At 63.4% G+C, this 55,719-nt stretch carries 54 protein-coding genes (2 of these 54 only partly in view); 29 read left to right on the top strand and 25 right to left on the bottom strand.

The features are described from left to right. On the top strand, window positions 1–759 hold the 3' portion of the coding sequence (locus INQ47_RS07915; protein ID WP_392518916.1) for an NADH:flavin oxidoreductase/NADH oxidase. It extends 348 nt beyond the left edge of the window; 759 of the gene's 1,107 nt are visible here — the last part of the coding sequence; its start codon lies off the left edge, out of view; it ends in the stop codon at window positions 757–759. A gap of 120 nt (window positions 760–879) precedes the next feature. Here the strand turns inward: INQ47_RS07915 and INQ47_RS07910 are convergent, their stop codons facing one another. The 7 genes from INQ47_RS07910 to ydcS all read right to left on the bottom strand — a co-directional run bounded on the left by INQ47_RS07910 (window position 880) and on the right by ydcS (window position 7,073). Further along, a complete protein-coding gene (locus INQ47_RS07910; RefSeq protein ID WP_176682715.1) occupies window positions 880–1,212 on the bottom strand; it encodes a type II toxin-antitoxin system HicB family antitoxin in 333 nt (110 codons plus the stop codon). Continuing rightward, entirely contained in the window at window positions 1,209–1,463 is a 255-nt protein-coding gene (locus INQ47_RS07905) for a type II toxin-antitoxin system HicA family toxin (protein WP_209963865.1), read from the bottom strand. Before INQ47_RS07905 ends, INQ47_RS07910 begins: the two co-directional genes overlap by 4 nt. A 128-nt stretch (window positions 1,464–1,591) precedes the next feature. Next, the gene (locus INQ47_RS07900; RefSeq protein ID WP_404701460.1) at window positions 1,592–3,016 is read right to left on the bottom strand and encodes a gamma-aminobutyraldehyde dehydrogenase; all 1,425 of its coding nucleotides are present in this window, start codon (window positions 3,014–3,016) and stop codon (window positions 1,592–1,594) included. A 17-nt stretch (window positions 3,017–3,033) separates the two neighbouring features. Further along, window positions 3,034–3,840, bottom strand: coding sequence for an ABC transporter permease (locus INQ47_RS07895; RefSeq protein WP_021784212.1), 807 nt, complete (start codon window positions 3,838–3,840; stop codon window positions 3,034–3,036). Further along, complete coding sequence (locus tag INQ47_RS07890) at window positions 3,830–4,741, bottom strand: ABC transporter permease (RefSeq protein ID WP_252459444.1); 912 nt, start codon at window positions 4,739–4,741, stop codon at window positions 3,830–3,832. Before INQ47_RS07890 ends, INQ47_RS07895 begins: the two co-directional genes overlap by 11 nt. Window position 4,742: 1 nt before the next feature. After that, window positions 4,743–5,774 (bottom strand): ABC transporter ATP-binding protein, encoded by a 1,032-nt coding sequence (locus INQ47_RS07885; protein WP_392460526.1) that lies wholly within the window; start codon window positions 5,772–5,774, stop codon window positions 4,743–4,745. 147 nt (window positions 5,775–5,921) lie between these two features. Then, window positions 5,922–7,073, bottom strand: coding sequence for a putative ABC transporter substrate-binding protein YdcS (gene ydcS, locus INQ47_RS07880; protein ID WP_404701459.1), 1,152 nt, complete (start codon window positions 7,071–7,073; stop codon window positions 5,922–5,924). Window positions 7,074–7,289: 216 nt separating this feature from the next. Here ydcS and INQ47_RS07875 point away from each other — a divergent pair, with 216 nt between their 5' ends. From INQ47_RS07875 to INQ47_RS07805, 15 genes are all read left to right on the top strand, one after another. Continuing rightward, complete coding sequence (locus INQ47_RS07875; RefSeq protein WP_404701458.1) at window positions 7,290–7,973, top strand: tellurite resistance TerB family protein; 684 nt, start codon at window positions 7,290–7,292, stop codon at window positions 7,971–7,973. Window positions 7,974–8,173: 200 nt separating this feature from the next. Beyond that, on the top strand, window positions 8,174–9,796 hold the full coding sequence (locus INQ47_RS07870; RefSeq protein WP_404701457.1) for a methyl-accepting chemotaxis protein: 1,623 nt from the start codon (window positions 8,174–8,176) through the stop codon (window positions 9,794–9,796). A 5-nt stretch (window positions 9,797–9,801) separates the two neighbouring features. Then, window positions 9,802–10,308 (top strand): chemotaxis protein CheW, encoded by a 507-nt coding sequence (locus tag INQ47_RS07865; RefSeq protein WP_209963883.1) that lies wholly within the window; start codon window positions 9,802–9,804, stop codon window positions 10,306–10,308. Then, the gene (locus INQ47_RS07860) at window positions 10,305–11,579 is read left to right on the top strand and encodes a CheR family methyltransferase (RefSeq protein ID WP_404701456.1); all 1,275 of its coding nucleotides are present in this window, start codon (window positions 10,305–10,307) and stop codon (window positions 11,577–11,579) included. Before INQ47_RS07865 ends, INQ47_RS07860 begins: the two co-directional genes overlap by 4 nt. After that, window positions 11,576–12,241, top strand: a complete 666-nt coding sequence (locus tag INQ47_RS07855) for a chemotaxis protein CheW (RefSeq protein ID WP_404701455.1) — start codon at window positions 11,576–11,578, stop codon at window positions 12,239–12,241. Before INQ47_RS07860 ends, INQ47_RS07855 begins: the two co-directional genes overlap by 4 nt. Further along, on the top strand, window positions 12,238–14,535 hold the full coding sequence (locus INQ47_RS07850) for a hybrid sensor histidine kinase/response regulator (protein WP_404701454.1): 2,298 nt from the start codon (window positions 12,238–12,240) through the stop codon (window positions 14,533–14,535). The genes INQ47_RS07855 and INQ47_RS07850 overlap by 4 nt, the downstream gene beginning before the upstream one ends. Then, on the top strand, window positions 14,532–15,545 hold the full coding sequence (gene wspF, locus INQ47_RS07845; protein ID WP_404701453.1) for a Wsp signal transduction system protein-glutamate methylesterase WspF: 1,014 nt from the start codon (window positions 14,532–14,534) through the stop codon (window positions 15,543–15,545). The genes INQ47_RS07850 and wspF overlap by 4 nt, the downstream gene beginning before the upstream one ends. A gap of 51 nt (window positions 15,546–15,596) precedes the next feature. Next, entirely contained in the window at window positions 15,597–16,601 is a 1,005-nt protein-coding gene (wspR, locus tag INQ47_RS07840; protein ID WP_404701452.1) for a Wsp signal transduction system regulator diguanylate cyclase WspR, read from the top strand. A 144-nt stretch (window positions 16,602–16,745) separates the two neighbouring features. Then, window positions 16,746–17,841 (top strand): peptide chain release factor 2 gene (gene prfB, locus INQ47_RS07835; RefSeq protein ID WP_061405587.1). Its coding sequence is split into 2 segments (ribosomal slippage): window positions 16,746–16,817 and window positions 16,819–17,841, totalling 1,095 coding nucleotides; the frame shifts between segments, so codons are not numbered across the junction. Window positions 17,842–17,934: 93 nt separating this feature from the next. Then, complete coding sequence (lysS, locus tag INQ47_RS07830) at window positions 17,935–19,437, top strand: lysine--tRNA ligase (protein WP_028698371.1); 1,503 nt, start codon at window positions 17,935–17,937, stop codon at window positions 19,435–19,437. A gap of 190 nt (window positions 19,438–19,627) precedes the next feature. Continuing rightward, window positions 19,628–20,332 carry a TetR/AcrR family transcriptional regulator gene (locus INQ47_RS07825; RefSeq protein ID WP_003252210.1) on the top strand — a complete coding sequence of 235 codons (705 nt, stop codon included), beginning with the start codon at window positions 19,628–19,630 and terminating at the stop codon, window positions 20,330–20,332. Between the two features lie 30 nt (window positions 20,333–20,362). Continuing rightward, window positions 20,363–20,911: a hypothetical protein gene (locus INQ47_RS07820; RefSeq protein WP_021785891.1), complete on the top strand. Its 549-nt coding sequence runs from the start codon at window positions 20,363–20,365 to the stop codon at window positions 20,909–20,911. A gap of 73 nt (window positions 20,912–20,984) precedes the next feature. After that, window positions 20,985–22,262, top strand: coding sequence for a flavohemoglobin expression-modulating QEGLA motif protein (locus tag INQ47_RS07815; protein WP_252459435.1), 1,278 nt, complete (start codon window positions 20,985–20,987; stop codon window positions 22,260–22,262). Further along, window positions 22,234–23,157: an alpha/beta hydrolase gene (locus tag INQ47_RS07810; RefSeq protein WP_053870523.1), complete on the top strand. Its 924-nt coding sequence runs from the start codon at window positions 22,234–22,236 to the stop codon at window positions 23,155–23,157. Before INQ47_RS07815 ends, INQ47_RS07810 begins: the two co-directional genes overlap by 29 nt. Next, window positions 23,154–23,480 (top strand): hypothetical protein, encoded by a 327-nt coding sequence (locus INQ47_RS07805; protein WP_021785893.1) that lies wholly within the window; start codon window positions 23,154–23,156, stop codon window positions 23,478–23,480. The genes INQ47_RS07810 and INQ47_RS07805 overlap by 4 nt, the downstream gene beginning before the upstream one ends. 449 nt (window positions 23,481–23,929) lie before the next feature. Here the strand turns inward: INQ47_RS07805 and INQ47_RS07800 are convergent, their stop codons facing one another. The 3 genes from INQ47_RS07800 to INQ47_RS07790 form a co-directional block, all read right to left on the bottom strand. Next, window positions 23,930–24,721: an OmpA family protein gene (locus INQ47_RS07800; RefSeq protein ID WP_176682731.1), complete on the bottom strand. Its 792-nt coding sequence runs from the start codon at window positions 24,719–24,721 to the stop codon at window positions 23,930–23,932. Window positions 24,722–24,771: 50 nt separating this feature from the next. Continuing rightward, the gene (locus INQ47_RS07795) at window positions 24,772–25,185 is read right to left on the bottom strand and encodes a DUF4398 domain-containing protein (RefSeq protein ID WP_020190164.1); all 414 of its coding nucleotides are present in this window, start codon (window positions 25,183–25,185) and stop codon (window positions 24,772–24,774) included. Between the two features lie 276 nt (window positions 25,186–25,461). Further along, window positions 25,462–25,806 (bottom strand): hypothetical protein, encoded by a 345-nt coding sequence (locus tag INQ47_RS07790; protein WP_021785939.1) that lies wholly within the window; start codon window positions 25,804–25,806, stop codon window positions 25,462–25,464. A 261-nt stretch (window positions 25,807–26,067) separates the two neighbouring features. Between INQ47_RS07790 and ppc the strand changes: the two genes are divergently transcribed. The 7 genes from ppc (at window position 26,068) to INQ47_RS07755 (ending at window position 33,260) form a co-directional block, all read left to right on the top strand. Continuing rightward, window positions 26,068–28,695, top strand: a complete 2,628-nt coding sequence (gene ppc, locus INQ47_RS07785; RefSeq protein ID WP_404701451.1) for a phosphoenolpyruvate carboxylase — start codon at window positions 26,068–26,070, stop codon at window positions 28,693–28,695. Window positions 28,696–28,952: 257 nt separating this feature from the next. After that, complete coding sequence (adk, locus tag INQ47_RS07780) at window positions 28,953–29,603, top strand: adenylate kinase (RefSeq protein WP_004575467.1); 651 nt, start codon at window positions 28,953–28,955, stop codon at window positions 29,601–29,603. Window positions 29,604–29,742: 139 nt separating this feature from the next. Further along, window positions 29,743–30,417 carry a tRNA (adenosine(37)-N6)-threonylcarbamoyltransferase complex dimerization subunit type 1 TsaB gene (gene tsaB, locus INQ47_RS07775; protein WP_003252230.1) on the top strand — a complete coding sequence of 225 codons (675 nt, stop codon included), beginning with the start codon at window positions 29,743–29,745 and terminating at the stop codon, window positions 30,415–30,417. A gap of 131 nt (window positions 30,418–30,548) precedes the next feature. Continuing rightward, window positions 30,549–30,839: a hypothetical protein gene (locus INQ47_RS07770; RefSeq protein ID WP_103469416.1), complete on the top strand. Its 291-nt coding sequence runs from the start codon at window positions 30,549–30,551 to the stop codon at window positions 30,837–30,839. Window positions 30,840–30,842: 3 nt separating this feature from the next. Beyond that, entirely contained in the window at window positions 30,843–31,712 is an 870-nt protein-coding gene (locus INQ47_RS07765) for a DUF72 domain-containing protein (RefSeq protein ID WP_404701450.1), read from the top strand. A gap of 28 nt (window positions 31,713–31,740) precedes the next feature. Further along, window positions 31,741–32,571, top strand: coding sequence for an oxaloacetate decarboxylase (locus INQ47_RS07760; RefSeq protein ID WP_404701449.1), 831 nt, complete (start codon window positions 31,741–31,743; stop codon window positions 32,569–32,571). Next, window positions 32,571–33,260 carry an extensin family protein gene (locus INQ47_RS07755; RefSeq protein ID WP_252458868.1) on the top strand — a complete coding sequence of 230 codons (690 nt, stop codon included), beginning with the start codon at window positions 32,571–32,573 and terminating at the stop codon, window positions 33,258–33,260. The genes INQ47_RS07760 and INQ47_RS07755 overlap by 1 nt, the downstream gene beginning before the upstream one ends. 2 nt (window positions 33,261–33,262) lie before the next feature. Here INQ47_RS07755 and INQ47_RS07750 read toward each other — a convergent pair whose 3' ends face one another. Further along, entirely contained in the window at window positions 33,263–33,883 is a 621-nt protein-coding gene (locus INQ47_RS07750; RefSeq protein ID WP_404701448.1) for an energy transducer TonB, read from the bottom strand. Between the two features lie 104 nt (window positions 33,884–33,987). On the opposite strand from INQ47_RS07750, the gene INQ47_RS07745 reads away from it, so the two are divergent. Further along, window positions 33,988–34,764 carry a class I SAM-dependent methyltransferase gene (locus INQ47_RS07745; protein ID WP_404701447.1) on the top strand — a complete coding sequence of 259 codons (777 nt, stop codon included), beginning with the start codon at window positions 33,988–33,990 and terminating at the stop codon, window positions 34,762–34,764. Between the two features lie 69 nt (window positions 34,765–34,833). Here INQ47_RS07745 and INQ47_RS07740 read toward each other — a convergent pair whose 3' ends face one another. After that, a complete protein-coding gene (locus tag INQ47_RS07740) occupies window positions 34,834–35,475 on the bottom strand; it encodes a TetR/AcrR family transcriptional regulator (protein WP_021785930.1) in 642 nt (213 codons plus the stop codon). Window positions 35,476–35,650: 175 nt separating this feature from the next. Between INQ47_RS07740 and INQ47_RS07735 the strand changes: the two genes are divergently transcribed. Both INQ47_RS07735 and INQ47_RS07730 read left to right on the top strand, forming a co-directional pair. Next, window positions 35,651–36,751, top strand: a complete 1,101-nt coding sequence (locus INQ47_RS07735) for an efflux RND transporter periplasmic adaptor subunit (RefSeq protein WP_404701446.1) — start codon at window positions 35,651–35,653, stop codon at window positions 36,749–36,751. 6 nt (window positions 36,752–36,757) lie between these two features. Further along, window positions 36,758–39,823: an efflux RND transporter permease subunit gene (locus INQ47_RS07730; protein WP_404701445.1), complete on the top strand. Its 3,066-nt coding sequence runs from the start codon at window positions 36,758–36,760 to the stop codon at window positions 39,821–39,823. 141 nt (window positions 39,824–39,964) lie between these two features. Here the strand turns inward: INQ47_RS07730 and INQ47_RS07725 are convergent, their stop codons facing one another. The 3 genes from INQ47_RS07725 to plsB form a co-directional block, all read right to left on the bottom strand. Then, window positions 39,965–40,651, bottom strand: a complete 687-nt coding sequence (locus INQ47_RS07725) for a DUF4197 domain-containing protein (protein ID WP_209963937.1) — start codon at window positions 40,649–40,651, stop codon at window positions 39,965–39,967. Window positions 40,652–40,684: 33 nt separating this feature from the next. Next, a complete protein-coding gene (locus INQ47_RS07720) occupies window positions 40,685–41,083 on the bottom strand; it encodes a YbaY family lipoprotein (protein WP_404701444.1) in 399 nt (132 codons plus the stop codon). Between the two features lie 76 nt (window positions 41,084–41,159). Further along, the gene (gene plsB / locus INQ47_RS07715; protein ID WP_252460205.1) at window positions 41,160–43,646 is read right to left on the bottom strand and encodes a glycerol-3-phosphate 1-O-acyltransferase PlsB; all 2,487 of its coding nucleotides are present in this window, start codon (window positions 43,644–43,646) and stop codon (window positions 41,160–41,162) included. A gap of 233 nt (window positions 43,647–43,879) precedes the next feature. On the opposite strand from plsB, the gene INQ47_RS07710 reads away from it, so the two are divergent. Beyond that, window positions 43,880–44,089 carry a cold-shock protein gene (locus INQ47_RS07710; RefSeq protein ID WP_003252255.1) on the top strand — a complete coding sequence of 70 codons (210 nt, stop codon included), beginning with the start codon at window positions 43,880–43,882 and terminating at the stop codon, window positions 44,087–44,089. Window positions 44,090–44,211: 122 nt separating this feature from the next. On the opposite strand, the gene INQ47_RS07705 is transcribed toward INQ47_RS07710, so the two are convergent. The 4 genes from INQ47_RS07705 to INQ47_RS07690 all read right to left on the bottom strand — a co-directional run bounded on the left by INQ47_RS07705 (window position 44,212) and on the right by INQ47_RS07690 (window position 49,352). Next, complete coding sequence (locus tag INQ47_RS07705; protein WP_252460203.1) at window positions 44,212–44,589, bottom strand: hypothetical protein; 378 nt, start codon at window positions 44,587–44,589, stop codon at window positions 44,212–44,214. A gap of 17 nt (window positions 44,590–44,606) precedes the next feature. Next, complete coding sequence (locus tag INQ47_RS07700) at window positions 44,607–45,419, bottom strand: putative RNA methyltransferase (RefSeq protein ID WP_003252259.1); 813 nt, start codon at window positions 45,417–45,419, stop codon at window positions 44,607–44,609. Further along, the gene (gene dapE / locus INQ47_RS07695) at window positions 45,419–46,570 is read right to left on the bottom strand and encodes a succinyl-diaminopimelate desuccinylase (protein ID WP_252460201.1); all 1,152 of its coding nucleotides are present in this window, start codon (window positions 46,568–46,570) and stop codon (window positions 45,419–45,421) included. The genes INQ47_RS07700 and dapE overlap by 1 nt, the downstream gene beginning before the upstream one ends. 190 nt (window positions 46,571–46,760) lie before the next feature. Beyond that, on the bottom strand, window positions 46,761–49,352 hold the full coding sequence (locus tag INQ47_RS07690) for a glycosyltransferase (protein ID WP_252460200.1): 2,592 nt from the start codon (window positions 49,350–49,352) through the stop codon (window positions 46,761–46,763). Between the two features lie 119 nt (window positions 49,353–49,471). Between INQ47_RS07690 and tcdA the strand changes: the two genes are divergently transcribed. Then, window positions 49,472–50,281, top strand: coding sequence for a tRNA cyclic N6-threonylcarbamoyladenosine(37) synthase TcdA (gene tcdA, locus INQ47_RS07685; protein ID WP_176682749.1), 810 nt, complete (start codon window positions 49,472–49,474; stop codon window positions 50,279–50,281). Between the two features lie 107 nt (window positions 50,282–50,388). On the opposite strand, the gene INQ47_RS07680 is transcribed toward tcdA, so the two are convergent. From INQ47_RS07680 to graT, 6 genes are all read right to left on the bottom strand, one after another. Next, entirely contained in the window at window positions 50,389–50,799 is a 411-nt protein-coding gene (locus tag INQ47_RS07680) for a SufE family protein (RefSeq protein WP_404701443.1), read from the bottom strand. After that, entirely contained in the window at window positions 50,796–52,001 is a 1,206-nt protein-coding gene (locus INQ47_RS07675; protein WP_404701442.1) for a cysteine desulfurase, read from the bottom strand. The genes INQ47_RS07680 and INQ47_RS07675 overlap by 4 nt, the downstream gene beginning before the upstream one ends. Window positions 52,002–52,082: 81 nt before the next feature. Next, window positions 52,083–53,117 (bottom strand): 2,3,4,5-tetrahydropyridine-2,6-dicarboxylate N-succinyltransferase, encoded by a 1,035-nt coding sequence (gene dapD / locus INQ47_RS07670; protein ID WP_004574732.1) that lies wholly within the window; start codon window positions 53,115–53,117, stop codon window positions 52,083–52,085. 31 nt (window positions 53,118–53,148) lie between these two features. After that, window positions 53,149–53,496 (bottom strand): ArsC family reductase, encoded by a 348-nt coding sequence (locus tag INQ47_RS07665; protein ID WP_180689362.1) that lies wholly within the window; start codon window positions 53,494–53,496, stop codon window positions 53,149–53,151. Window positions 53,497–53,620: 124 nt separating this feature from the next. Then, window positions 53,621–53,920 (bottom strand): type II toxin-antitoxin system antitoxin GraA, encoded by a 300-nt coding sequence (gene graA / locus INQ47_RS07660; RefSeq protein ID WP_003252274.1) that lies wholly within the window; start codon window positions 53,918–53,920, stop codon window positions 53,621–53,623. 8 nt (window positions 53,921–53,928) lie between these two features. Beyond that, complete coding sequence (graT, locus tag INQ47_RS07655; protein ID WP_176682753.1) at window positions 53,929–54,207, bottom strand: type II toxin-antitoxin system toxin GraT; 279 nt, start codon at window positions 54,205–54,207, stop codon at window positions 53,929–53,931. 251 nt (window positions 54,208–54,458) lie between these two features. On the opposite strand from graT, the gene INQ47_RS07650 reads away from it, so the two are divergent. Continuing rightward, window positions 54,459–55,719, top strand: the 5' portion of a protein-coding gene (locus INQ47_RS07650; protein ID WP_103443828.1) for a Na+/H+ antiporter. 386 nt of this gene lie beyond the right edge of the window; only the first 1,261 of its 1,647 coding nucleotides appear in the window; the start codon lies at window positions 54,459–54,461; its stop codon lies off the right edge, out of view.

Here is a 55,719-nt window from a genome sequence, read left to right as displayed (position 1 = left end):
CCAGGCAGCGTCAAACTGGAGGAGGGCGGCTGGCAGCCGGTGGGGCCATCGAGGATCGCCTTCGATCCGCAGCACACGCCTCCACGCGAGCTGAGCCAGGACGAGATCCAGGATGTAATCGCCGCTTTCGTCGCCTCGACCGAACGCGCCTTGAAGGCTGGATTCAAGGTGGTGGAAATCCATGCTGCCCATGGCTACCTGCTGCACCAGTTCCTGTCACCGCTGAGCAACCAGCGCCGTGACGAATATGGCGGTAGCTTTGAAAACCGTATCCGCCTGACCCTGCAGGTGGTCGAGGCCGTGCGCAAGGCCTTGCCTGCCGAATTGCCGCTGTTCGTGCGGGTATCGGCTACCGATTGGGTAGAGGATGGCTGGAACCCGGATGAAACCGTCGAACTGGCACGCCGCCTGCGGGAGTTGGGCGTGGATCTGATCGATGTCTCTTCAGGCGGCACCTCGGTCAACGCCGAGATCCCTACCGGCCCCGGCTACCAGACCCGCTTTGCCGAGCGCGTGCGCAAGGAATCGGAAATTGCCACCGGCACCGTGGGCATGATCACCGAACCGGCCCAGGCCGAGCACATCCTGCGCACCGGCCAGGCCGACATTATCTTCCTGGCCCGCGAACTGCTGCGCGACCCGTACTGGCCACTGCATGCCGACGACGATCTGGGCGGCAACAAGGCCACTTGGCCTGCGCAATACCAGCGCGCGACCAGCCGCGCCAACCCGATTCACGAGTCCGATTTGCGCGACTGACCCAAGCCTTGCGCGGCCCTTGCAGGAGCGGCCCTGTGTCCCGGCAACAGTTGCCGGGGCTGCCGCGCAGCCCATCGCGATACAAGGCCGCTCCTGCAACGCCGGCGTTGGTAGCTGGGTTCAGCTATAGGTAGCCTTGCTGAGAATATCGCTCACCCATTGATTGATGCTCTTTTCGGCCAGCTCTGCCTGGGCCGCCACACTGGCGTGAAGGGTAGGCTCAAGGCGTAGGCTGAGCTTGCCGGAGTACGTTTTCTGCGGTTCCCGCCCGAGGCGTTGGCAAGTCTCAAGATAATCGTCAACGGCTTCTTCAAATGCCTGGCGCAACTCACTGATCGATTCGCCATGAAAACCAATCACGTCGCGAACACCGGCGACATGGCCGATCAGCAACTGGTCTTCGTCGCTGTATTCGATACGAGCGGCGTAGCCGCGGTAAGTCATTACATTCATGGTAATACTCCTGCCTGCTCAAGGAACTGGCGGGCGTCTCTGAGTTGATAGGGCTTGGCGTGCCTGTCCGGATGAGGGCGGTGGAAGGTTGCCACTGCTCCATTGAGTTCAAAGCGAACCCGCGATCCTCTTCCTTCTATGACCCTGGCACCCAGCGATACCAATAGAGACTCCACTCGCGCCCACTCCAGTGTTCTGGGAACCGGCCTTTCAAGTAATGCTTCAAGTGTGGCTTTCTGATGATTATTCATGGTATCAGATTATGATACCAAGCATGAGGGCTCAATGGATGTGCAGTAGGAGGGAGTAGATCACGGTTGAAGGAAAATTCTGAGGCGTTGACCGAGGGGCATTCAAGCCCCTCGGTCAACGCGAGCACTTAGTGCTTGATCATCACATGGCGCACACAGGTGTAGTCCTCCAGCCCATACATCGACATGTCCTTGCCATATCCTGAATGCTTCTGCCCGCCATGGGGCATTTCGCTGACCAGCATGAAGTGGGTGTTCACCCAGGTGCAGCCGTACTGCAAGCGCGCCGCCAGGCGGTGGGCGCGGCCGGTGTCGTGGGTCCATACCGATGAGGCCAGGCCGTAGTTGGAGTCGTTGGCCCATTCCAGCGCCTGCGCTTCATCGGTGAAGCGGGTGACCGAAACCACCGGGCCAAACACTTCGTTGCGCACGATCTCGTCATCCTGAAGGGCATCGGCCAGTACGGTAGGTTCGAAGAAATAGCCATCGCCCTCGATTGCCTTGCCACCGGTAACCAGACGAATGTGCGGCTGGGCGATGGCCCGCTGCACCAAACCGGCGACCTTGTCGCGGTGCTGGGCACTGATCAGCGGCCCCAGTTCGGTTTCTTCAGACTCCTGCAGGCCCGGTTTGAGGCTGGCTACGGCTTTACCCAAGCGCTCGACGAAGCGCTCGTAGATCCCGTCCTGCACATACAGGCGGCAGGCTGCGGTGCAGTCCTGGCCGGCGTTGTAAAAGCCGAAGGTTCGGATGCCGTCGATGGCGGCATCAATGTCAGCGTCATCGAACACCAGCACCGGCGCTTTGCCGCCCAATTCCATGTGCATGCGTTTCACGCTGTCGGCGGTGGCGCTGATGATGTGCGCGCCGGTGGGGATCGAGCCGGTCAGCGATACCATGCGCACCTTGGGGTGGGTTATCAACGGGTTGCCGACCGTCTGGCCGCGACCGAAGAGAATGTTCAGCACCCCCGGCGGGAGCAAGTCCTGGGCCAGCTCGCCCAGGCGCAGGGCCGTCAGGGGCGTCAGTTCGGACGGCTTTATCACCACTGTGTTGCCGGCAGCCAGGGCCGGGGCGATCTTCCAGGCCAGCATCATCAGCGGGTAGTTCCACGGCGCGATGGAAGCCACCACACCCAACGGGTCGCGGCGAATCATCGAGGTGTGGCCCGGCAGATACTCGCCTGCCGCCAAGCCGCCCAGGCAGCGCGCCGCACCGGCAAAGTAGCGGAACACATCGGCAATCGCCGGGATCTCGTCGTTGAGTGCAGCGCTCAGGGGCTTGCCGCAGTTCTGTGATTCCAGCCGGGCCAGTTCATCGCCATGGGCTTCGATGGCATCGGCCAGCACCAGCAAGGCCTGCGAACGTTCTTTAGGGCTGGTTTGCGACCAGCTGTCGAAGGCTTGGTCGGCAGCGCGCACGGCGCTGTCTACCTGTGCCTCGCTGGCTTCGTTGATCTGCGCCAGGGCAGTGCCCAGCGCCGGGTTGAGCACGGTCCAGGCCGGGCCTTGGCCAGCGACCAGCTGGCCATTGATCAGCATCTGCGTTTGCATCGGGGGCTCCTCCAGGGTCATTTGCCTCCGCCCGCGACGCTGTCGCCGCCACGGGTCAGGTAATAGGCGCCAAGAATCGGCAGCATGGTCACCAGCATCACCAGCATGGCGACAACGTTGGTCACCGGCACGTCGCGCGGGCGGCTGAGCTGGTTGAGCAGCCAGATCGGCAGGGTGCGCTCGTGGCCGGCGGTGAACGTGGTGACGATGATTTCATCGAACGACAAGGCAAAGGCCAGCATGCCGCCGGCCAGCAGTGCCGAGCCGAGGTTGGGCAGGACGATGTAGCGGAATGTCTGCCAACCGTCGGCGCCGAGGTCCATCGAGGCTTCGATCAGGCTTTGCGAGGTACGCCGCAGGCGGGCGATCACGTTGTTGTAGACGATCACCACGCAGAATGTGGCGTGGCCGACTACGATGGTGAATACCCCGGGCTCTATCCCTAACGTCTTGAACGCCGAGAGCAGGGCGAGACCGGTGATGATGCCTGGTAGGGCAATGGGCAGGATCAGCACCAGCGATATGCTTTCCTTGCCGAAGAAGCTGCGCCGATAGAGCGCCGCCGAGGCCAGCGTACCGAGCACCAGTGCGATCAAGGTGGCCAGGCAAGCCACTTGCAGCGAAAGCTTGATTGCCTCAAGCACATCGGGCCGGGCGAAGGCCACGTCGATCCACTTCAGGGTAAAGCCCTTGGGCGGGAAGCTGAACGCAGCGTCTTCGGTATTGAAGGCGTACAGGAAGATGATCAGGATCGGGAAGTGCAGGAACAGCAACCCACCCCAGGCCGCCAGGCGCAGCCCTGCAGACGCTTTTTCAGAGTGCATCGAAAGCCCCCAGGCGCTTGACGATGGTCAGGTACACCGCGATCAGCACGATGGGCACCAAGGTGAACGCGGCGGCCATCGGCATGTTGCCTATCGCTCCTTGCTGGGCATAGACCATGCTGCCGATGAAGTAGCCGGGCGGGCCGACCAGTTGCGGCACAATGAAGTCGCCCAGGGTGAGCGAGAAGGTGAAGATCGAGCCGGCGGCGATACCGGGGATCGACAGCGGCAGGATCACCTGCACGAAGGTTTGCCCTGGCCGGGCGCCCAGGTCCGCCGAAGCCTGCAGCAGCGACGGTGGCAAGCGCTCCAGCGAGGCCTGGATCGGCAGGATCATGAACGGCAGCCAGATATACACGAACACCAGGAAGCGCCCCAGGTGCGAAGTCGACAGCGTGCTGCCGCCCACGCCCGGCACGGCCAGCACTGCTTGCAGCAGGCCATCCAGGTGCAGCTGCTGGACGAACCATTGGGTCACGCCGCCCTTGGCCAATAGCAGGGTCCAGGCATAGGTCTTGACGATATAGCTGGCCCACATGGGCATCATCACCGCGATGTAGAAAAACGCCTTGGTCTTGCCGCTGGTGTAGCGCGCCATGTAGTAGGCGATGGGGAAGGCCAGCACCGCGCTGGCCAGCGACACCGCCACCGCCATGCTCAGGGTGCGCAGGATGATGTCGAAGTTCGATGGGTTGAACAGCGCGGCGAAGTTGCCCAGGGTCAGGTCCGGGGTCACCGCCATGGTGAAGTCGTCGAAGGTATAGAAGCCCTGCCACAGCAGGTTCAGCAGCGAGCCCAGGTAAATCGCGCCGAACCAGGTCAGCGGCGGGATCAACAGCAGTGCCAGGTACAGGTTGGGGCGCCGGTACAGCAGGTTGGACAAGCTGCGCAGTGTGCTCATCTCAGCGGTCCTCGGTTTCCTGCAGCACCGTCATGGCCTCGCGGGGCCAGTGCGCCTGCAGCCGTTGCCCGGGCTGCCAGGCCTGCACCTGCTTCTGCCAGCGGTCATTGGCCTGGCTGACTGCCAGCAGTTGGCCGTTGTCCAGCTGCAGTTCGTAGCGTGTGGCGCTGCCTTGGTACTGGACATCACGCAGCACGCCGCTGACCTGTACCTCATGGCTGGTCACTACCGGGTCGCCCAGGCGAATGTGCTCGGGGCGGATGGAGAAGGGCGCAAGGCTGCCGTTGAGCTGCATGGCCAGCTCGCCACGCACCACGTTGGACGTGCCGACGAATTCAGCGACGAAGGTTGTGCTGGGCTTCATGTACAGGTTGCGCGGGGTGTCGACCTGTTCGATACGACCGCGGTTGAACACCGCGACCCGGTCGGACATCGACAGCGCTTCGGTCTGGTCGTGGGTGACGAAGATGAAGGTGATGCCCAGTTGGCGTTGCAGCTTTTTCAGCTCGCCTTGCATCTGTTCGCGCAATTTCAGGTCCAGCGCGCCCAGTGGCTCATCCAGCAGCAGCACCCGCGGCCGGTTGACCAACGCCCGGGCCAGGGCCACGCGCTGACGCTGGCCGCCAGACAGCTGTGCCGGTTTGCGCGCGCCATAGCCAGCCAGGGCCACCATGGCCAGGGCTTCTTCGGCGCGGCTGTGGCGTTCGGCCTTGCCCACGCCTTTTACCTTCAGGCCATAGGCGATGTTGTCCAGCACGTTCATGTGCGGGAACAGCGCATAGTCCTGAAACACAGTGTTGACGTCACGTTGGTAGGGCGGCATGCCAGCAGCCTCGACCCCTTGGATGCGGATCGACCCGCTGGAGGGTTGCTCGAAGCCCGCGATCAGGCGCAGGCAGGTGGTCTTGCCTGAGCCGGAAGGGCCGAGCATGGAAAAGAACTCGCCATCGATGATGTCGATGCTGACCTGGTCGACGGCCTTGACCTCGCCGAAGGTGCGGGAAACCTGTGTGAACTGGACGGCTAGGGGCATGCTGGGCTCCGGACAACAATGGTTCTCCTGTGCCGGCCTCTTCGCGGGTGAACCCGCTCCTACAGGACGCGCCACCCTTACAGGCGGTGAAGAACCTGTGGGAGCGGGCTTGCCCGGGAAAAGGCCGGTACAGGCATTCAGGCAACCTCAGCGACCACCCATGATCGCAATGTAGTCCTGGGTCCAGCGGCTGTAAGGCACGAACTTGCCCCCTTGGGCCTGCGGTGTTTTCCAGAAGGCAATCTTGTCGAAGTTGTCGAAGCCGTTGGTCTTGCAGCCCTCGGCCCCCAGCAGCTCGCTGGCGGTGCACGCCGCCGGCACAGCCGGCAACGAGCCGAACCAGGCTGCCACATCGCCTTGCACCTTTGGTTTCAACGACCAGTCCATCCATTTGTAGGCGCAATTGGGGTGCTTGGCCTCGGCGTGCAGCATGGTGGTGTCGGCCCAGCCGGTCGCGCCCTCCTTGGGGATGGTCGAGGCCACTGGCTGGTTCTCGGCCTTGAGGCCATTGACCATGTAGCCCCAGGAGCTGGAGGCAACCACGCCTTCATTTTTCACATCGCTCATCTGGACCGTGGCGTCATGCCAATAGCGGTGGATCAGCGGTTGTTGCTGGCGCAGCAGTTCCAGCACGGCCTTGTATTGTGCCTCGTTCAGTTCGTACGGGTCCTTGATGCCCAGTTCGGGCTTGGCCGACTTGAGGTACAGCGCTGCATCGGCGATGTAGATCGGCCCGTCATAGGCTTGCACGCGGCCCTTGTTCGGCTTGCCGTCGGGCAGGTTCTGCGGCTCGAACACCACGCTCCAACTGGTCGGTGCCTGCTTGAAGGTGTTGGTGTTGTACAGCAGCACGTTTGGCCCCCACTGGTACGGCGTGCCGTACACCTGCTTGTCGACCACATACCAGCCACCGTTCTGCAGGCGCGGGTCGATGGTCTTCCAGTTGGAGATCAGGGCGGTGTTGATCGGCTGTACACGCTTGCCTGCGATCAGCCGCAACGATGCATCGCCCGAGGCGGTGACCAGGTCATAGCCGCCCTTGGTCATCAGGCTGACCATCTCGTCCGAGGTGGCGGCCGTTTTCACACTGACCTTGCAGCCGGTTTCCTTTTCGAAACCGGTCACCCAGTCGTAGGCCTTGTCGCTTTCACCGCGTTCGATGTAGCCGGGCCAGGCGACGATGTCCAGGCGCCCCTCGCCGGCCCCCAGGGCCTTGGGCGGTTCGGCGGCCTGCAGGCTGGCGCTGGCCAGCATGGCGCAGGTGGTGGCGCCGAGCAATGCGGTCTTGTGCACTGACATGGTGTTCCCTCTTCTTGGCGATCTTGTTCGGGCAGTCATGAGGCAAGCAGTGAAGCAATCGTTATAAGCGTAGTGCGTGGGTGCGAGGTATTGGCGATATCGAGTCTAGTTGGCTTTTTGCCAGCTAATGCAACATCCGGAAGCAAATCCCTGCATGGCGTGTGCTTCGCCAAGCCTTACTCTGGCGTTTGAATCTTCTTACGTGGAGACACGCGAATGAACACCCGCGGCTTGCTTGATCAACTCCTCAAATCCGGCCAGCAATTGCTTGAGAAGCAGGGGGGCGCGAGCAAGTCTGGCAGCGCGTCAGGCGGGCTTGGCGGGTTATTGTCCGGAGCAGGAGGCGGCCTTTTGGGGGGCGGCGCTCTGGGCCTGTTGCTGGGTAGCAAGAAGGCCCGCAAGTACGGTGGCAAAGCCCTGACTTACGGTGGCCTCGCCGCGTTGGGGGTGCTGGCCTATAAAGCTTATGGCAACTGGCAGGCAAACCAGCGTGTGGCCGCAGCCGAGCCTCAAACCATCGACCGCTTGCCGCCGGCCCAGGCCGAGCAGCACAGCCAGGCGGTACTCCGCGCTTTGGTGGCGGCGGCCAAGTCCGATGGGCATATCGACGAGCGCGAGCGGGCGCTGATCGAAGGCGAGTTCACGCGTCTGGACAGCGACCGCGAATTGCAGCATTGGCTGCATGCCGAGTTGAACAAGCCGCTGGACCCGGCCGAAGTGGCCCGCGCAGCGCAAACGCCGGAGATGGCTGCCGAGATGTACCTGGCCAGCGTGATGATGGTCGATGAGGAAAACTTCATGGAGCGTGCCTACCTGGACGAGTTGGCACGCCAGCTGCAGCTGGACCCGGGCTTGCGTCAGGAGCTGGAAAGCCAGGTACGGCAAGCGGTGGCTCAGTAATACGCCTGTCGGGGAATATTCAGCGCCTGTGAGACCGAGCGTCGCGTGGGCGGCGCTCGATCTCACAGGCGCTGAATATGTTGCGTCATGCACATGGTGGCTTTTACCTCATACCCCGCACTTCACCCGCAAAAGCATAAGGCGCCTAGGCTATACTTCGGCGATTTTTCCCGCTCGTTGTGAATTCCTGAGGGCTGAATGTGAAGAACTGGACCTTGCGCCAACGGATCCTGGCAAGTTTCGCCGTGATCATCGCCATCATGCTGCTGATGATCGTGGCCGCCTACTCGCGGTTGGTGACTATCGAAACCGCCGAAGAGGCGGTGGGGACCGATAGCATTCCCGGCGTCTACTACAGCTCGATGATCCGCAGCGCCTGGGTCGACAGCTACGTCACCAGCCAGCAGTTGGTGGGCCTGTCGAACCATCGTGAAATTACTTCGGCCGACCTGGAACTGTTCAGAAACTTCGATAACCGGCTGAAGCAATTCATGGCCAGCTACCAGACCACCATTCAGGACAGGGACGACCAGGCCCGATTTGACAGCTTCGTGCAACTGGAAGAAAACTACCTCAAGATCGTCAACCAGGTGCTGGATGCGTACGGTCAGCACAACTACGACGAAGCCCAACGGCTGATCACCGAGGTCCTCACCCCGGCCTGGATGGAGGGGCGCGAGCACCTGAATGACGTGATCGAGAATAATCGGGCCTCTGCCGGTGCCGCCACCAACGAGATCGTCAATGCCGTCAATACGGCCAAGGGCAGCATGTTGGTTTCGCTGTTGCTGGCAATCGTCGCTGCCGGCATCTGCGGCCTGCTGCTGATGCGCGCTATCACGGCGCCCATGCAGCGTATTGTGCATGCCCTCGATAAACTGCGCTCGGGTGATCTGAGCATGCGCCTGAGCCTGGACCGCAAGGACGAATTCGGCGCCATTGAAAGCGGCTTCAACGAAATGGCTGAGGCACTGGCCAACCTGGTGGCCCAGGCCCAACGCTCGTCGGTGCAGGTGACCACTTCGGTCACCGAAATTGCCGCCACGTCCAAGCAGCAGCAGGCTACCGCCACCGAAACGGCCGCCACCACCACCGAAATTGGCGCCACCTCGCGGGAAATCGCCGCCACTTCGCGGGACCTGGTGCGCACCATGACCGAAGTGACTACGGCTGCTGATCAGGCATCCAGCCTGGCAGGCTCCGGGCAGCAGGGCCTGGCACGCATGGAAGAGACCATGCACCAGGTGATGGGCGCTGCCGACCTGGTCAATGCCAAGCTCGGTATCCTCAACGAGAAAGCCAGCAACATCACCCAGATGGTGGTAACCATCGTCAAGGTTGCCGACCAGACCAATCTGCTGTCGCTCAACGCCGCCATCGAAGCGGAAAAGGCCGGCGAATATGGTCGCGGCTTTGCCGTGGTCGCTACCGAAGTGCGCCGCCTGGCCGACCAGACCGCCGTGGCCACCTACGACATCGAGCAGATGGTGCGCGAGATCCAGTCGGCAGTGTCGGCCGGTGTCATGGGGATGGACAAGTTCTCCGAAGAAGTGCGCCGCGGCATGTTCGAGGTGCAGCAGGTGGGCGAACAACTCAGCCAGATCATTCACCAGGTGCAGGCCTTGGCGCCGCGCGTATTGATGGTCAACGAAGGCATGCAGGCCCAGGCCACCGGTGCCGAGCAGATCAACCAGGCGCTGGCCCAGCTCAGCGATGCCAGCACCCAGACTGTCGAGTCATTGCGCCAGGCCAGCTATGCCATCGATGAGCTGAGCCAGGTGGCCGCGGGCCTGCGTGGCGGCGTGTCGCGTTTCAAAGTCTGACCGCGATGAACGACTTGCAACTGCGCAGCGCGGGGGCGGAGAACACCAAAGGGGTGTTGTACCTGCAGTTTCGCATCAGAGAGCAGCGGTTTGCCCTGAGCGTGCACGAGGTGGTCGAAGTGCTGCCCCGTCAGCCGCTCAAGCCGATCGCCCAGGCTCCCGCCTGGGTCGCGGGTATCCTCGCCCATCGTGGCCAACTGGTACCGGTAATCGACCTTGCCGCACTGAGCTTCGGCCAGCCGGCGGTGCAACGCACCAGCACCCGCTTGGTGCTGGTGCGCTACCGAGGCAGCCTGCAGCTGGGCCTGATCCTGGAGCAGGCCACCGAAACCCTGCGTTGTCAACCCGACGAGTTCCAGCCCTATGGGGTGGACACAGGCGAAGCGCCTTATCTGGGCCCAGTGCGCGAGGATGCCCAGGGCCTGCTGCAGCGCATCGAAGTCAATGACCTGCTGCCCGACACCGTGCACGCATTGCTGTACACGCAATACCCGACAGGGATGCCCACATGAACGAACAGCGTTTCTTCCGCTTCTTGCGCGAGCGTATTGGCCTGGACGTGGAGTCGGTGGGGGCGCCCATGGTCGAACGCGCGCTGCGTCAACGTTGCGTGGCTGCGGGCGCGATGGACCTGGACGATTACTGGCTGCGCCTGCAGCAGTCGGCAGATGAGCAACAGGCGCTGATCGAAGCTGTGATCGTCCCGGAAACCTGGTTTTTCCGTTACCCCGAATCCTTCACTGCGCTGGCCAGCCTGGCCCATAAGCGGCTTGCTCAACTGGCTGGCGCGCGCCCGCTGCGATTACTCAGCCTGCCATGTTCTACCGGCGAGGAGCCTTATTCGCTGGCCATGGCCTTGTTTGACGCCGGGATGGGGCCAGGGGCATTCCTTGTCGATGGAATGGACATCAGCCCCAGCTCGGTAGCCAAGGCCGGGCAGGCGGTATATGGGCGCAATGCGTTCCGGGGTAGCGAACTGGGCTTTCGCGAGCGTTACTTCGATGCTCAGGGCGAAGGCCACCGCCTGCATGAACGGGTACGCCAGCAAGTCAGCCTGCGGGTGGGCAATGTGCTTGACCCGGCGCTGGCCAGCCGCGATGGCCTGTATGACTTCGTGTTCTGTCGCAATCTGTTGATCTATTTCGACGTACCGACCCAACAGCGTGTGTTCGAAGTGCTCAAGCGCTTGCTGCATCCGCAGGGTGTGCTGTTCATCGGCCCGGCCGAAGGCAGCTTGTTGGCTCGCATGGGCATGCGTCCATTGGGGATCGCCCAGTCGTTTGCCTATGTGCGTCACGAAGGCGACAGCGCCCCCTTGGTGGCGGCACCCGCGCAACCCGCCAAGCGTACGTTCACGAGTTTGCCGGCACCGGTTTTTTCGCAGCCCAGTGTGCCGTTGCCTCGTCCGCTGCGTGTACTGCCGGTGGCGGCCAGGCCAGCGCCAGCCCGCGAGCACAAGCACGAGGGGGCCAGCGAGTTGCTGGCCGGCATTGCCCGGCTGGCCAATGCCGGCGCCAGCGAGCAGGCCCGTAGCGAATGCCAGCGCTACCTGAGCCAGTACCCGCCGTCGGCACAGGTGTACTACTGGCTGGGTTTGCTCAGTGATACCGATGGCGATGCGCAGCAGGCGCTGAGCCACTATCGCAAGGCCCTGTACCTGGAGCCACAGCACCCTGAGGCGCTGGTGCACCTGGCCGCCTTGCTGGCGGCCCAGGGTGACCTGGCCGGCGCTCGGCGCCTTCAGGCGCGCGCGGCGCGGGCTGGCCGGGAGTCTGAACGATGAACAGTGAATCCGCGATGCAGTTGCTCGCCGAAGATGACGCGCACATCGACGACTGCTGGAACCGCATTGGCGTGCGCGGCGACAAGCAGTGCCCACTGCTGGAACGGCACGTTCATTGCCGCAATTGCGAGGTGTATGCCGCTGCGGCCACGCGTTTGCTCGATCGCTATACGCTGATGCAGGGCCACCAGGCTGCAGCGGTGCAGCCGGACGAGGAAAGCACCGGCCATTCCATGCTGCTGTTCCGTCTGGGCGAAGAATGGCTTGCACTGGCTACCGCCTGCTTGGTCGAGATCGCCCCGTTGCAGGCGGTGCATTCATTGCCGCACCAGCGCTCGCGGCTGCTGCATGGGGTTGCCAATGTGCGCGGCGCGTTGGTGCCGTGCCTGTCACTGGCTGACTTGCTCGGGGTGCAGGCCGGCGCCACCGAGCCACGTAGCGCCCGGGCGATGCCACGTATGCTGATTCTGGCTGCCGAAGGTGGGCCGGTGGTGATGGCCGTCGAGGAAATCGACGGTATTCACCGGCTCGATCCGCAACTGCTGGGCAGTGGCCGGGACGCCACACGCTTCACCGCCGCAGTCCTGCAGTGGCGTGGCCGCAGCGTGCGGGTTCTGGACGATCAACACTTAATGTCTGCCGTGCAGCGGAGCCTGTCATGACCCCAGAGCAAATGCGCGACGCATCGTTGCTCGAACTGTTCAGCCTGGAAGCCGAGGCGCAGACCCAAGTGCTCAGCGCTGGCCTGATGGCACTGGAGCGCAACCCCACCCAGGCCGACCAGCTTGAAGCATGCATGCGCGCTGCGCACTCGCTGAAGGGGGCAGCGCGTATTGTCGGGGTGGATGCTGGTGTCAGTGTCGCCCACGTCATGGAGGATTGCCTGGTAGCGGCCCAGGAAGGCCGACTGCGACTGACCGCCGAGCATATTGACGCGCTGTTGCAAGGTACCGACCTGCTGATGCGTATTGCCACACCCGGTGATGCCGTGGCGCAGGCAACCTTGCCGGTGTTTCTTGCGCAAATGGCCAGCCTGCTCGACTCGGGCGCTTCTGCCATGCCTGTCGTGCCGCTGGCTGCATCCGCGCCGCCGGAGCCGCCGCAGGCAACTCTGCTGCCTGCGCCCGTGGTAATGCCAGTCGAACCGCCGGAACCAGAGCCCGAACCAGTCCTGCGGCGCAAGGCTGGCAAGCGCGCTGGCGAAGGTGCCGAGCGGGTACTGCGTGTCACCGCCGACCGCCTCAATAGCCTGCTTGACCTGTCCAGCAAGTCGCTGGTGGAAACCCAGCGGCTCAAACCGTACCTGGCTACCCTGCAGCGTCTCAAACGCATGCACGGCCAAGGCATGCAGGCGCTTGACGGCTTGCGCATGCAACTGGAAGACAGTGGTCAGAGCAGCGAGGTGCTCGAGGCCTTGGCACAGACCCAGCGCCTGCTGGCAGAGACCCAGCAGATTTTGCAGCAGCAGGCGGCCGACCTGGATGAGTTCGGCTGGCAGGCCAGCCAGCGTGCACAGTTGTTGTATGACACCGCCCTGGCCTGCCGGATGCGGCCGTTTGCCGACGTGTTGACCGGGCAAAGCCGCATGGTCCGCGACCTGGGCCGTTCGCTGGGCAAACCGGTGCGGCTGGTGGTGGAAGGGGAGAAGACCCAGGTCGACCGCGATGTGCTGGAAAAGCTCGAAGCACCGCTGACCCACCTGTTGCGCAATGCTGTCGACCACGGCATCGAATTGCCCGAGCGGCGCCTGCTGGCAGGCAAGCCGGACGAGGGGGTGATCCGACTGCGGGCTTCGCACCAAGCGGGCATGCTCAGCCTGGAGCTGATCGACGATGGCGCCGGTATCGACCTGGAGCGCCTGCGCAGCAGCATCGTCGAGCGCGCCCTGTCGCCTGCTGATACGGTGGCGCGGATGAGTGAGGCGGAGCTGCTGACGTTCCTGTTCCTGCCCGGTTTCAGCCTGCGTGACAAGGTTACCGAAGTGTCCGGGCGCGGTGTGGGGCTGGATGCGGTGCAGCACTTGATCCGCGAGCTGCGCGGCTCGATCGAGTTGACTCAGGCGGCAGGGCAGGGCTGTCGCTTCCATCTGCAGGTGCCGCTGACCCTGTCGGTCGTTCGCAGCCTGGTGGTCGAGGTGGGCGGTGAGGCTTACGCCTTCCCGCTGGCGCATATCGAGCGCACGCTGGAAGTGACCGCCGAACAGATCGTGCAGATCGAGGGGCGCCAGCACTTCTGGCACGAAGGCCGGCATATCGGCCTGGTGGCGGCCAGCCAACTGCTCAATCGCCCGGCCGGGCAAAGTGACGAAGCCAGCCTGCGGGTGGTGGTGATTCGTGAGCGCGAGCAGCTGTACGGCGTGGCCGTGGAGCGGTTGGTGGGGGAGCGGGTGCTGGTCGTGATGCCACTCGACCCACGCCTGGGGAAGGTGCAGGACATTTCCTCAGGCGCCTTGCTCGATGATGGTTCGGTGGTCCTGATTGTCGATGTCGAAGACTTGCTACGCTCAGTGGAAAAACTGCTCAGCACTGGCAGCCTGGAGCGTATCGAACGCGGCAGCAGCGGAGCCCGTGGTGTGGTCCGCAAGCGCATCCTGGTGGTCGACGACTCGCTGACCGTGCGCGAACTGCAGCGCAAGCTGCTGGGCAACCGTGGCTACGACGTGGCGGTGGCGGTGGATGGCATGGACGGCTGGAACGCCCTGCGCAGCGAGGACTTCGACCTGTTGATCACCGACATCGACATGCCGCGCATGGACGGTATCGAGCTGGTTACCCTGGTGCGTCGCGACCAGCGCCTGCAGTCATTGCCGGTGATGGTGGTGTCCTATAAGGACCGTGAGGAAGACCGACGGCGTGGCCTGGACGCCGGCGCCGACTACTATTTGGCAAAGGCCAGTTTCCACGACGATGCGTTGCTGGATGCTGTGGTGGAGCTGATCGGGGGTGCTCAGGGATGAAGATCGCCATCGTCAATGACATGCCCCTGGCCGTCGAAGCGTTGCGCCGTGCGGTCGCCCTGGAGCCCGCACACCAGGTCGTGTGGGTGGCCAGCAACGGTGCCGAGGCGGTGCAACGCTGCACCGAGCTGTTGCCGGACCTGATACTCATGGACCTGATCATGCCGGTGATGGATGGTGTCGAGGCGACCCGGCGGATCATGGCCGAAACCCCGTGTGCCATTGTCATCGTCACGGTCGACCGTAAACAGAACGTGCACCGGGTGTTCGAGGCCATGGGCCATGGCGCCCTCGACGTGGTCGATACCCCTGCGCTGGGCGCTGGCGATGCCCGCGAAGCGGCGGCGCCATTGCTGCGCAAGATCCTCAATATCGGCTGGCTGGTCGGCCAGCAGCGTGCACCTGCCGCAAGGTCGGTGGCGGCACCGCTGCGCGAGGCGTCCCAGCGCCGCGGGTTGGTGGCAATCGGGTCTTCGGCAGGTGGCCCAGCAGCACTCGAAGTGTTGCTCAAGGGCTTGCCGGCAGCGTTTCCAGCGGCCATCGTGCTGGTCCAGCATGTGGATCAGGTGTTTGCCGCAGGCATGGCCGAATGGCTCAGCAGCGCAGCAGGCCTGCCGGTGCGACTGGCCCGTGAAGGCGAACCGCCGCGGCCAGGCCAGGTACTCCTGGCCGGTACCAACCACCACATTCGCCTGCTACAGAGCGGACAACTGGCCTACACTGCCGAGCCTGTGAATGAAATCTACCGGCCCTCGATCGATGTGTTCTTCGAGAGCGTTGCACGTTACTGGAATGGCGATGCAGTGGGCGTGCTGCTCACCGGCATGGGCCGCGACGGTGCCCAGGGCCTGAAGCTGATGCGTCAGCAGGGCTTTCTGACCATCGCCCAGGACCAGGCCAGCAGCGCGGTTTACGGCATGCCCAAGGCTGCTGCGGCTATTGATGCCGCCGTGGAAATTCGCCCGCTGGAACGCATAGCAGGGCGCCTGACTGAATTTTTCGCAAAATGACGAAATGTATTGAATCACGCCGCCAGGCCGGTAGTGATCGGGTGAACAATGATGAATGATTTACCGATCGAAGGTTTCGCGACCACCAACGAGAACTCGGCGATGGTGCTGCTGGTCGACGATCAGGCCATGATCGGCGAAGCGGTGCGGCGTGGCTTGGCCAATGAAGACAACATCGACTTCCACTTCTGTGCCGACCCGCACCAGGCGGTGGCCCAGGCCATGCGCATCAAGCCCACGGTCATTCTTCAGGACCTGATCATGCCAGGCCTGGACGGCTTGACCCTGGTGCGCGAGTACCGCAACAACCCGGTGACCCAGGACATACCGATCATCGTCCTGTCGACCAAGGAAGACCCGTTGGTCAAGAGCGCGGCATTTGCCGCCGGGGCCAACGATTACCTGGTCAAGCTGCCTGACACCATCGAACTGGTGGCACGCATCCGCTACCACTCGCGTTCCTACCTGACCCTGCTGCAGCGCGACGAGGCCTACCGTGCCCTGCGCGTCAGCCAGCAGCAGTTGCTGGATTCCAACCTGATGCTGCAGCGGCTGATGAACTCCGATGGCCTGACCGGGCTGTCCAACCGTCGCCACTTCGATGAATACCTGGAGCTGGAATGGCGCCGGGCGATGCGTGAACAGCAGCAGCTGTCGTTGCTGATGATCGACGTGGACTACTTCAAAGTCTACAACGACAGCTTTGGTCATCTGGCCGGTGACGAGGCCTTGCGCCAGGTGGCCGAAGCCATCCGTAGCTCGTGCTCGCGGCCGACCGACCTGCCGGCGCGCTATGGCGGCGAAGAGTTCGCCCTGGTGCTGCCCAACACCTCGCCAGGCGGGGCACGGCTGGTGGCCGAAAAGCTGCGCCAGACCGTGCTGGGCCTGGGCATCCCGCATACTGCGCCGACGGCTGATGCATTTTTGACCGTAAGCATCGGCCTGGCCACCCAGACGCCTGCTATCGGCAGCCACTGCCGGCAGCTGATTTCGGCGGCCGACAAAGGTCTTTACCTGGCCAAGAACGGTGGGCGTAACCAAGTCGGCACCGCCTAAGCACTTGGAGACGGCGCGGCCGCTCTCACATGAGACCGCGCAGGTTGCCCTAAATACATACGACCGCCCGGCGGGTCTGCCGCCATGCTGCGGACTCGGTTATACTCGCGGGCTTTTCACCGAATTCGCGCGAGTAGGCAGCCCATGGAAATCCAACCGATCCTGAACACCATCAAGGACCTCACCGAACGTTCCCAGTCAATTCGGGGGTATCTTTGACTACGATCACAAGCATGACCGCCTGATCGAAGTCAACCGCGAGCTGGAAGACCCCAACGTCTGGAACAAGCCTGAGTACGCCCAGGCACTGGGCCGCGAGCGTGCCATGCTGGCCCAGGTCGTCGAGACCCTGGACAAGCTGTCCAACGGCCTGGGTGACTGCCAGGACCTGCTCGACATGGCCGTCGAAGAAAATGACGAAGGCGCCGTCGGCGACGTCGTGACCGAGCTGGAAAGCCTGGAAGAAAACCTGGCCCAGCTTGAGTTCCGTCGCATGTTCAGCGGCGAGATGGACATGAACAACGCCTACCTGGATATCCAGGCCGGCTCCGGTGGTACCGAAGCACAGGACTGGGCCAACATCCTGCTGCGCATGTACCTGCGCTGGGCCGACAAGCGTGGTTTCGACGCCACCATCATCGAGCTTTCCGAAGGTGAAGTGGCCGGCATCAAGGGTGCCACCGTGCACATCAAGGGCGAGTACGCCTTTGGCTGGCTGCGCACCGAAATCGGCGTGCACCGCCTGGTGCGCAAGAGCCCGTTCGACTCCGGCGCCCGTCGCCACACGTCGTTCTCGGCGGTGTTCGTATCGCCCGAGATCGACGACAAGGTCGAAATCGAGATCAATCCGTCCGACCTGCGCATCGACACCTACCGCTCCTCCGGTGCCGGTGGTCAGCACGTGAACACCACCGACTCGGCGGTCCGTATCACCCACGTGCCGACCAACACCGTGGTGGCTTGCCAGAACGAACGTTCCCAGCACGCCAACAAGGACACCGCCATGAAAATGTTGCGGGCCAAGTTGTACGAGCTGGAAATGCAGAAGCGCAACGCCGCCTCGCAGGCGCTGGAAGACAGCAAGTCGGACATCGGCTGGGGCCACCAGATTCGCTCCTACGTACTGGATGACTCGCGCATCAAGGACCTGCGTACCGGTGTCGAGCGTAGCGACTGCCAGAAAGTCCTGGACGGCGACCTCGACCAGTATCTGGAAGCGAGCCTCAAGCAGGGCCTGTGATTAGCACCCCCATGCCGCGCTACCTGGCCAGCCGCCGGTAGCGCGTGCCCTGCCCGGAACGGGCAACGAATACCTGATGGAAAGAATGACGACATGAGCGACCTGAAGACCGAATCGCAAGACCTGCAACAGGAAGAAAACGCCCTGATCGCCCTGCGCAAGGAAAAACTTGCCGCCGAGCGTGCCAAGGGCAATGCCTTCCCCAACGACTTCCGTCGCGACAGCTACTGCAACGACCTGCAGAAGCAATACGCGGACAAGACCAAGGAAGAGCTGGAAGCAGCCGCGATCCCGGTCAAGGTCGCCGGCCGCATCATGCTCAACCGTGGTTCGTTCATGGTTATCCAGGACATGACTGGCCGTATTCAGGTCTACGTCAACCGCAAGACCCTGCCGGAAGAAACCCTGGCCGCCGTCAAGACCTGGGACCTGGGCGACATCATCAGCGCCGAAGGCACCCTGGCCCGTTCCGGCAAGGGCGACCTGTACGTCGAAATGACCAACGTGCGCCTGCTGACCAAGTCGCTGCGCCCGCTGCCTGACAAGCACCATGGACTGACCGACACCGAGCAGCGCTACCGCCAGCGCTACGTCGACCTGATGGTCAACGAAGAAACCCGCCACACCTTCCGTGTGCGTTCGCAGGTGATTTCGCACATCCGCAAGTTCCTCATCGAGCGTGACTTCCTTGAAGTCGAAACGCCGATGCTGCAGACCATCCCGGGCGGTGCGGCAGCCAAGCCGTTCGAAACCCACCACAACGCCCTGGACATGGCCATGTTCCTGCGTATCGCGCCGGAGCTGTACCTCAAGCGCCTGGTCGTGGGTGGCTTCGAAAAAGTGTTCGAGATCAACCGTAACTTCCGTAACGAAGGCGTTTCGACTCGTCACAACCCTGAATTCACCATGCTCGAGTTCTACCAGGCATACGCTGACTACCGCGACAACATGGACCTCACCGAGGAACTGTTCCGCGAGCTGGCGCAACTGGTACTGGGCTCCACCGACGTGCCGTACGGCGACAAGGTATTCCACTTCGGCGAGCCGTTCGTGCGCCTGTCGGTGTTCGACTCGATCCTCAAGTACAACCCGGAGCTGACCGCTGCCGATCTGCAGGATGTTGACCGCGCCCGCGAGATCGCCAGGAAGGCCGGCGCCAAGGTGCTGGGCCATGAAGGCCTGGGCAAGCTGCAGGTGATGATTTTCGAAGAGCTGGTCGAGCACAAGCTGGAACAGCCGCACTTCATTACCGAGTACCCGTTCGAAGTGTCGCCGCTGGCCCGTCGCAACGACGAGAACCCGGCCGTTACCGATCGTTTCGAGCTGTTCATCGGTGGCCGCGAAATCGCCAACGCCTACTCCGAGCTCAACGATGCCGAAGATCAGGCCGAGCGCTTCCTGGCCCAGGTGGCCGAGAAGGACGCGGGTGACGATGAAGCCATGCACTATGACGCCGACTTCGTTCGTGCGCTGGAGTACGGCATGCCGCCGACCGCCGGTGAAGGCATCGGCATCGACCGCCTGGTGATGCTGCTGACCAACTCGCCATCGATCCGCGACGTCATCCTGTTCCCGCACATGCGTCCGCAGGCTTGAGTGAGCTGAACGAGCCGCCTTTCGAGGCGGCTTTTTCTTGCCTGAAGCTTTATGTTGTCAGGGCTGGCCCCTTCGCGGGTGAACCCGCTCCTACAAAGGCCTCAGCAGGCCCTTGTAGGAGCGGGTTTACCCGCGAAGAGGCCGGTACTGACGAAACACTGCCCATGAGGTATCCCCCGTGACACCCGCCATGCCTGACCAAGGCGCCGCCGGCATCGCCACCGCCGTCGCCGAAAGCGTGCAATACCAAGGCCGCAAGACTGCCCGCCAAGGCAGCGAACAGCGTCGCCAGTTGATTCTCGATGCCGCCATGCGCATTGTCGTGCGCGATGGCGTGCGCGGTGTGCGCCACCGGGCAGTGGCCGCCGAGGCCGGCGTGCCATTGTCGGCCACCACCTACTATTTCAAGGACATCGAGGACCTGCTCACCGATACCTTTGCCCAGTACGTCGAGCGCAGTGCGGCCTACATGGCCAAGCTGTGGGCCAACACCGAGGTGGTGTTGCGCCAGTTGCTGGCGCAGGGCGATGGCAGCCCGCAGGCCCGGGCGCGGCTGGCTGACGAGGTGGCGCGCATGACCGCCGACTACGTTCAGCGGCAATTGCTGAACCGCCGTGATTTCCTGATGGCCGAGCAGGCCTTCCGCCAGGAAGCATTGCTGTGCCCGCGACTGGCCGAGCTGGTGTGCGCTCATGAGCAGATCCTGCTGCACGGCACCCGGCAATTGCTGCAGGTCGTGGGCTCGCGGCAGCCGGAGCAGGATGCACAGATGTTGACGGCGATTATCGAGCAGTTGGAATATCAAGGCCTGCTCAAGCAAGCGAATGCGCAAGCCGATGGGCAGATGCTCGCTATGCTTACCCGATACCTGCAACTGGTGCTGGCATCGGCCTGAGGCGAGAACGACCTTTTCAAGGAGAACCTGATGAAAGCCTGGCGTGTGGTGTTGTTGACTTTGTCATTCCTGCTGCTGGGCGGTTGTCTGGTGACCTTCCATGAGCCCTTGCCCAGCAACCAGGCAGCGCCCAAGGCCCTGCTCGGCAAGTGGAGCAGCAAGGACGCCTGGGGGGAGCCGCTGAAACTGGTGATCAGCCGTAGCGGTGGCGACGCCTACAAGGCGGTGGCCACGGCCAAGGGCAAGGCCCCTGAAGAGTACGTGTTCACCGTGTCACGCCACGGCAACCGCTGGTACTTGTCGGCTGGCGTGCCCAAGCGGCTGGGTGGCAATTTCCTGATTGGCGGCTTCGACATCGTCGATGGCAAGGAACTGGTGGTCTACAACCTGGACGTCGAGCAGGTGCAGCAGGCGGTGGACAAAAAGGAACTGACCGGGCGCAGCACCGAAGTGCCGGACGACAACGGCGACGGCGTGCTGATCGACAGCCCGGCGGCGCGGGTGCTGGCCTACCTGGACGACCCGGCCAACTCCGACCTGTTCGTCGAAGTGGCGCGGTTCCAGCGCTCGGGCAAATGACCGTGTTGGCGTCTTCGCGGGCTTGCCCGCGAAGACGCCGGTACAGGTTTCGTGTACTAGAAAGGAGTCCCCGGTGGACGAATACCAGCAAACCATCCGCGCCCTGTCCGACCGCATCGTTGCGGCACAGACGCCTATTCGGGTCCTGGACGCGGTGAAGTGGGACGACAACATCCGCCAGGGCTTTCTCAAGGCCAAGGGCAAGGAGCCGCCGGCGGTTGATCGTGCCTACTACCAATCGCGCCCGCTGTCGTTCGACTCCAGCGCGGTCAAGGCCGAGTTCCAGGGCATCGAGCGCGACATCATTCGCCAGTTGGGCCAGTTCAACCCGGTCGGGCAGATCATGAAGCGCATGTGCCGCGAGTACCGCATGGTGGTGCGCATGCTCGAGGCGCGCGGCACCGAGGATTTCGGCCTGATCTCCCAGGAGCTGTACGGCGCCGCCTCGGATGCCTTCCACGCTGGTGACCCGACACTGGCCGACCTTGGGCTGATGCTGTCGGATTACCTGAACAACATCGATGGCCGTGGTGACCTCAAGGATGAGCCAAAGAACCTCACCGCCAAGGAGGCCGTGGAGATCCTCCAGCACCGGCTGAACAGAGTGTTCGGCGAGGCCGAGGGAACCATTCGTGTGTTCGAGTCAGACGGCATCGTCGCTGACGCCGCAGCCGGTGCCGACTACATCAAGGTGCGTGCCGATGCCATGTTCAACACCCGCGATGTGCGCGCCCTGGAGGTGCACGAAGGGTTGGTGCATGTCGGGACCACGCTCAATGGCCTGAACCAGCCGATCTGCACCTTCCTGGCCAAGGGCCCGCCCTCGTCGACGGTAACCCAGGAGGGCCTGGCCATCCTCATGGAGGTGATCGCCTTTGCCTCCTACCCCAGCCGCCTGCGCAAGCTCACCAACCGCACCCGAGCCATCCACATGGTTGAGGAGGGCGCAGACTTCATGCAGGTCTACGGTTTCTTCCGCGAGCAGGGCTTCGAGATGGCGCAGAGCTACAGCAACGCCAGCCGGGTGTTCCGCGGGTCGGTGCCCAACGGCTTGCCATTCACCAAGGACTTGTCCTACCTCAAGGGCTTCATCATGGTTTACAACTACATTCAGTTGGCCGTGAAGAAGGGCAAACTGGAACAGATCCCGTTGCTGTTCTGTGGCAAGACCACCCTGGAAGACATGCGCACCCTGCGCCAACTCGTCGAGGAAGGGCTGGTCGAGCCGCCCAAGTACCTGCCCGAACAATTCCGCGACCTTAACGCGCTGTCGGCCTGGATGTGTTTCTCCAACTTCCTCAACCACCTGAGCCTGGACCGTATTGAAGCCGACTACGCGAACATTCTCTGAGAACTGCCGCCTGCTGGTCCTGGGCCTGGTCCTGCTGAGCCTTGGCGGCTGCAGTAGCCTGCTGTTCTACCCCGAGCGTGGTCAGGCCTTCACCCCTGAGCGGGCCAAGCTGGAATACCGCGACGTCACGCTGACCACTGCTGATGGCATCCGCCTTCACGGTTGGTGGCTGCCGGCCAAGGCCGGGGTCGAAGTCAAGGGCACGGTGCTGCACCTGCACGGCAACGGCGGTAACCTGCCTGGGCACCTGGGGGGTAGCTACTGGCTGCCGGAGCAGGGCTACCAGGTGTTGATGATCGATTACCGCGGCTATGGCTTGTCTCAGGGCCAGCCGAGCCTGCCGGAGGTGTACGAGGACATTGCTGCAGCCATGGCCTGGCTGGAGCAGGCGCCCGAGGTCAGGGGCAAGCCGCTGGTATTGCTGGGGCAGAGCCTGGGCGGTGCGATGGCCATTCATTACCTGGCGGCCCACCCCGAGCAGCGCCAGCGCTTCAGCGCCCTGGTGTTCGATGGCGTGCCGGCCAGTTACCGCGCGGTGGGGCGCTTTGCGCTCAGCACCTCCTGGATGACCTGGCCATTACAGGTTCCGCTGTCGTGGCTGGTGCCGGACGGTGACAGCGCGATCCACTCGATCGAGCAATTGAGCAGCCCGCCCAAGTTGTTTTTCCACAGCATCGACGACAACCTGGTGCCGATGGACAACGCCATCCGCCTGTATCAGCACGCGCCACCACCGCGGGTACTGCAACTGACCCGAGGGGGGCACGTGCAGACGTTCGCCGACCCTACCTGGCGCCAGGTCATGCTGCGGTTCCTCGATGACCCCAGCCATTTCAATGGCCTGCGGCGGCTTGCCGAAGTGCCCAATTTCCCTGACGAGAAGAACAAGCAATGAGTGAAGAACGCAACGCCATCCCGCTGATCCTGACCGGCGTCGGCAGCATCATCGTGACGGTGGGGGCTTTGTGGTATTACGGTTACCTGCATTTCGCCAAGCCCGAAGATGCCCTGCTGCTGCAGGATTTCACCATGCTCAAGACCATCCCCGGCGAGGACTACAAGGTATCGCTGGACCCGGCACCGCAAGTGGCCCAGTGCGTCGATGGCGTGCTGGTGCTGTTCGACACCCAGCAGAAAGGCCTGACCGGCGTGCTGGTGGATAACCGCAAGCGTGCGGTGCGCTGCATGGGCGAGGAAACACCGCAGCAGGTGCGGTGAGTGTTCGGCGCAGGATTTTTTGGCGCCTGCAAGATCGAGCGCCGCCCGCGCGGCGCATCGCGAGCAAGCTCGCTCCTACATCTGTTTCGGGCCAGTTACGCCTGTGACAGACGCGCGCGACCGCCTTGTTTGTACGACGCGATATCGCGCTATGCACCAAGGCGTTCGCGCGCCAACCCCACAGGCATAATTGGCCCGAAATTTTCGGGCCAGTACAGCCTGCGCCAGGCGCGCGACCGTTTTATTGGTACGACGCCATATCGCGTCATGCACCAAGGCGTTCGCGCGCAAATCCCACAGGAATAACTGGCCCGAAACAGATGTAGGAGCGAGCTTGCTCGCGATGCGCCGCGCGGGCGGCGCTCGATCTCACAGGCGGCACAACATTATCGGTGAACAAGGAAAAGCCCCGCGTCGATCGCGGGGCTTGTCATTTCAGCTAACCAGCCTTACTGCTGAGCCTGGCTCACCGAGCGCGGTGCCACCGGCTGGTTGTCGTTGGAGATGGTCACCTCCACCCGACGGTTCTGCGCACGGCCCGAGTTGCTCGAGTTGTCCGCTACCGGGTACGCCTTGCCATAGCCCTGGGAAACGATACGCGCCGGATCTACCCCGGCACGTACCAGTGCCATGCGCACGCTGTTGGCGCGGCGCTCGGACAGTGTCTGGTTGTAGTTGGCCGAGCCGACGCTGTCGGTATAGCCCTCGACGATCACCTTGCGTTCCGGGTTTTCTTGGAGGAACCGTGCCAGTTTGGTGATGTTCGGGTAAGCGCTGCTCTTGAGTTCGGCCTTGTTGAAGTCGAACAGTACATCGCCGAAGGTCACCAGCGTTCCGCGGTCGGTCTGCTTGGCGTTGAGGCTGTCCTGCAGCTTGGCGATCTGCGCGTCGCGGGCATCCAGCTTGGCCTGGGCGCGCTGGGCCGAGGCGTTTTTCAGTTCAGCTTCGGCGGTGCGCAGGGCAATGGTCTGCTTGGCCACTTCGACGCGCTGGTTGGTCAGGTAGGCCAGTTGGTCGACTTTCTTCTCGTCTTCACGGTCCATGTAGGCCTTGTCGGCCTTGTTCAGCCAGTCCTGGGCGTCCTTGGTCTCCAGCGCCGCGACCTTGCTCGCTTGCGGGTTGCTCTGCAGCGAAGAGAAGTTGGTGCGGGCCGCTTCCAGATTGGCATTCGGATCGTGCGAGCAGGCAGCAAGACCGACGCTCAGGGCCAGCAGGGCGGGAATCATGACGTGTTTGCGCATAGTGTTCATCCTTTGATCGTGTGCGAAGGCTAAGGTTGGCGGGGCAGGGCTCACTGAACGCTGCGCAGGCCTTCCTCACGTACGTCCTGAACGCCCTGGCGGGCATCCTGCACGGCCTTCTGGGCTTTGGCTGCCTGGGCCTTGCGTTCGGCGAGGCGGGCATCCCACTCGGCCTGTTGGGCCAGGCGCTTGGCCTCGTCGTACTTCTTGTCGTGCATGGCGATTTCGGCTTGCTTGAACTTGTCCTGAGCCGCCTTCATTTCCACGGCGGCGAACTCGGTACCGCCGGCGCTGACGGCGGAGTTCACGGCGGACTGGGTGACGGCATACTGCTCGGTGGGCGGATTGCCCGCACAGCCGGCCAGGACCAGGCTACTGCCCAGTGCCAGCGCGGCCAGCTTGAACCCGCGCACATGAGTGGATGACAGTTTGCTAGTGCGGGTCTTCATGGTGGTCAGTTCCATTGGATCACTCCTGATAACGACGATGTCCGTAGCAGTCCATCGCTCAATCCCTGACAAAACCGCGCGCTTCAGCTCAACGGTGCACGAGGGCAGTGTGCAGGGTTTTAGCGTGATGGCTATTGGCTCCGACTCGGACGTTTTTCGAATAGTTCAGAAAAAAGCGCCGTGATCGAATAACTATTTCTGACTGATCGGTCAGTGCGATTTGCCTGGAACTTTCCCAGGCTGAAGCGGTATTCCGGGCCTTGAGCAGGCCCGGAACGGGGGAGCGGACGGTTACTTGTCGCTGTCGACTGTAGCGTTGCTCAAGTTGTGCAGGTGCTGGCGGGACAGGGAGAGAAAGCGCGGCGTGGGGCCAACGTCTTCGTACAGGGGGTCACCCTCTTCGTCAGTGGCGATGACCTGGCGGCCCTGTACATAGGGGAAGCTGGCCTCCAATTCTTCAAGGGCGGCTGCGACCAGTTCGCCGAGCAGTTCTTCGGCCGTGCGCTTGGGGTACATGTCGATCAGCGCGGCCAGGCGCGCCTCGGACTCCAGGTCCAGGTGCAGGACATGGCCCGTACGGCTGAGGGTGCCGGCGGCATTCTGTTCCCAATGCTGGGCGAGTTCACGGATTTTCATGATGACCTCTGTTGACGCCTGGAAAGGCTGCACTGCATGGGAGTGCTGTGCTTTCACTTTAGTTTGGTTTGGCCGATCACGGCTTGCCATCGTCGCCCGGCTGTGGGCACTCTTGGGGGATACCGCCCCCCCTGTAGGAGCGGGTTTACCCGCGAACACCGGCAACGCCGGTGCCAGGCACCGCCTTGGGTTATTCACGGGTTAACCCGCGCTTGCATAGGGCGCGCTGAGGCTGATAGGGATGCAACGGAGAGAGCGCCAATGACCGATATCGATGTGCGTTTGCGTGAAGATGTCCATGTGTTGGGTGAACTGCTTGGCGAAACCATTCGCCAGCAGCATGGCGATGCGTTCCTGCAGAAAATCGAGGACATCCGCCATAGTGCCAAGGCCGACCGCCGCGGCCCTGGTGAGCAACTGAGTTCAACCCTGGCGGACCTTGCCGAAGAAGACCTGCTGCCTGTAGCGAGGGCCTTCAACCAGTTCCTCAACCTGGCCAACATGGCCGAGCAGTACCAGTTGATCCGCCGCCGCGACGCTGACCAACCCGAACCTTTCGAAGCGCGGGTACTGCCCGAGCTGCTGGGGCGTCTGAAGCAGGCCGGCCACAGCAACGACGCCCTGGCCCGGCAACTGGCCAAGCTCGATATCCAGTTGGTGCTCACCGCACACCCCACCGAAGTGGCCCGCCGCACGCTGATCCAGAAGTACGACGCGATCGCCGGCCAACTGGCCGCACAGGACCATCGTGACCTGACCGCGGCAGAACGCCAGCAAGTGCGCGAACGCCTGCGCCGGCTGATCGCCGAGGCCTGGCATACCGAAGAAATCCGCCGTACTCGGCCTACGCCGGTAGACGAAGCCAAGTGGGGTTTCGCAGTGATCGAGCATTCACTGTGGCACGCTATCCCCAGCCACCTGCGCAAGGTCGACAAGGCCCTGCTGGAGGCCACTGGCCTGCGGCTGCCGCTGGAGGCCGCGCCGATCCGCTTTGCCTCGTGGATGGGTGGCGACCGTGATGGCAACCCCAATGTGACGGCTGCCGTCACCCGCGAAGTGCTGCTGCTGGCGCGCTGGATGGCCGCCGACCTGTTCCTGCGCGACATCGATGCACTGGCCGCCGAGTTGTCCATGCAGCAGGCCAGCGACGCCCTGCACAAACAGGTCGGCGACAGTGCCGAACCCTACCGCGCAGTGCTCAAGCGACTGCGTGACCGCCTGCGTGCGACACGCGCTTGGGCGCAGTCGGCCTTGACCAGCAACCAACCGGCCGGTGCCGACGTGCTGGTGGACAACCGCGAGCTGATCGCGCCGCTGGAGCTGTGCTACCAGTCACTGCATGAATGCGGCATGGGCGTTATCGCCGAAGGCCCGCTGCTTGATTGCTTGCGTCGTGCGGTCACCTTCGGCCTGTTCCTGGGCCGCCTGGACGTGCGCCAGGACGCTGCCCGTCACCGTGATGCGCTGACCGAGATTACCGATTACCTGGGCCTGGGGCGTTACGCCGACTGGGATGAGGAGCAGCGCATCGCGTTCCTCCAGGCCGAGCTGAAAAACCGCCGGCCCCTGCTACCTGCGCATTTCAAGCCGCAAGCGGACACCGCCGAAGTGCTGGCGACCTGCAGGGAAGTGGCCGCTGCACCGGCCGCCTCGCTGGGGTCTTACGTCATCTCCATGGCGGGGGCCGCCTCGGATGTACTGGCGGTACAACTGTTGCTCAAAGAAGCCGGCCTGACCCGCCCCATGCGTGTGGTGCCACTGTTCGAGACCCTGGCCGACCTCGACAACGCCGGCCCGGTCATGCAGCGCCTGCTTGGCCTGCCGGGCTACCGCGCGGGCCTGCGCGGCCCGCAGGAAGTGATGATCGGCTACTCCGATTCGGCCAAGGACGCCGGCACCACGGCTGCTGCCTGGGCGCAGTACCGGGCTCAGGAAAACCTGGTGCGTATCTGTGCCGAGCATCAGGTCGAGCTGCTGCTGTTCCACGGCCGTGGCGGTACGGTCGGGCGAGGCGGTGGCCCGGCCCATGCCGCGATCCTGTCGCAGCCACCGGGTTCGGTAGCGGGGCGTTTCCGCACCACCGAGCAGGGTGAAATGATTCGCTTCAAGTTCGGCCTGCCGGGCATCGCCGAGCAAAACCTCAACCTGTACCTGGCTGCCGTGCTTGAAGCCACGCTGTTGCCACCGCCGCCCCCGCAGCCGGCCTGGCGTGAGGTGATGGACCAGTTGGCCGCCGATGGTGTCCAGGCCTACCGCAGCGTGGTACGGGAGAACCCCGATTTCGTCGAGTACTTCCGCCAGTCGACGCCAGAACAGGAGCTGGGGCGCCTGCCGCTGGGCAGCCGCCCGGCCAAGCGTCGCGCCGGGGGCATCGAAAGCCTGCGCGCCATCCCGTGGATCTTCGGTTGGACCCAGACCCGGCTGATGCTGCCGGCCTGGCTGGGCTGGGAAACCGCGCTGACTAACGCCTTGGCCCGGGGGCAGGGTGAGTTGCTGGCGCAGATGCGTGAGCAATGGCCGTTCTTCCGCACCCGCATCGACATGCTGGAAATGGTGCTGGCCAAGGCCGATGCGCAAATTGCCGAGGCCTACGACGAACGTCTGGTGCAACCGCACTTGCTCCCTTTAGGTGCGCACCTGCGCGACCTATTGTCGCAGTCATGCCAGGTGGTGTTGGGCCTGACCGGGCAGCCGGTGCTACTGGCGCACAGCCCCGAGACACTGGAATTCATTAGCCTGCGCAATACCTATCTGGACCCGTTGCACCGCCTGCAGGCAGAGTTGCTGGCCCGCTCGCGCAGCCGCGAAGCCGCTCTGGACAGCCCGTTGGAGCAGGCCTTGCTGGTGACCGTGGCGGGTATTGCTGCCGGGCTGCGCAACACTGGCTAAGGGCAAGCCCGGGTCATGTCTGGCGAGTGCCATACAGGCCCGGCACAATGACGGGGAGGGTGGTTGCGCCGGGCGCAACCGCCTGCCCGGTCAGTCGCAAGTGGCGCATTCCTGCAACTTTGGGACGCTTGTCTGGCTGCCGGGCGCTGTGTATCTTGAGCAGCCTTCTGACCGATTTATGGTCATACCCGATTTTCCGGACTTGGCCCTGGTTGCCGAATCCATTGAATTTCATAAAAAAATTTGAGGAGCACAAGATGCGCGTAATTCTGCTGGGAGCTCCCGGGGCCGGTAAAGGTACTCAGGCAAAGTTCATCACCGAGAAGTTCGGTATTCCACAGATCTCCACCGGTGACATGCTGCGTGCCGCCGTCAAGGCCGGTACCCCGCTGGGCCTGGAGCTGAAGAAAGTCATGGATGCCGGCCAGCTGGTCTCCGACGAGTTGATCATCAGCCTGGTGAAGGAGCGCATTGCCCAGCCTGATTGCGCCAACGGCTGCCTGTTCGACGGCTTCCCACGCACCATCCCGCAGGCCGAAGCCATGGTCGCTGCCGGTGTCGACATCGATGCCGTGGTCGAAATTGCCGTGGACGACGAAGAAATCGTCGGCCGCATGGCTGGCCGCCGCGTGCACCTGGCCTCGGGCCGTACCTACCACATTCAGTACAACCCGCCGAAAGTGGAAGGTAAGGACGACGAGACCGGTGAAGACCTGATCCAGCGTGACGACGACAAAGAAGAAACCGTTCGCCATCGCCTGTCGGTCTACCACAGCCAGACCAAGCCGCTGGTGGACTTCTACCAGAAACTGTCGGCTGCCAATGGCGGCAAGCCGAAGTACAGCCACATCGAAGGTGTCGGCTCGGTTGAAGCCATCACCGCCAAGGTCCTGGCAGCCCTGAGCTGAACCGGCGCCTGACGCACCTCGACAACGGCCCGCTTGCGGGCCGTTGTCGTTTGTAGGCCGCACAGCGGCCCCTCGGGACACAACGCCGCTGCTGCTCTATACTGCCGCTCTTTTTCATTCGCACCTGGATACCCGTTCGATGACCACCCTGCTGGCCCTGGATACCGCCACCGAAGCCTGTTCCGTCGCGCTGCTGCATGACGGCAAGGTAACCAGCCATTACGAGGTGATCCCGCGCATGCATGCCCAGAAGCTGCTGCCGATGATCAAGCAACTGCTGGCCGACGCTGGCGTGGCACTGAATGCGCTGGATGCCATTGCCTTTGGCCGTGGCCCGGGCGCGTTCACTGGCGTGCGTATTGCCATCGGTGTGGTGCAAGGCCTGGCCTTTGCCCTCGAACGCCCGGTGCTGCCGGTGTCCAACCTGGCCGCACTGGCCCAGGGTGCATTGCGCGAGCATGGTGTGCAGCAGGTGGCAGCGGCCATTGATGCACGCATGGATGAAGTGTACTGGGGTTGCTACCAGGCCACGGCGGGCGAAATGCGCCTGGTCGGCCGTGAAGCCGTGCTGCCGCCCGAGCAGGTGGCGCTGCCGGCAGGCAGCAATGGCGAGTGGTTCGGTGCCGGTACCGGATGGGGCTATGCCGAGCGCCTGGCGGTTCAGGTGGCCGCGAGCAACCCTGGCGCCTTGCCCAATGCCCTGGACGTCCTCAGCCTGGCCACCTTCGCCTGGGCGCGTGGCGAGGCAATCGTCGCCGAGCAGGCGCAGCCGGTTTATCTGCGCGATAATGTAGCCACGCCCAAGAAGCACTGAGTGCTGTTCGTCGGTTATCGCCGAACACGCTAAAACCTTTTGCGCGATCTGTGGTCCAGTTATCACTCAAGCATTAGCGACGGAACCCTGATGCTGCTAAATTGCCATCATTGGTCCTGAGTGCTCATGCCATGCGTATCGACGGTTTCTCATCGCAGTCCTACCCGCTCAAGCGCACCTCGCGCAAAGCAGCGGTGCGTGACCAGGCCATCGACGATGCCGAGGTGATCGAGGAGGCAGAAGCCGCCCCGCAGGAAACCACCACCCGCCGCCCTGGCGGTGGCCTGCCAGCCCGCCAGCAGGACATGGTTTTCCCTCGTGCCCGTGACCGCCGCACCGCCACCGCGCTGGCCAGCTACCTGAGCACTGCCGGTTTTACCGACTGGGACATGGAAGTACTGGGGCTCGACCTGTACATTTGATGGATGAATCCGTCACCACTGCCTTACTTTCTCGGTTGCCCGTCGTGGAGCGAAAACGCCTGGCGCGACTACCTGTACCCCGCCGACGCCAGCAGTAATCAAATGCTTGGCTTCTACAGCCAGGTCTTCAACGCCGTCGAAGGCAACACCACTTTCTATGCACGTCCCGCGCCCGCTACCATTGCCCGCTGGGCGCAAGTCATGCCCGAGCACTTTCGCTTCACTGCCAAGTTTCCGCGGGATGTCAGCCATGAGGGCGACCTGCGTGACCAGCTTGAGCCTGCCTTCGACTTCACCCGGCTGATGGCCCCGCTGGGCCAGCGCGTATCACCCTACTGGCTGCAGTTGCCGGCCCAGTTCGGCCCGGCGCGTCTGGGTGAGCTTTGTCACTTCCTCGATCAGATCGCTGTACCTGTGGCCGTGGAAGTGCGTAACCAAGCCTTTTTTGCCAAGGGTGAGGAGGAACGCCTGCTCAACCGCCTGTTGCACGAACGCGGTGTGGAGCGCATCTGCCTCGACCCCCGTGCGTTGTTCAGTTGCACCTCGCGCGACCCTGCCGTGCTGCATGCGCAGTCGAAGAAGCCCAAGGTGCCACCGCGGCCCGCAGCCTTCAGCCAGCACCCGCAGGTTCGCTTCATTGGCCATCCGGAACTGGAGGCCAATCACACCTTCCTCAGCCCTTGGGTAGAAAAAGTCGCCGCCTGGATTGAAGAAGGCCGCAATCCCTATATCTTCCTGCACACCTCGGACAATCGCCTGGCTGCGGCGCTGGCCCAGCGTTTCCATCAGCGCCTGATGGCACGCCTGCCGGGCCTGGCACCTTTGCCGGAATTGCCGCGCGCCCCTGAGGTCGAACAATTGGGACTACTCTGACCTTTCCCTGACTGCCGGAGGTTGAACCATGGATGTGCAAACCCTGCGAGCTGAGGCCTTCAAGGCTTTACACGAGCGCGAGGGCGCGTTCGTCATCCCCAACCCTTGGGATGCCGGCTCCGCCAAGTTGCTCGCCAGCCTGGGTTTCGAGGCACTGGCTACCACCAGTGCAGGCCTGGCCTTCAGCCTGGGCCGGCCCGACGCCGAAGGCGCCTTGAGCCTGGACGATACGCTGGACAATGCCGGCGAGATCGTCGATGCCACCGCACTGCCGGTGGCCGCCGATCTGGAAAACGGCTTTGGCGACTTGCCTGAAGACTGTGCTCAGACCATTTTGCGTGCCGCCGAAGTTGGCCTGGTGGGCGGCTCTATCGAAGATGCCAGTGGCCGCAGTGATGCGCCTATCTATGACTTCGGGCTGGCTGTGGACCGCGTGCGCGCCGCTGTGCAGGCTGTGCGAAGCCTGCCATTCCCGTTCACCTTGTGCGCCCGTGCAGAAAACCTGCTGCACGGGCGCATGGACCTCGATGACACCATCCTGCGCCTGCAAGCCTATGCCGAAGCCGGTGCCGACGTGCTCTACGCCCCCGGGCTGCGCACTGTAGAGGAAGTCCGTGCCGTGGTTCAGGCAGTCGCACCGCGCCCTGTGAATGTGCTGATGGGCATGGTGGGCGTGCCGCTCAACGTCAACCAGTTGCAGGACCTGGGCGTGCGTCGCATCAGCGTGGGCTCCTCGCTGGCCCGCGCTGCACTTGGGGCCTTTCACCGAGCTGCGTTGGAAATTCGCGATGAGGGCACGTTCGGCTACGGTGAGCAGGCCATGCCGTTTGCCCAGCTGAACGACCTGTTCCGTCGCTGATGCGGGCATTGCTGGCGCTACTGGCCGGCCTGCTGACGGTGGCCGGCCTGGCCTGGCACTTCGGCTGGCGCCTGCCTGCCCTGTGGAACCCCTGGGCGCCGCTGGACGTGCGCCAACCGCCCAACCTGCTGACCCCCTACAAACTGTCACGCTTGCGCGATGACCCAGCGCTGTGCCGGCAGGCGCTGGAAACCAGCCACCTGCGTTACCGGGCACAAGCCGACAGCCCGGCCTCGGCCAACTGCCCGCTGCAGAACGTATGGCGCATCGAGGGCGGCCAGGCGCGGTTGAGCAGCAGTTTTCTGGCCAGTTGCCCGCTGGCGGTGGCCTATGCACTGTTCGAGAACCATGGCTTGCAGCCGGCGGCGCAGGAGGTGTTTGGGCAACCGGTGACGCAGGTGGATCACCTGGGCAGCTTTGCCTGCCGCAATGTCTACCACCGTAAGCAGGGCCGTTTGAGCCAGCATGCCACGGCCAATGCGCTGGACATCAGCGGTTTCCGTCTACAGGACGGCCAGCGGATCGTGCTGGCGCGTGACTGGCAGGGGGGTGGGCAGAAGGCCGAATTCCTGCGTCGGGTGCAGCAGGCAGCTTGCGAGAGCTTCAGCACGGTACTGGGGCCGGATTACAACGCTGCGCACCGCAACCACTTTCATGTGGACATGGGGCGCTGGCAGATCTGTCGTTAGCCTCAGGCGTACGCGCGCACGTTGTTCAGCACCACTGGGCGCGCCCAGTGGATGTCGAACTCCAGGTCATTTTGCTGCTTGGCCAGGGTGGCGTCGTCGAACGGTTCGGGCGCCGGGTCCAGCAGGTTCGTCTCGAACTCGGCAATGGGCAGGAATAGTGACCGTGGCGTGGGGCCAGGGCCGAGCTCGGCAATGGGCTGGCCCTGGCTCATTACCACCGGACGCAGCCAGCTGTTGTTGATGTCGAGCTGGCGCTGCTGCTCGATCAGTTCAATGGCGCTGAACGGTTCGGGCGCGGGTGGCAGCAGCTTGGCCTCGAGCTCGGCCTTGGGCAGGAACAGCGGCTCGGGCGGTGCCACCACGGTGTCTTGCACCGGGCAGGCGCGCTGGGCGTCGATCAAGGCCAGGGCACGGGCGCCGCCGATGGGTTCACCGCTGTCCTGGTCGTACTGCACGAACGACTGGCTGACGCCGTCTACGGGCTCTTCCTGCTGCTCGGCCATCGCCCGGGCAAAGAAATCCTGCCACAGGTGGCTGACGCCCCCGAGTGCCTGGGTGTTGTGCTGACTGTAGTTGCCGACAGGCGACAAATAGGTCAAGCCGATGGGAAGAGTATCTGACATGGCAGTCGTGCGCGCTTTGCTCTGGCAGAATAGCGGGATATTGCCTGTATCGGCCGTGGCTGCCGATTCATTAAGGGCTTGGTTTGATTTTTCGGGTGTGAACGATGGAAGAGCAAGGCACGGGTATCAGGGTCGAGGCGATGACAGCTGAATATGCGCAACAGGCCAAGGCGTGGGCTGAACGCCTGAGCCTGCCGCTGCAGGACGATACCGCCGGCTTCGCTGTGCAGGTGGGCGCCGACGGCTTGCAGATTCAGCAACTGGGGCCGCAGGCGCCCGGGCCGGTGCGTGTCGACTTCGTCGAAGGCCAGGCTGCGCATCGCCGCCAGTTTGGCGGTGGCAACGGGCAGATGATCGCCAAGGCCGTGGGCATTGCCCAGGGTGTACGGCCGCAGGTGCTGGATGCCACGGCGGGGCTGGGCAAGGACGCGTTCGTGCTGGCCAGTCTTGGTTGCCAGATGACCTTGATCGAGCGTCAGCCCCTGATTGCCGCGCTGCTGGAGGATGGCCTGGTGCGGGCGCGAGCGGATGAAGAGGTGGGCCCGATTGTCGGGCGCATGCGCCTGCTGACCGGCAACGCCATTGAGCGCATGCGCGCCTGGGAAGGGGAGGCGCCGCAGGTGATCTACCTCGACCCGATGTTCCCGCACCGGGACAAGAGCGCCCTGGTGAAAAAGGAAATGCGCGTGTTCCGGCCATTGGTGGGCGATGACCTGGATGCCCCGGCGCTGCTCGAAGCCGCCCTGGCACTGGCCAGCCACCGGGTGGTGGTGAAGCGGCCGCGCAAGGCGCCAATCATCGACGGGCCGAAGCCCAGCCACAGCCTGGAAGGCAAGTCGAGCCGGTATGACATTTATCCGAAGAAGGCGCTGAAAGCCTGACGGTTGTGTTACCTGCCCCAGCCTCTTCGCGGGTAAGCTCGCGAAGAGGCCTGCAAAGATATCCAGATATCAGGGTTTGAATGCCCTCAAGAATACCCCTACCACCTCGCGCACATGCGCCTCGGCTTCATCGCCCTCCAGCGGCCCCGCGCAACCCAGCAGCAACCGGTAATCCGGTGCCCCTTTGACCAGGCAGAAGAAGTGCTCCGCAGCGCGCAGCGGGTTGTCGATGCGCAGCAGCCCGCGCTCATGTGCTCCGCGCAGTAACGCTTCCATGCCTGCGAGCACGCGCTTGGGCCCGGCTTCGTAGAAGTACTCGCCAAAACTTGGGTCCAGGCTGCCCTGGGCCATGATCAGGCGGCTGAGCTTGATCGCTTCGTCACTGCTGATAAGCGCCTGGAAGTTGCGGGCAATGGTCAGCAGTACTTCTTCCACCGGTACCCCCTCGGGATACTCGAACAGCAGGTCAGGCAACTGGATCTGGCAGGTGGCCATGACCGCCGAGCAGAACAGGGTCTGCTTGTCGGTGAAGTGGCTGTACACGGTGAGCTTTGAAACACCTGCCGCCGCAGCGACCGCATCCATGCTGGTGTTGGCATAGCCAAGGCTGAGGAACAGCGTCTTGGCCGCTTCGAGGATCGCCTCGCGCTTGGCCAGGTCCTTGGGCCGGCCCGGGCCGATGGGTGCGTCGTTGGACATTGTGGTCTGCATCTGGTTGAAGGATCACCATCTTAACGGGTCAGGCGCCATCCGGCGAAAGGCAGGCTGCATTACCTGCTCACCGCACGCTTGAAAAACCGGCGCACACCCTTCCCGCCATCGTTTCGCTGACTTAATATACCCGTCAGTACAAATATTAAATGTGCACTCCGCGAAAGGATTCATCATGTTGCGCCATGCCTTGTCCATCGCTCTGCCCGCCGCTGCTGCCCTGCTTCTGGCGGCGTGTGGCCAGGAAGCCGCCCCACCCGCCGCACCGCGCCCGGCACTGGTGGTTCAGCCACAGCCGGCCGAAGCCGCTGCCGACAGTTACCCAGGTGAGGTGCGTGCGCGTTTCGAACCGGAGCTGGCCTTCCGTATTGGCGGCAAGGTCAGCAACCGTTTGGTCGAGGAAGGGCAGCGGGTAAAGGCCGACCAGCCGCTGGCCGAACTAGACCCGCAGGACGTACATCTGCAGCTGGAAGCCAACCGCGCCCGGGTGGCCGCTGCGCAGGCCAACCTGTCGCTGGTGCGCGCCGAGCGCGACCGCTACCAGAAGCTGCTGGAACGGCAGATGGTCAGTCATTCCCTGTACGACAATGCCGAAAACCTCTACCGCGCAGGCCTTGCTCGTCTGAAGCAGGCCAAGGCCGAGTTCGATGTGGCTGGCAACCAGGCCGAATATGCCGTGTTGCGTGCGCCGCAGGCCGGGGTGATCGCCAAGCGCCAGGTTGAAGTGGGCCAGGTGGTCGCCGCCGGGCAGACCGTGTTTACCCTCGCCGCCGATGGCGAGCGAGAAGTGGTCATCGGCCTGCCGGAGCAGCAGTTCGCTCGCTTCGCTGTGGGCCAACCGGTGAGCGTGGAGCTGTGGTCGCACCCGCAGGCGCGTTTCCAGGGGCGCATTCGCGAGCTGTCACCGGCTGCCGACCCGCGCTCACGCACGTTCGCGGCGCGCATCGCCTTTACCACGGCCGCCGTACCGGCTGAACTGGGCCAGAGCGCCCGGGTGTTCATCGCCAAGGATGGGCTGATCCCGCTGTCGGTACCGCTGTCGGCAGTGACTGCGGAAAACGGTCAGGCCTATGTCTGGCGGGTGAACAAGGAAAGCCGCCTGGAGCGGGCGACGGTGCGGCTGGGGGCGTATGGCAGCGACAGTGTGCCGGTACTCGAAGGCCTGGACCCGGGTGACTGGGTGGTTGCCGCTGGTGGCCATGTACTGCGCGAGGGCCAGGAGGTACGCCCTGTGGACCGCAGCAACCGTGTAGTGAACCTGACGGCCAAGGAGTAAGTCCCGATGGGTTTCAACCTTTCTGCCTGGGCACTGCGCAACCGCCAGATCGTCCTGTTCCTGATGATCCTGATGGCCGCCATTGGCGCCATGTCGTACACCAAGCTTGGCCAGAGCGAGGACCCGCCATTCACCTTCAAGGCCATGGTCATCCGCACCCTGTGGCCGGGCGCCAGCGCCGAAGAAGTGGCGCGGCAGGTGACCGAGCGCATCGAGAAGAAGCTGATGGAAACCGGTGAGTACGAGAGGATTGTCTCATTCTCCCGCCCCGGCGAATCGCAGGTCACCTTCATGGCCCGCGACTCGCTGCACTCCAAGGACATCCCCCAGTTGTGGTACCAGATCCGCAAGAAGGTTGCGGACATCCGTCATACCTTGCCGCCGGAGATCCAGGGCCCGTTCTTCAACGACGAGTTCGGCACCACCTTCGGCAATATCTATGCGCTGACTGGCGAAGGCTTTGACTATGCGGTGCTCAAGGACTACGCCGACCGTATCCAGATCCAGCTGCAGCGGGTCAAGGATGTGGGCAAGGTCGAGCTGATCGGCCTGCAGGACGAGAAAGTCTGGATCGAGCTGTCCAACCTCAAGCTGGCCACCCTCGGCGTGCCGCTGGAAGCCGTACAGAAGGCGTTGCAAGAGCAGAACGCGGTGAGCACCGCCGGTTTCTTCGAGACGCCCAGCGAGCGCCTGCATCTGCGGGTGAGCGGGCGTTTCGACAGCGTCGAGCAGATCCGTCAGTTCCCCATTCGCGTGGGTGATCGCACCTTCCGGATTGGCGATGTCGCCGAGGTGCATCGTGGCTTCAACGACCCACCCGCACCACGCATGCGCTTCATGGGCGAGGATGCCATTGGCCTGGCAGTGTCGATGAAAGACGGTGGCGATATCCTTGTTCTGGGCAAGGCCCTGGAAGGCGAGTTCGAGCGCCTGGCGCACAGCCTGCCGGCCGGCATGGAGCTGCGCAAGGTCTCGGATCAACCGGCGGCGGTGAAGGCTGGCGTGGGGGAGTTCGTCCAGGTGCTGGTCGAGGCGCTGGTCATTGTGCTGTTGGTGAGCTTCTTCTCGCTGGGCCTGCGCACCGGCCTGGTGGTGGCGCTGGCCATTCCGCTGGTGTTGGCCATGACCTTTGCCGCCATGCATTACTTCGGCATCGGCCTGCACAAGATTTCCCTCGGCGCACTGGTGCTGGCCCTGGGCTTGCTGGTGGATGACGCGATCATTGCCGTGGAGATGATGGCGATCAAGATGGAGCAGGGCTACGACCGGCTCAAGGCGGCCAGCTATGCCTGGACAAGTACGGCCTTCCCGATGCTCACCGGTACGCTGATCACGGCAGCAGGCTTTCTGCCGATTGCCACCGCGGCCTCCAGCACGGGCGAATACACCCGGTCGATCTTCCAGGTGGTAACCATCGCTCTGCTGACCTCGTGGGTGGTGGCCGTGGTGTTCGTGCCTTACTTGGGCGAGCGCCTGTTACCCGACCTGGCCAAGCTGCATGCGGCGCGCCATGGCAAGGACGGCCATGCGCCAGACCCCTACGCCACCCCGTTCTACCAGCGCGTGCGACGGCTGGTGGAGTGGTGCGTACGGCGGCGCAAAACGGTGATCTTGCTGACCATTGCCGCCTTTGTCGGCAGCATCCTGCTGTTCCGCTTCGTGCCCCAGCAGTTCTTCCCGGCCTCCGGGCGCCCGGAGTTGATGGTTGATCTGAAGCTGGCCGAAGGCGCCTCGCTGGCCAATACTGCCGAGCGGGTCAAGCAGTTGGAGGCGCTGCTCAAGCAGCAGGACGGTATCGACAACTACGTGGCCTATGTGGGCACCGGTTCGCCGCGCTTCTACCTGCCGCTGGACCAGCAACTGCCGGCAGCCAGCTTTGCCCAGTTCGTGGTGCTGGCCAAGTCGATGGAGGACCGTGAGCGCCTGCGCAGTTGGCTGATCAGCACTGTGGACCAGCAGTTCCCCGACTTGCGTGCCCGGGTCACGCGCCTGGAGAACGGTCCGCCCGTGGGCTACCCGGTGCAGTTCCGGGTCACTGGCGAGCATATCGAGAAGGCCCGTGCACTGGCCCGTGAAGTGGCTGACAAAGTACGCGAGAACCCGCATGTGGTGAACGTGCACCTGGACTGGGAAGAACCTAGCAAGGCGGTGTTCCTGGAAGTCGATCAGGACCGCGCCCGTGCGCTGGGCGTGAGCACCGCGCACCTGGCCAGTTTCCTGCAAAGCTCGCTGATTGGCACCACGGTCAGCCAGTACCGCGAGGACAATGAGCTGATCGAGATCCTGCTGCGCGGCACCCTCCAGGAACGCAGTGAACTGGGCAATCTGGGTAGCCTGGCGTTGCCCACCGACAATGGCCGGAGCGTGGCGCTGTCGCAGGTGGCGACCCTGGAGTACGGCTTTGAAGAAGGCATCATCTGGCACCGCAACCGCTTGCCGACGGTGACCGTGCGTGCCGATATCTACGACCAGGAGCAGCCGGCGACGCTGGTGAAGCAGATTCTACCGACCCTGCAGGAAATCCGCGCCAAGCTGCCCGATGGCTACCTGCTGGAGGTGGGGGGCACGGTGGAGGATTCCGAGCGTGGGCAGAAATCGGTGAATGCCGGCATGCCACTGTTCGTCGTGGTAGTGCTGAGCTTGCTGATGATCCAGTTGCGCAGCTTCTCGCGCACGGTGATGGTGTTCCTCACCGCGCCGCTGGGGCTGATTGGTGTGACCCTGTTCCTGCTGGTGTTCCGCCAGCCGTTCGGCTTTGTCGCCATGCTCGGCACCATTGCCCTGGCGGGGATGATCATGCGCAACTCGGTGATCCTGGTGGACCAGATCGAGCAGGACATCGCAGCGGGGATGGAGCGTTGGCAGGCGATCATCGAAGCCACCGTGCGGCGCTTCCGGCCGATTGTGCTGACCGCGCTGGCGGCGGTGCTGGCCATGATCCCGTTGTCGCGTAGTGTGTTCTACGGGCCGATGGCGGTGGCGATCATGGGTGGGCTGATCGTGGCCACGGTGCTTACACTGCTCTTCCTGCCGGCGTTGTATGCGGCGTGGTTCAGGGTGAAGAAGGGCTGAAGGCCGCTCCTACAACGGCCTGTGTCCAACCCCGCCGCCGTGTAGGAGCGGGTTTACCCGCGAATACGGTGGCGGCAGCAACGGTGAGCGGCTGGTGAAAATTGGCCAGCAGGCCCGACCCTTTCGCGGGTGAACCCGCTCCTACAGCGCGCCGAAGACCTTCTTGGCCAGGCTGGTAGCCGCAGCTGTCGGGTTCTGGCGAATGCTCTGTTCCTGCTTGCCGATCATCTCGAACAGGCCGTCCAGCGCCTTCTCGGTCACGTAGTTCTCGATATTGGCGTCATCCTTGACCAGCCCCAGGCCTTTGGCCTGGGCAGCGAAGGCATTGTACTGCTGGGCCACGCCGACCTTGTCGGTGGCCTGCTTGACGATTGGCAGGAACTTGGCGCGGATCTGCTCGCGGCTGCTCTTGTTCAGGTACTGGGTGGCCGAGTCGTCACCGCCGCTGAGAATGCCCTTGGCATCGGTCACGCTCATGTTCTTCACGGCCTCCACCAGAATTGCCTGGGCCTGCGGCACGGCAGCCTCGGCGGCCTTGTTCATGCTGGTTTCCAGGGCTTCGACCTGTTCACCCTTGCCGAACATTTTCATTGCCTTGGCAGCTTTGCCCAGGTTGCCTGGCAGCTCGATGCGCACGTCCGGGTTGTTGCTGAAGCCGCCTGGGGTGCTCAGTTGCTTGACGGCCAGTTGCGCACCTTGGGTCAGGGCGTCCTTCAGGCCGCCGGTGGCGTCTTTCTGGCTGAGATCGCCGAGCGACAGGGCCAGGGCACTGGCCGACAGCAGCAGGCCGGCGCACAGGGTGGTGAAGCGCAGGGAAGTGCGGATCATGAAGCTTTCCTTGTAAACGGATGAGTACGGCTATCAGCGAACCTGGTCTACCTTGATGCGTACAGATTGCAGGTCACTGCCATCGAGCGCGACAGCGTGGTGTTCGGTATTGATGAACAGCAACTTGCCATTCAGCTCGATGCGCGCGCTCACCGCATAGCGGTGGCCAGGCTTGACCTGCGCGGGGTCATAGGTGAGATGGAACGGCAGTGGTACGTTGCCTTTGACCGGGCCGGCCTGGCGCGCCAGGGTTACGGCAGGGGCGTCCATCAGCGACACATCCTGCAGTTCCACGCTCAGGGTGGCGGCAGGCGGCAGGGCAATGCGCTGCAGGTAGAAGACTTCACCGTCCAGGCTGGCCTGGCTTTGTGGGGTTTGGCTGGAACAGGCTGCAAGCAGGGATGCGCAACACAGCATAAAGAGCTTTTTCATGGAATCTCCGGTGTCCTTGGAGCTGGCTTGTGGCCAACCCCAGGGACTTTAGCGGATTTTCCCGACCGATGAACCGTTAGAGTGCCGAAGTTTCCAGCCCGTCGTCACGGTGCAGGGCCACCTGGCGGATCGACAGGCGCAGCTCGGCCGACAGCACACGCTTGGCCACGCCCTCGGCCAGCTCGCCGAGCTTGTCCTGATAACCCAGCTTGCCTTGCGCGTCGGCGTGCAGCACGCCTTGCTCGAGCAAGGTCTGGATGAAGTGGCGGAACAGCGTCTTGTCGAAGAACTCCGGCGCGTTCAAACCATGCAGGATCGACAGGCGCTGGGCCATCATCACGCACAAGTCTTCCAGCGCTTCGGCGCTCAGGCTGTTCTGCCCGCTGTTGATCAGCAGCGAGGTGGCCATGTAAAAGCGCTGCAGGGTCTGGGTGATGGTGCGGGCGAGCAGGGTCAGCAACACGAACTGCCGCGAACTGGGCGCCGGGCGCACGTACAGGTCGTTGTCCTGGCGCAGCAGGCCCTGTTCCACCAGCGCGACCAGCCATTGGTCGATTACCTCGTCCAGCTGTTCTGGCGTCCAGCGCAGGAACAGTTCGGCCTGCAGGTACGGGTACAGCGCGTGCACATACTGGCCCAGCAGTTCACGGCTCATGCGTGAACTGCTGAGGAAGAAGCTGGCCAGCAGCGCCGGCAGGGCGAAGATGTGCAGCACGTTGTTGCGGTAATAGGTCATCAGTACCGCATTGCCTTCATCCAGATAGAGGATGCGGCCCAGGGCGTCCTTCTGCTCGGCCACCAGGTTCATGCTGCGTACATGTTCGATCAATGCCTGGCCGTCGCCCTCGGGCAGGGTGGTGTGGGGCGAGTAGGGCACTTGGCGCAGCAGCGCCAGGTACAGGTCGAGTACGCGGGTCAGGGCGCGTTCGTCCAGGGCAAGGCGGCTGGTGGACAGCAGTGCCAGGGCCACCAGGTTGACCGGGTTGATGGCGGCCGCCTCGTTGAGGTGACGGGCCACGGTTTCTCCAAGGCGGGCGGTGGTGGCGTTGAGCCAGTCCGGACGGTACTGCGGACCGTGATCCTGTTCCCGCCAGCCGGGCTGCTGCTGGTCGAGGAAGCCAGCCAGGCGGATGGGCTCGCCGAAGTTCACGTAGACCTGGCCAAAGCGCTGCTTGAGTGCGCCGAACACCTTGAAGATGTCGAACACCGACTCCTTCTTCTTGCTGGCGCCGCGCAGTTCGCCCAGGTAGGTACGGCCTTCAAGCACGCGCTCGTAGCCGATGTACACCGGCACGAACACGATTGGCGTACGCGACGAACGCAGGAAGCTGCGCAGGGTAATGGCCAGCATCCCGGTGCGCGGCTGCAACATGCGCCCGGTGCGCGAGCGGCCGCCTTCGACGAAGTACTCGACCGGGAAGCCCTTGGTGTACAGGGTATGCAGGTACTCATTGAACACCGCCGTGTAAAGCGGGTTGCCCTTGAACGTGCGGCGCATGAAGAAGGCGCCACCACGGCGTAGCAGGTTACCCACCACCGGCATGTTGAGGTTGATGCCTGCAGCCACGTGCGGCGGAGTGAGGCCGTTGCGGAACAGCAGGTACGATAGCAGCAGGTAGTCGATGTGGCTGCGGTGGCACGGCACATAGATCACTTCATGGCCAGGGGCGATACCCTGCACCTGTTCGATGTGGTTGACCTTGATGCCGTCGTAGATCTTGTTCCAGAACCAGCTGAGCACCACTTCGAGGAAGCGGATGGCGGTATAGGTGTAGTCCGAGGCTATCTCGTTGCCATAGCGCAGTGCCTGGGCCTCGGCTTTGGCCAGCGGCAGGTTCTCGCGCTGTGCTTCGTCGGCAATCGCCTGGCGCACTTGCGGGGCATGGACCAAGCCTTTGACCAGGGTGCGTCGGTGCGAGATGTCCGGGCCGATGACCGCCGTCTTGAGGTTGCGAAAGTGCACGCGCATCAGGCGCTGTGCCATGCGCACGGTGCGCTCGTGACCTTTGTTGTGCTGCACCAGTTCGCGCAGGTGGATTGGCGCGGAGAACTGTACCCGGGTCTTGCGCCCGAGGATCAGTACGGTCAGCAGCCGGCGCAGGCGCCCGGTTACCGCCCAGCTGTCGGCGAACAGCAGCTTCCAGGGGCTGGACTCGCTGGCAGGGGTCTGGCCCCAGAACACGCTGACAGGAATGATCTGCGCATCTTCTTCGGCATGCTGGCTGACGGCAGCCACCAGGCGCTCGAGCGTTGGCGGGGCGCCTCTTTTGTCCTGGCGGCCGAGCCAGTCCGGGTCGGGGGTCAGGTAGAAGAACGCGGCGGGTTCCTGCAGTTGACCGACGGCTACCGGCAGCACCGGGCGCGGCAGCCCCGCCTTGGTGCACTCGTGGTCAAGCACGGCCAGGTCGGTGAGCGCGGGCGAGGGCAGTGCGTAGAACACCGGCCGGCTGCGGTCAAGGTTGAGGGTCATGGAAGACTGGTTGATGGTCTCGGAGCGCACCCACAGGTACAACAGGCGACGCAGGCCGCCGAAAATCAGGCGGCGCAAGGGGGAACGGGTCATGGGGTGTGTGCCCTGGGTGTGATTATCAGGTGAGTATCCTGCTATTTAGTCTGCCGTATCGGCGTAAGTTCAGCAAAATTCGGCCAACAGCGGGGCCGTCATCAATTTTTTTTGTTCTGTGTCATATACTCGGCCTGCCACTTGCAGGATATTTCGGCAAGCGGCGTTGGCATGGGGCAGGTGACCTCATGCCTGCAAGGCGATCTTCACAATAAAAATCCGGAGTAGTTCAGATGTCGTCTCGTGAGACTGGGAATGTAAAGTGGTTCAACGATGCCAAGGGTTATGGCTTCATTCAGCGCGAAGGTGGTGCGGATGTGTTCGTCCACTATCGGGCGATTCGCGGTGAGGGGCATCGTACCCTGGTCGAAGGGCAGCGGGTGGAGTACGCCTGCGTGCAGGGCCAGAAAGGCCTGCAAGCCGAAGACGTAGTGGGCCTCTGAGCCTCTGGTTTCAAACCGTAGGAGCGGGCTTGCCCGCGAAGCAGCCACCGAGGTGGCTGCCACGGGCATAGCCCGTGTTCGCGGGTAAACCCGCTCCTACAGAAACGAGCAAGGCTGCCGTTTCATGATGTACGCCAGGTGATCTCCTCTTCACCGTCGGCGCTGATGCGGACCCAGCGGTCGGCATCTTCTTCCCCGTCTTCCTCAACCCAGCCACCCGGCGCGCAGCGCACTTCCACACCCAGCGCGGCAAATGCGGCGCGGGCGCAGGCAACATCATCGGCCCACGGCGTCTGGTCGCTTTCCAGGTACAGGCTGTTCCATTTCCCTACAGCCTTGGGTAACCAAGTGACCGGAATGTTACCGGCCAGGCATTTGAAGGTCTGGCCTTTCTGCTTCCATTCAGTGCACGGGCCGATTGCCTGGGCAAGCCACTCGGCAATCTGCTTGTGGTCGACGTCGGCGTCCTTCAGGTAGATCTCGATATCAGGTTGACGCATAAGGGCTCCGGATGTGCTCAGTCTTGGCGCACGAAATAGTCATAACGCATGGAAACCGTGACCTCGAACGGCTCGGGCTGGTCGATCACCCGGGCCCGTTTTTCGGCGCTGGCGCGCCAGCCGTGTGGGGTCATGGCCAGCAGGTCGGCGCGGGCCTTGGGCGCGGCCAGGCTCAGGCGGAACTCGAGGGTTTCGCTGTGGGCATGGGCCATGCCTTCAGGGACCAGGGCCAGGTGCTTGTCGTCGGCGTAAGGGCGTACTTCATCGTAGAGCACTTCACGCAGTTCCATCAGGTGGCCGCTGGTCGGACCGACCCGCATCAGGCCGCCGCCGGGGCTGAGCAAACGCTTGGCCTCGGCCCAGTCCAGCGGGCTGAAAACGCTGGCGATGAACTGGCAACTGGCGTCGGTCAGCGGCACGCGGGCCATGCTGGCGACCATCCAGGTGACCGCCGGTGCTCGGCGGCAGGCACGCTTGACCGCTTCGCGGGAGATGTCCAGCGCATAGCCGTCGGCGGCCGGCAAGGCCTGGGCGATCTGTGCAGTGTAGTAACCCTCGCCGCAGCCGATGTCCAGCCAGGCGCCAGGCTGGCGCTCGGCGGCCAACTCGGCCAGGCGGCGGGCGACTGGCGCGTAATGGCCGGCGTCGAGAAAGTCGCGGCGGGCCTCGACCATGGCCTGGTTGTCACCGGGGTCGCGACTGTTCTTGTGCTGCACCGGCAGCAGGTTCAGGTAACCCTGGCGGGCGCGGTCGAAGCGGTGGCCGGCTGGGCACACCACACCATTGTCGAGCCGGCTCAGCGGCGCTTGGCAAAGCGGGCAGGCAAGCATCAGGCGAGCAACCGGACCAGGGTCTGGTAGTAGATTTCGGTCAGCAGATCGAGGTCACTGGCAAGGATCCGCTCGTCAACCTGGTGGATCGTAGCGTTGACCGGGCCGAGTTCGACCACCTGGGTGCCCATGGTTGCGATGAAGCGGCCATCGGAGGTGCCGCCGCTGGTGGAGGGCTGGGTATCGCGACCGGTGACGCCCTTGATGCTGGCCGCCACGGCGTCGAGCAGCTCGCCTGGCTCGGTCAGGAACGGCAGGCCCGACAGCGCCCAGTCGACCGACCAGTCCAGTTCATGCTTGTCGAGAATCGCCGACACTCGGGCCTGCAGGCCTTCGACGGTGGACTCGGTAGAGAAGCGGAAGTTGAACAGCGCGGTCAGCTCGCCCGGGACCACGTTGGTGGCACCGGTGCCGGAATTGACGTTGGAGATCTGGAAGCTGGTTGGCGGGAAGAACGCATTGCCTTCGTCCCAGTGCTCGGCAGCCAGTTCCGCCAGGGCCGGGGCGGCCAGGTGAATCGGGTTGCGCGCCAGGTGCGGGTAGGCCACATGGCCCTGCTTGCCGCGTATGGTCAGCTTGGCGCCCAGCGAACCACGGCGACCGTTCTTGACCACGTCACCCAGCAATGTGGTGCTGGACGGTTCGCCGACGATGCACCAGTCCAGGCGCTCGTTGCGCGCTTTCAGGCGCTCGACCACCGCCTTGGTACCGTGGTGGGCCGGGCCTTCCTCGTCGCTGGTGATCAGAAACGCGACCTTGCCGCGGTGGTTCGGGTAGTCCTGCACGAAGCGCTCGCTGGCGATAACCATGGACGCCAGGCTGCCCTTCATGTCGGCGGCGCCACGGCCGCAGAGCATGCCGTCGGCGTCGATCAGCGCCTCGAAGGGTTCATGCTGCCATTGCTGGACCGGGCCGGTGGGCACCACGTCGGTGTGGCCGGCAAAGCACAGTACCGGACCTTCCTGGCTGCCGTGGGTCGCCCAGAAGTTGTCGACGTCTTCAATACGCATCGGCTCCAGCTGGAAGCCTACGGCACCCAGGCGTTTCATCATCTGCGCCTGGCAATCGGCGTCGACGGGGGTGACCGAGGGACGACGGATCAGGTCGCAGGCCAGTTGAAGGGTGGGCGAGAGCTCGGCAGGGGCCGTCATGGGGGACTCCGGGGCAAGGCAAGGCGGGGAAATCTGAGGGGCGTTATCTTATATCAAATGGTTTCGGGCAGCACGGCCCATTCGCGGGCACGCCCGCTCCACCAGGTACCGCACAGCTCTGAATGCCTGTGCCAGGCCTGTGGGAGCGGGCGTGCCCGCGAATGGGCTGCACAGGTCAGCCCAGGCAACTTCAAGCCTGCTGCGCTTCGGCAGCCTTTTCTGCGGGCTTGGGCAGCGACGACAAGAATGCCATCACCAGCGCTGCCACATATGGCAACGACTGCACCAGCAACATCGCCACCCAGAAGCGCATGTCCGAGCTCGGCAGCCCCTGAACCAGGTAGATACCCAGCGCCGCGCCCCACAGCAGCACCATGATGAACAGCTCTTCACGCGCTTCGGAAATCGCCACCAGCAACCCATGGCTGTCAGCATTCTTCGGCGTGCGGAAGAACGGCATGCTGCTGGTGAAGAAACCATACAGGACCGCCTTGGCGATGGTGTGCGACAGTGCCAGCCCGGCCAGCGCAGCTGCAAAGGCATCCTTGAGGTTCACCCCCACCGCTCGGCGGTACAGGAAGACGATCTTGCCCACCTTGAAGAAGAACAGCGCCAGCGGCGGGATGGCGAAGATCATCAGTGGCGGGTCGACCCGATGCGGCACGATGATCATCGCCGCCGACCACAACAGCGCGCCGATGGTGAAGAAGATGTTCATGCCGTCGGCGATCCACGGTAGCCAGCCGGCCAGGAAGTGGTAGCGCTGGCCACTCGTCAGCTGGCTGCCTTTGCCGCGCAGCAGTGCGCTGGCGTGGTGCTTGATGATCTGGATGGCGCCGTAGGCCCAGCGGAAGCGTTGCTTCTTGAAGTCGATGAAGGTGTCAGGCATCAGGCCCTTGCCGTAGCTGTTGTGGGCGTAGGCGGCGGACAGGCCTTTCTCGAAGACGCGCAGGCCCAGTTCGGCGTCCTCGCAGATGCACCACTCGGCCCAGCCCAGTTCTTCCAGCACACTGCGCCGGGTCATGGTCATGGTGCCGTGCTGGATGATCGCGTCACGGTCGTTGCGGGTGACCATACCGATGTGGAAGAAGCCCTTGTATTCGCTGTAGCACAGCTTCTTGAAGGCGCTTTCGTGCTGGTCGCGGTAATCCTGCGGTGACTGCACCACGGCAATTTTCGGGTCGGCGAAGTGCGGCACCATGTGCTTGAGCCAGTTGCGGTCGACGCAGTAGTCCGAGTCGATTACCGCGATCACTTCGGCGTCCTTGGCCGTATGCGGGATCAGGTAGTTCAGCGCGCCACCCTTGAAGCCGGCCAGAGGCGCGACGTGGAAGAACTTGAAGCGCTCGCCAAGCTTCTCGCAGTGGGCCTTGAGCGGCTCCCACACAGCCGGGTCCTTGGTGTTGTTGTCGATCACCAGCACTTCGTAGTCGGGGTAGTCCAGGGCGGCCAGGGCGTCGAGGGTTTGTTTCACCATCTCAGGTGGCTCGTTGTAGCACGGCACATGCACCGAAACCTTGGGCCGGTAGGCACTGTCGGCCTGCACGGGCAGGAACTCGCGGCGGCGCTTGTGTATCCATACCGCCTCGGCCAGTTCGTGGGCCTCGGTGAGCAGCACGATGAACACGCCCAGCGCGCCGAGGGCCAGCAGCACGCCCACGGTCAGGCTGAACCAGGTGCTGTATTGCTGGCTATAGTCGTAGGCGATCCACACCAGCACCGACCCGCACAGGAAGGTGATGAACGTCAGGAAGGTCCGGCCACGCTGGCGCAGGGCCGAGCCATCGATGAACAGCACCGTCAGGGCGATCATTGCCAGCACCACCGACGCCACTGCCAGGGCCCGCCACTGCGGGATCGCCACCACGGGGCCGTCGAAGTTGAACTTCTGTTTGCGCTCGGCGTTGTACACGCCCCAGTAGGCGCCTACCGAGCCTTCGTCGCTGGCCTTCCAGGGTTGGTCATAGGCTTCAATGACAAAGTAGTTGTAGCCACGGCGGTTGAGGGTGTTGACCAGGGTGCGCAAGTAGATGGCCTGGTCGGCCTGTGTGGCATCGGCACCACCGCGCATGCGGCCGTTGCTCGGCCAGCCGACTTCCGACAGCAGCAGCGGTTTGCGCGGGAACTGGCGCTTCAGTTCGCGGGCGCGGTCGAGGACGAACTGGACCGAATCCTTCATCGGCACGAACTCCCAGTAGGGCAGGATGTGCGCGGCAATCAGGTCGACGTGCCTGGCCAGCTCGGGGTGTTCCTTCCAGATATGCCATTGTTCACTGGTGGTTACGGGCACCTTTACAGCTGCGCGTACCCGGTCCAGGTATTTGATCAGGTTTTCCGGTGTGACTTCTTCACGGAACAGCGCCTCGTTGCCGACCACCACCCGCACCACGCTGCGCGAAGTGTTGGCCAGCTGGATGGCCGTGGCGATTTCGCGCTCGTTGCGCTCCAGGTCCGGGCTGATCCATATCCCCAGCGTTACCCGCAGGCCCAACTCCTCAGCCAGGCGCGGGATGTCGGCCTGGGTGCCCTCCACGGTATAGATACGGATGCTGTCGGTCAGTTTGCTCAACTGCTCCAGGTCCTGGCGCATTTCGTCGTCAGTGGGATACTGACCCTTCTGTGGGCTTTCGCCCAGGCGGAACGGCGAATACGAAAAGCCAGAGATCTGTTCTGGCCAGGCGGGGGCGGAGACCGGGCGGTTGATCAGTGCCCAGAACCCGGTGAACAGTGCGGCGATGGCCAGCACGACTACCAGGTTCAGGCCGAATTTACGTGAAGACATCGTCGTCCATTCATGTCGAAGTGATAGGGCATTAAAGCAGGGTTGGCAGTCTCTTTCCTAACGATGCAGGCCATGGGTCCACTGGCATATAATGCGCGCCGGTTTTTTGGGGTATGAACATGAGCACAGAAGATCCACGCTTTGCCGGCGTTGCCCGGTTGTATGGCGACCAAGGGCTGCAACGGCTGGGCCAGGCCCATGTGGGCGTGGTCGGTATTGGCGGGGTGGGCTCGTGGGTGGCCGAAGCGCTGGCCCGCAGCGGCGTGGGCGAGATTACCCTGTTCGACCTGGACGATGTCTGTGTCAGTAACACCAACCGCCAGGCCCATGCGCTGGAAGGGCAGGTAGGGCGGCCCAAGGTCGAGGTCATGGCCGAGCGCCTGCGGGCGATCAACCCGGGGTGCACGGTGCATGCGGTGGCCGACTTCGTCACCCGCGAGACCATGGCCGAATACATCACCGAGCACCTTGACTGCGTGATCGACTGCATCGACAGCGTCATGGCCAAGGCGGCGCTGATCGCCTGGTGTCGGCGGCGCAAGATTGCCATTGTCACTACCGGTGGCGCGGGCGGGCAGATCGACCCGACGCAGATCCAGATCGCCGACCTGAACAAGACCTTCAACGACCCGCTGGCCTCGCGGGTACGCTCCACCCTGCGCCGCGACTACAACTTCTCGCGTAACGTCAGCCGCAACTATGGCGTGCCGTGCGTGTTCTCCAGTGAACAGCTGCGTTACCCCAAGGGTGATGGCAGCGTTTGCCTGCAGAAGAGTTTTGTCGGTGAGGGCGTGCGTCTGGACTGCTCGGGTGGTTTTGGAGCGGTGATGATGGTGACCGCGACCTTTGGCATGGTGGCGGCGAGCAAGGCGATAGAAAAACTGGTGGCTGGAGCGCGCCGGCCGTCGGAACGGGTCAAGCCTGAATAGACCGCGTGGGCTTTTTCGCGGCCTGCCCGCTACAGGTACTGCATCTCTCTCAAGCATGATGCCGTACCTGTGGGAGCGGGCAGGCCCGCGAAGAAACCGGCGCCGATTCAGCGGTTGGACGCCAACTCCGCCATCCGCTGCAACACCGCATGCAGCCCATTGCTGCGCGACGGCGACAATTGGCGTTCCAGCCCGAGCTGGGTAAACCACTCGCGCAGATCAATCCCGGCCAGCTCGTCACTGGCCAGTCCCTGCACCCGCACCAACAACAGCGCCAGCAGCCCGCGCAACAAGCGGGCATCACTGCTGGCCTTGAACCGCCACACGCCCTCGATCTGCTCGGCCACCAGCCACACCAGGCTTTCGCAGCCGTGTACCCGGTTGGCCTCGGTCTTTTCGGCGTCATCCAGCGGGTCCAGCCGTTCACCCCACTGCATCAGCAGCCGCGCACGCTGTTCCCAGCCTTTGCCCTGTTGAAAAGCTTCCAGCGCTTGCTGCGCCTGTTCCGGCAGGCTCATCGCAACAGCTCCAGGCCTTGGTCCAGCGCGTCGAAGAAACGCTGCAAGTCATCGCTATCGTTGTACAAACCCAGTGACACCCGTATCGCGCCCTCCAGCCCCATCCCCTTCAGCAGTGGCATGGCACAGTGGTGACCGGCGCGCACGGCAATGCCCTGTTCAGTCAGCAGGTGGGCGATATCGGCGTTGTGCACGCCCTCGATGACGAAACTGGCCAGGGCCGTCTGCGGTGCGCCCAACACCCGCACGCCCTCGCGGTCGCCCAGGCCGCGCAGCAGGTGCTGGTGCAGGCTGGCTTCATGCGCTGCGACCGCATGGGCATCGAGGCTGGCCAGGTAGTCCAGTGTCGCGCCCAGGCCGATCACCCCGGCAATCGGCGGCGTACCCGCTTCGAAGCCCAAGGGGGCGGGGCGGAAGCTGGCGCTGTGGTACTCGGCCAGTTGCACCATCTCGCCGCCGAACTGCCAGTGGCGCAACAGCTTCAGAGCCTGGCTGCGGCCATAGAGCACGCCGACGCCGTCCGGACCGTACAGCTTGTGGCTGGAAAACACATAGAAGTCACAACCCAGTTGCTGCACGTCATGGCGGCCATGCACCACGCCCTGGGCGCCATCGACTACAGTCAGCGCGCCCTGGGCGCGGGCATGGGCCAGTAGCGCTGGCAGCGGCTGCCAGGTACCCAGCACGTTGGACAGCTGGCTGACGGCGAGCACCCGGGTACGCGGGCCGATCAGTTGCAGTGCCTGGTCCTGGTCGATATGACCATGGGCATCCAGCGGCAGCACCACCAGACGCAGGTTGCGCCGGTGCGCCAGCTGTTGCCAGGGCAGCAGGTTGGCATGGTGCTCCAGGGCACTGACGGCAATTTCGTCACCGGCTTCCAGGCGGTGCTCCAGGCCATAGGCCAGCAGGTTCAGCGCCGAGGTGGCGCCGTGGGTGAACACGATCTGCCGCGAGTCTGCGGCATTGAGCCAGGCGCCGACCTTGTCGCGGCTGGCTTCGAAGGCCTGGGTCGCCAGCGCACCAGGCAAATGCTGGGCACGGTGCACGTTGGCCGCGCCATGGCCGTAATAATGGCTCAGGGCATCGAGCAGGGCTTGCGGCTTCTGGGAGGTGGCGGCGCTGTCCAGGTAGGTCTGGTGCTGCCGTTGCAGGGCGGCGATGGCGGGGAAATCGGCACGCCAGGGAGAGGGCTGGAACATGTTTGCGAGGCCTGGAATGAAAATCGGGTCTGGTGCATTGGCGCCAGACCCGATCTTAACACCTCAAACCCGGCAAGGTTCTCAGTTGTGAGCGTGCAGCGCTTCGTTCAGCTCGATGGCCGACTTGTGGGTCTTGCACTCTACCGCGCCATTGAGCGAGTTGCGACGGAACAGCAGGTCGGTCTGACCAGCCAGGTCGCGGGCCTTGACCACTTTGACCAGCTCGTTGTTCTCGTCCAGCAGGTTCACCTTGGTGCCCGCGGTGATGTACAGGCCGGCTTCGACGGTGTTGCGGTCGCCCAGCGGAATACCGATACCTGCGTTGGCGCCGATCAGGCAACCCTCGCCAACCTTGATGACGATGTTGCCGCCACCGGACAGGGTGCCCATGGTCGAGCAGCCGCCGCCCAGGTCCGAACCTTTGCCAACGAATACGCCAGCGGAAACGCGGCCTTCGATCATGCCCGGGCCTTCGGTGCCAGCATTAAAGTTGACGAAGCCTTCGTGCATGATGGTGGTGCCTTCGCCGATGTAGGCGCCCAGGCGCACACGGGCGGTGTCGGCGATGCGCACGCCGGCCGGGACCACGTAATCGGTCATTTTCGGGAACTTGTCCACCGAGAACACTTCCAGCAGCTCGCCCTTCAGGCGTGCTTCCAGTTGCAGCTCGGCCAGTTCGCCCAGGTCGACCGCGCCCTGGTTGGTCCAGGCCACGTTCGGCAGTAGCGGGAAGATACCGGCCAGGCTTACGCCATGCGGCTTGACCAGGCGGTGCGACAGCAGGTGCAGCTTGAGGTAGGCCTCTGGGGTCGAGCTCAGGGCAGCGTCTTCGGCCAGCAGGGTGGCGACCAGCGGCTTGTGGCTCTCTGCCAGGCGGGTCAGCAGGGCGGCCTGCGCAGCGTCCACGCCTTTCAGGGCTTCGGCCAGTTGTGCGGCCTGGGCGTTGCTGAAGGCGATGGCCTGGTTGCCACCTTCGTAACCGAGAACAGGGGCTACTGCAGCAACCAGTTCGGCGCTCGGGTTGAGCAGCGGTTGTGCGTAGAACACTTCCAGCCAGGCGCCCTGGCGGTTCTGGGAGCCGACACCGAAGGCCAGGCTGAACAGGGTATTGGACATGTGATTACCTCGTGCGAAATAGGGTATGGGCTCAGGCCAGGGCAGCGGCGTACAGGTCGGGCTTGAAGCCAACCAGGGTACGCGCGCCAAGGTCGAGCACCGGGCGTTTGATCATCGACGGCTGGGCCAGCATCAGCTCGACGGCCTTGGCCTGGTCGAGGTCTGCCTTGCTGGCGTCGTCCAGCTTGCGGAAGGTGGTGCCGGCACGATTGAGGATGACTTCCCAGCCGTGTTCGGCGCACCAGCGGTTCAGGCTGTCACGGTCGATGCCTTGGGTTTTGTAATCATGGAATTCGTAGGCGATGGCGTTGTCTTCGAGCCAGGTACGCGCCTTTTTCATGGTGTCACAAGCTTTGATGCCGTAGAGCGTGTAGGTCATTGTGTACATTGGGGTTACAAGTCGCCCCAATCTCTCCGTTTTTCGATGTCAGTCGCGGGATTATGCGGGAACGATCCTCGCGGCGCCACGCCCGTGGCGCCCCTGTTTATTGATCAGGATGTGTTCAAGCGACCAGGCGCTGGACCGACCCGATGATCTCATCGCCGTGTTGCTGTTCGGCTGTGCGCAGGTCGAAGGCCGTCTGCAGGTTGAGCCAGAACTCAGGGGTGGTGTCCAGGCAGATGGACAGACGCAGTGCCATGTCGGCGGAAACACCGCCCCGTTCGCGCAGGATGTTGTTGACGGTTGGCGTTGCTACACCCAACGCCCTGGCCAGAGCCGCGGCGCTGAAGCCCATTTCCTTCTGGAAGTCCTCCCGCAGGATTTCACCCGGATGGATTGGACGCATACCGTTCTTGAGCATGATGCACCTCAGTGGTAATCGACAATTTCAACGTTAACTGGCCCGTGTTCTGTCCAGGTGAAGCACAACCGCCATTGGTCATTTACACGGATACTGTGTTGGCCGGCGCGGTTGCCGCTCAGTGACTCGAGGCGATTGCCAGGTGGCGACCTAAGGTCTCGCAACTCTGTTGCGGCATCGAGCATGGCCAGTTTGCGCTCCGCGACTGACTTGATATCTGACCAACGCCGTGTCTTTCCCGTTGTGAAGAGCGCTTCCGTGTCGGCACAGCTAAAGCTTCGAATCATGAGCCTGAATGCTTAACGTTATTCGTTAATGTCGATTATACGACGGGATCGCTGTAGTTCAAGTCTTCAATAACGGGGCACGCCACTCGCAAGCTCCGGTCACATCTGCTGGGTATCATCATGTTACATATTCACCCGTCACCTGCGACTATCGTGCAGCGGCCCCGAACCGTCGGTCGCCGCTAACATATTGTTTCAATGGCGATGCCTCGCCCTGCCATCGTTTCAGCTCACAAAGGAAGCTTTCCCGGATGCAGTCCGCCTACACCGTCCTCATTCTGTTGACGTTGGTCAGCCTGTCGAAGCTGGTCGGCCGCATGATTCCGCTGCCGTTGCCGTTGGTGCAGATCGCCGCCGGTGCTTTGCTGGCCTTGCCGACACTGGGCTTGCATGTGGCCTTGAACCCGGAGTTGTTCCTGTTCCTGTTCTTGCCTCCGCTGCTCTTTGCCGACGGCTGGCGCATTCCCAAGCGTGAGTTGTGGCGCATTCGCGGGCCTGTGGTGGCGCTGGCTGTCGGGTTGGTACTGTTCACCGTCGTCGGGGCCGGCTACTTCATTCACTGGCTGCTGCCAAGCATCCCGTTGCCGGTGGCCTTCGCCCTGGCAGCAGTGCTGTCGCCCACCGACGCCGTGGCGGTTTCGGCCATCGCTCAGGACCGCCTGCCTACCCCGCTGATGCACATGCTGCAAGGGGAGGCCCTGATGAACGACGCATCGGGCCTGGTTACCTTCAAGTTTGCCTTGGCGGCGGCGATCACCGGGGCGTTCTCGCTGGCCGATGCAAGCTTCAGTTTCGTCCTGGTCGCGCTGGGTGGCCTGGCGGTGGGCGTTGCCCTGAGTTGGCTGGTCGGCCGCTTGCGTGCCTGGATGATCGCCCGCGGCTGGGACGATCCAGCCACCCATGTGGTCTTCATGCTGCTGCTGCCGTTCGCCGCCTACGTGCTGGCCGAGCGTCTGGGTGTTTCGGGCATTCTCTCGGCGGTAGCTGCCGGCATGATGCAGAGCTGGCTTGACCTGCTGCCGCGGCAGACCAGTACCCGCTTGCTCAATCGCAGCGTCTGGTCGCTGCTTGAGTTCGCCTTCAATGGGCTCATCTTCCTGCTGTTGGGCCTGCAATTGCCGGACATCATCAAGGCGGTGGTCAGCCACGAAGCTACCCTGTGGCCGACCTTGGCTTACCGCTGCCTGGATGTGGTGGCAATCTTTGCCGCGCTGATCCTGCTGCGGTTTGTCTGGGTGCAGAGTATCTGGCGCTCGATCGGTGTGGTGCGCCGCTGGCGCGGTAAACCGGCGCTGGTGCTGATGCCCACGGCGCGCTCCTGCTGGTTGCTGACCTTGGGCGGTGTGCGGGGCGCAGTGACCCTGGCCGGTGTGATGTCGATACCTTTGCTGATGGGGGCGGGCAAGGCCTTCCCGGAACGGGACTTGCTGATTTTCATTGCCGCCGGGGTGATCCTGCTGTCGTTGATCAGCGCCTGCATCGCGCTGCCGATATTACTGCGCGGGGTCACCA

It is taken from the genome of Pseudomonas sp. 3HC3 (assembly GCF_044904505.1).
Classification (GTDB): domain Bacteria; phylum Pseudomonadota; class Gammaproteobacteria; order Pseudomonadales; family Pseudomonadaceae; genus Aquipseudomonas; species Aquipseudomonas putida_Y.
The sequence above is the reverse complement of the archived record's forward strand: the minus strand, read 5'-3'. Positions and strand labels throughout refer to the sequence as shown.

What these genes read in the sequence shown, in the direction of transcription:
- INQ47_RS07910 (WP_176682715.1), bottom strand. Translation starts at nt 1,212, where the DNA reads ATGAATGTAATGACTTACCGCGGCTACGCCGCTCGTATCGAATACAGC.
- INQ47_RS07905 (WP_209963865.1), bottom strand. Translation starts at nt 1,463, where the DNA reads ATGAATAATCATCAGAAAGCCACACTTGAAGCATTACTTGAAAGGCCG.
- INQ47_RS07900 (WP_404701460.1), bottom strand. Translation starts at nt 3,016, where the DNA reads ATGCAAACGCAGATGCTGATCAATGGCCAGCTGGTCGCTGGCCAAGGC.
- INQ47_RS07895 (WP_021784212.1), bottom strand. Translation starts at nt 3,840, where the DNA reads ATGCACTCTGAAAAAGCGTCTGCAGGGCTGCGCCTGGCGGCCTGGGGT.
- INQ47_RS07890 (WP_252459444.1), bottom strand. Translation starts at nt 4,741, where the DNA reads ATGAGCACACTGCGCAGCTTGTCCAACCTGCTGTACCGGCGCCCCAAC.
- INQ47_RS07885 (WP_392460526.1), bottom strand. Translation starts at nt 5,774, where the DNA reads ATGCCCCTAGCCGTCCAGTTCACACAGGTTTCCCGCACCTTCGGCGAG.
- ydcS (WP_404701459.1), bottom strand. Translation starts at nt 7,073, where the DNA reads ATGTCAGTGCACAAGACCGCATTGCTCGGCGCCACCACCTGCGCCATG.
- INQ47_RS07875 (WP_404701458.1), top strand. Translation starts at nt 7,290, where the DNA reads ATGAACACCCGCGGCTTGCTTGATCAACTCCTCAAATCCGGCCAGCAA.
- INQ47_RS07865 (WP_209963883.1), top strand. Translation starts at nt 9,802, where the DNA reads ATGAACGACTTGCAACTGCGCAGCGCGGGGGCGGAGAACACCAAAGGG.
- INQ47_RS07860 (WP_404701456.1), top strand. Translation starts at nt 10,305, where the DNA reads ATGAACGAACAGCGTTTCTTCCGCTTCTTGCGCGAGCGTATTGGCCTG.
- INQ47_RS07855 (WP_404701455.1), top strand. Translation starts at nt 11,576, where the DNA reads ATGAACAGTGAATCCGCGATGCAGTTGCTCGCCGAAGATGACGCGCAC.
- INQ47_RS07850 (WP_404701454.1), top strand. Translation starts at nt 12,238, where the DNA reads ATGACCCCAGAGCAAATGCGCGACGCATCGTTGCTCGAACTGTTCAGC.
- wspF (WP_404701453.1), top strand. Translation starts at nt 14,532, where the DNA reads ATGAAGATCGCCATCGTCAATGACATGCCCCTGGCCGTCGAAGCGTTG.
- wspR (WP_404701452.1), top strand. Translation starts at nt 15,597, where the DNA reads ATGAATGATTTACCGATCGAAGGTTTCGCGACCACCAACGAGAACTCG.
- lysS (WP_028698371.1), top strand. Translation starts at nt 17,935, where the DNA reads ATGAGCGACCTGAAGACCGAATCGCAAGACCTGCAACAGGAAGAAAAC.
- INQ47_RS07825 (WP_003252210.1), top strand. Translation starts at nt 19,628, where the DNA reads ATGCCTGACCAAGGCGCCGCCGGCATCGCCACCGCCGTCGCCGAAAGC.
- INQ47_RS07820 (WP_021785891.1), top strand. Translation starts at nt 20,363, where the DNA reads ATGAAAGCCTGGCGTGTGGTGTTGTTGACTTTGTCATTCCTGCTGCTG.
- INQ47_RS07805 (WP_021785893.1), top strand. Translation starts at nt 23,154, where the DNA reads ATGAGTGAAGAACGCAACGCCATCCCGCTGATCCTGACCGGCGTCGGC.
- INQ47_RS07800 (WP_176682731.1), bottom strand. Translation starts at nt 24,721, where the DNA reads ATGCGCAAACACGTCATGATTCCCGCCCTGCTGGCCCTGAGCGTCGGT.
- INQ47_RS07795 (WP_020190164.1), bottom strand. Translation starts at nt 25,185, where the DNA reads ATGGAACTGACCACCATGAAGACCCGCACTAGCAAACTGTCATCCACT.
- INQ47_RS07790 (WP_021785939.1), bottom strand. Translation starts at nt 25,806, where the DNA reads ATGAAAATCCGTGAACTCGCCCAGCATTGGGAACAGAATGCCGCCGGC.
- ppc (WP_404701451.1), top strand. Translation starts at nt 26,068, where the DNA reads ATGACCGATATCGATGTGCGTTTGCGTGAAGATGTCCATGTGTTGGGT.
- adk (WP_004575467.1), top strand. Translation starts at nt 28,953, where the DNA reads ATGCGCGTAATTCTGCTGGGAGCTCCCGGGGCCGGTAAAGGTACTCAG.
- tsaB (WP_003252230.1), top strand. Translation starts at nt 29,743, where the DNA reads ATGACCACCCTGCTGGCCCTGGATACCGCCACCGAAGCCTGTTCCGTC.
- INQ47_RS07770 (WP_103469416.1), top strand. Translation starts at nt 30,549, where the DNA reads ATGCGTATCGACGGTTTCTCATCGCAGTCCTACCCGCTCAAGCGCACC.
- INQ47_RS07765 (WP_404701450.1), top strand. Translation starts at nt 30,843, where the DNA reads ATGAATCCGTCACCACTGCCTTACTTTCTCGGTTGCCCGTCGTGGAGC.
- INQ47_RS07760 (WP_404701449.1), top strand. Translation starts at nt 31,741, where the DNA reads ATGGATGTGCAAACCCTGCGAGCTGAGGCCTTCAAGGCTTTACACGAG.
- INQ47_RS07755 (WP_252458868.1), top strand. Translation starts at nt 32,571, where the DNA reads ATGCGGGCATTGCTGGCGCTACTGGCCGGCCTGCTGACGGTGGCCGGC.
- INQ47_RS07750 (WP_404701448.1), bottom strand. Translation starts at nt 33,883, where the DNA reads ATGTCAGATACTCTTCCCATCGGCTTGACCTATTTGTCGCCTGTCGGC.
- INQ47_RS07745 (WP_404701447.1), top strand. Translation starts at nt 33,988, where the DNA reads ATGGAAGAGCAAGGCACGGGTATCAGGGTCGAGGCGATGACAGCTGAA.
- INQ47_RS07740 (WP_021785930.1), bottom strand. Translation starts at nt 35,475, where the DNA reads ATGCAGACCACAATGTCCAACGACGCACCCATCGGCCCGGGCCGGCCC.
- INQ47_RS07735 (WP_404701446.1), top strand. Translation starts at nt 35,651, where the DNA reads ATGTTGCGCCATGCCTTGTCCATCGCTCTGCCCGCCGCTGCTGCCCTG.
- INQ47_RS07730 (WP_404701445.1), top strand. Translation starts at nt 36,758, where the DNA reads ATGGGTTTCAACCTTTCTGCCTGGGCACTGCGCAACCGCCAGATCGTC.
- INQ47_RS07725 (WP_209963937.1), bottom strand. Translation starts at nt 40,651, where the DNA reads ATGATCCGCACTTCCCTGCGCTTCACCACCCTGTGCGCCGGCCTGCTG.
- INQ47_RS07720 (WP_404701444.1), bottom strand. Translation starts at nt 41,083, where the DNA reads ATGAAAAAGCTCTTTATGCTGTGTTGCGCATCCCTGCTTGCAGCCTGT.
- plsB (WP_252460205.1), bottom strand. Translation starts at nt 43,646, where the DNA reads ATGACCCGTTCCCCCTTGCGCCGCCTGATTTTCGGCGGCCTGCGTCGC.
- INQ47_RS07710 (WP_003252255.1), top strand. Translation starts at nt 43,880, where the DNA reads ATGTCGTCTCGTGAGACTGGGAATGTAAAGTGGTTCAACGATGCCAAG.
- INQ47_RS07705 (WP_252460203.1), bottom strand. Translation starts at nt 44,589, where the DNA reads ATGCGTCAACCTGATATCGAGATCTACCTGAAGGACGCCGACGTCGAC.
- INQ47_RS07700 (WP_003252259.1), bottom strand. Translation starts at nt 45,419, where the DNA reads ATGCTTGCCTGCCCGCTTTGCCAAGCGCCGCTGAGCCGGCTCGACAAT.
- dapE (WP_252460201.1), bottom strand. Translation starts at nt 46,570, where the DNA reads ATGACGGCCCCTGCCGAGCTCTCGCCCACCCTTCAACTGGCCTGCGAC.
- INQ47_RS07690 (WP_252460200.1), bottom strand. Translation starts at nt 49,352, where the DNA reads ATGTCTTCACGTAAATTCGGCCTGAACCTGGTAGTCGTGCTGGCCATC.
- tcdA (WP_176682749.1), top strand. Translation starts at nt 49,472, where the DNA reads ATGAGCACAGAAGATCCACGCTTTGCCGGCGTTGCCCGGTTGTATGGC.
- INQ47_RS07680 (WP_404701443.1), bottom strand. Translation starts at nt 50,799, where the DNA reads ATGAGCCTGCCGGAACAGGCGCAGCAAGCGCTGGAAGCTTTTCAACAG.
- INQ47_RS07675 (WP_404701442.1), bottom strand. Translation starts at nt 52,001, where the DNA reads ATGTTCCAGCCCTCTCCCTGGCGTGCCGATTTCCCCGCCATCGCCGCC.
- dapD (WP_004574732.1), bottom strand. Translation starts at nt 53,117, where the DNA reads ATGTCCAATACCCTGTTCAGCCTGGCCTTCGGTGTCGGCTCCCAGAAC.
- INQ47_RS07665 (WP_180689362.1), bottom strand. Translation starts at nt 53,496, where the DNA reads ATGACCTACACGCTCTACGGCATCAAAGCTTGTGACACCATGAAAAAG.
- graA (WP_003252274.1), bottom strand. Translation starts at nt 53,920, where the DNA reads ATGCTCAAGAACGGTATGCGTCCAATCCATCCGGGTGAAATCCTGCGG.
- graT (WP_176682753.1), bottom strand. Translation starts at nt 54,207, where the DNA reads ATGATTCGAAGCTTTAGCTGTGCCGACACGGAAGCGCTCTTCACAACG.